Origin of the sequence: Anianabacter salinae (genome assembly GCF_019061145.1) — a bacterium.
GTDB classification, from domain to species: Bacteria; Pseudomonadota; Alphaproteobacteria; order Rhodobacterales; family Rhodobacteraceae; genus Anianibacter; species Anianibacter salinarum.
Genome location: NZ_JAHQZS010000007.1, coordinates 1 through 55,907 on the forward strand (window position 1 = coordinate 1; position 55,907 = coordinate 55,907).

General features: G+C 67.1%; 54 protein-coding genes, 1 tRNA gene and 1 riboswitch. Of the genes, 10 read left to right on the forward strand and 45 right to left on the reverse strand.

Annotation, left to right across the window (positions count from 1 at the left end):
* Positions 1–82: 82 nt before the first annotated feature.
* The 9 genes from KTJ87_RS16440 to KTJ87_RS16480 form a co-directional block, all read right to left on the reverse strand.
* Complete coding sequence (locus KTJ87_RS16440; RefSeq protein WP_267140244.1) at positions 83–577, reverse strand: hypothetical protein; 495 nt, start codon at positions 575–577, stop codon at positions 83–85.
* An 87-nt stretch (positions 578–664) separates the two neighbouring features.
* A complete protein-coding gene (gene glmM, locus KTJ87_RS16445; protein WP_267140245.1) occupies positions 665–2,023 on the reverse strand; it encodes a phosphoglucosamine mutase in 1,359 nt (452 codons plus the stop codon).
* A complete protein-coding gene (gene folP / locus KTJ87_RS16450; RefSeq protein WP_267140246.1) occupies positions 2,020–3,039 on the reverse strand; it encodes a dihydropteroate synthase in 1,020 nt (339 codons plus the stop codon). The genes glmM and folP overlap by 4 nt, the downstream gene beginning before the upstream one ends.
* The gene (locus tag KTJ87_RS16455; protein WP_267140247.1) at positions 3,036–4,004 is read right to left on the reverse strand and encodes a dihydroneopterin aldolase; all 969 of its coding nucleotides are present in this window, start codon (positions 4,002–4,004) and stop codon (positions 3,036–3,038) included. Before KTJ87_RS16455 ends, folP begins: the two co-directional genes overlap by 4 nt.
* Positions 4,005–4,101: 97 nt before the next feature.
* Positions 4,102–4,770, reverse strand: a complete 669-nt coding sequence (locus KTJ87_RS16460; RefSeq protein ID WP_267140248.1) for a cell wall hydrolase — start codon at positions 4,768–4,770, stop codon at positions 4,102–4,104.
* A gap of 182 nt (positions 4,771–4,952) precedes the next feature.
* Positions 4,953–7,466 (reverse strand): putative PEP-binding protein, encoded by a 2,514-nt coding sequence (locus tag KTJ87_RS16465; RefSeq protein ID WP_267140313.1) that lies wholly within the window; start codon positions 7,464–7,466, stop codon positions 4,953–4,955.
* A gap of 124 nt (positions 7,467–7,590) precedes the next feature.
* Positions 7,591–9,684 (reverse strand): glycine--tRNA ligase subunit beta, encoded by a 2,094-nt coding sequence (glyS, locus tag KTJ87_RS16470; protein ID WP_407650505.1) that lies wholly within the window; start codon positions 9,682–9,684, stop codon positions 7,591–7,593.
* Complete coding sequence (locus KTJ87_RS16475; protein WP_267140250.1) at positions 9,681–10,205, reverse strand: DUF6446 family protein; 525 nt, start codon at positions 10,203–10,205, stop codon at positions 9,681–9,683. The genes glyS and KTJ87_RS16475 overlap by 4 nt, the downstream gene beginning before the upstream one ends.
* An 8-nt stretch (positions 10,206–10,213) precedes the next feature.
* Complete coding sequence (locus KTJ87_RS16480; protein ID WP_267140251.1) at positions 10,214–11,152, reverse strand: glycine--tRNA ligase subunit alpha; 939 nt, start codon at positions 11,150–11,152, stop codon at positions 10,214–10,216.
* Between the two features lie 163 nt (positions 11,153–11,315).
* Here KTJ87_RS16480 and KTJ87_RS16485 point away from each other — a divergent pair, with 163 nt between their 5' ends.
* On the forward strand, positions 11,316–13,175 hold the full coding sequence (locus tag KTJ87_RS16485; protein ID WP_267140252.1) for a trypsin-like peptidase domain-containing protein: 1,860 nt from the start codon (positions 11,316–11,318) through the stop codon (positions 13,173–13,175).
* Positions 13,176–13,239: 64 nt separating this feature from the next.
* On the opposite strand, the gene KTJ87_RS16490 is transcribed toward KTJ87_RS16485, so the two are convergent.
* From KTJ87_RS16490 to metZ, 3 genes are all read right to left on the reverse strand, one after another.
* On the reverse strand, positions 13,240–14,688 hold the full coding sequence (locus KTJ87_RS16490) for a TrkH family potassium uptake protein (protein WP_267140253.1): 1,449 nt from the start codon (positions 14,686–14,688) through the stop codon (positions 13,240–13,242).
* A 65-nt stretch (positions 14,689–14,753) separates the two neighbouring features.
* Complete coding sequence (folE2, locus tag KTJ87_RS16495) at positions 14,754–15,857, reverse strand: GTP cyclohydrolase FolE2 (protein WP_267140254.1); 1,104 nt, start codon at positions 15,855–15,857, stop codon at positions 14,754–14,756.
* A gap of 93 nt (positions 15,858–15,950) precedes the next feature.
* Entirely contained in the window at positions 15,951–17,132 is a 1,182-nt protein-coding gene (gene metZ / locus KTJ87_RS16500) for an O-succinylhomoserine sulfhydrylase (protein ID WP_267140255.1), read from the reverse strand.
* Between the two features lie 58 nt (positions 17,133–17,190).
* Positions 17,191–17,269: riboswitch (SAM riboswitch) on the reverse strand.
* A 114-nt stretch (positions 17,270–17,383) separates the two neighbouring features.
* On the opposite strand from metZ, the gene KTJ87_RS16505 reads away from it, so the two are divergent.
* Positions 17,384–18,331 carry a lipase family protein gene (locus KTJ87_RS16505; RefSeq protein WP_267140256.1) on the forward strand — a complete coding sequence of 316 codons (948 nt, stop codon included), beginning with the start codon at positions 17,384–17,386 and terminating at the stop codon, positions 18,329–18,331.
* Here KTJ87_RS16505 and KTJ87_RS16510 read toward each other — a convergent pair.
* A complete protein-coding gene (locus KTJ87_RS16510) occupies positions 18,328–18,927 on the reverse strand; it encodes an inner membrane-spanning protein YciB (protein WP_267140257.1) in 600 nt (199 codons plus the stop codon). The genes KTJ87_RS16505 and KTJ87_RS16510 overlap by 4 nt on opposite strands.
* A 14-nt stretch (positions 18,928–18,941) precedes the next feature.
* A complete protein-coding gene (locus KTJ87_RS16515) occupies positions 18,942–19,844 on the reverse strand; it encodes an EamA family transporter (protein WP_267140258.1) in 903 nt (300 codons plus the stop codon).
* Between the two features lie 69 nt (positions 19,845–19,913).
* Here KTJ87_RS16515 and KTJ87_RS16520 point away from each other — a divergent pair, with 69 nt between their 5' ends.
* A complete protein-coding gene (locus KTJ87_RS16520) occupies positions 19,914–20,387 on the forward strand; it encodes an MgtC/SapB family protein (RefSeq protein ID WP_267140259.1) in 474 nt (157 codons plus the stop codon).
* A 4-nt stretch (positions 20,388–20,391) separates the two neighbouring features.
* On the opposite strand, the gene ftsY is transcribed toward KTJ87_RS16520, so the two are convergent.
* Positions 20,392–21,426, reverse strand: a complete 1,035-nt coding sequence (gene ftsY, locus KTJ87_RS16525; RefSeq protein ID WP_267140260.1) for a signal recognition particle-docking protein FtsY — start codon at positions 21,424–21,426, stop codon at positions 20,392–20,394.
* A gap of 234 nt (positions 21,427–21,660) precedes the next feature.
* Here ftsY and KTJ87_RS16530 point away from each other — a divergent pair, with 234 nt between their 5' ends.
* A complete protein-coding gene (locus KTJ87_RS16530; RefSeq protein WP_267140261.1) occupies positions 21,661–22,725 on the forward strand; it encodes an alkane 1-monooxygenase in 1,065 nt (354 codons plus the stop codon).
* 70 nt (positions 22,726–22,795) lie between these two features.
* Positions 22,796–23,188: a hypothetical protein gene (locus tag KTJ87_RS16535; RefSeq protein WP_267140262.1), complete on the forward strand. Its 393-nt coding sequence runs from the start codon at positions 22,796–22,798 to the stop codon at positions 23,186–23,188.
* 4 nt (positions 23,189–23,192) lie between these two features.
* Here the strand turns inward: KTJ87_RS16535 and xseA are convergent, their stop codons facing one another.
* The gene (gene xseA / locus KTJ87_RS16540; protein ID WP_267140263.1) at positions 23,193–24,770 is read right to left on the reverse strand and encodes an exodeoxyribonuclease VII large subunit; all 1,578 of its coding nucleotides are present in this window, start codon (positions 24,768–24,770) and stop codon (positions 23,193–23,195) included.
* 116 nt (positions 24,771–24,886) lie between these two features.
* Between xseA and purD the strand changes: the two genes are divergently transcribed.
* Positions 24,887–26,152, forward strand: coding sequence for a phosphoribosylamine--glycine ligase (gene purD, locus KTJ87_RS16545; RefSeq protein ID WP_267140264.1), 1,266 nt, complete (start codon positions 24,887–24,889; stop codon positions 26,150–26,152).
* Between the two features lie 114 nt (positions 26,153–26,266).
* Here purD and KTJ87_RS16550 read toward each other — a convergent pair whose 3' ends face one another.
* Both KTJ87_RS16550 and KTJ87_RS16555 read right to left on the reverse strand, forming a co-directional pair.
* Positions 26,267–26,950 (reverse strand): FG-GAP repeat domain-containing protein, encoded by a 684-nt coding sequence (locus KTJ87_RS16550; protein WP_267140265.1) that lies wholly within the window; start codon positions 26,948–26,950, stop codon positions 26,267–26,269.
* 62 nt (positions 26,951–27,012) lie between these two features.
* Positions 27,013–27,336, reverse strand: coding sequence for a 2Fe-2S iron-sulfur cluster-binding protein (locus KTJ87_RS16555; RefSeq protein WP_267140266.1), 324 nt, complete (start codon positions 27,334–27,336; stop codon positions 27,013–27,015).
* A 246-nt stretch (positions 27,337–27,582) separates the two neighbouring features.
* Here KTJ87_RS16555 and KTJ87_RS16560 point away from each other — a divergent pair, with 246 nt between their 5' ends.
* On the forward strand, positions 27,583–27,912 hold the full coding sequence (locus KTJ87_RS16560; protein WP_267140314.1) for an OB-fold nucleic acid binding domain-containing protein: 330 nt from the start codon (positions 27,583–27,585) through the stop codon (positions 27,910–27,912).
* A gap of 204 nt (positions 27,913–28,116) precedes the next feature.
* On the opposite strand, the gene KTJ87_RS16565 is transcribed toward KTJ87_RS16560, so the two are convergent.
* From KTJ87_RS16565 to KTJ87_RS16575, 3 genes are all read right to left on the reverse strand, one after another.
* Positions 28,117–28,203 (reverse strand) — tRNA-Leu (locus tag KTJ87_RS16565).
* A 109-nt stretch (positions 28,204–28,312) separates the two neighbouring features.
* The gene (locus KTJ87_RS16570) at positions 28,313–29,914 is read right to left on the reverse strand and encodes a peptidoglycan-binding domain-containing protein (RefSeq protein WP_267140267.1); all 1,602 of its coding nucleotides are present in this window, start codon (positions 29,912–29,914) and stop codon (positions 28,313–28,315) included.
* A gap of 137 nt (positions 29,915–30,051) precedes the next feature.
* Positions 30,052–30,591, reverse strand: coding sequence for a DUF2306 domain-containing protein (locus KTJ87_RS16575; RefSeq protein ID WP_267140268.1), 540 nt, complete (start codon positions 30,589–30,591; stop codon positions 30,052–30,054).
* Between the two features lie 100 nt (positions 30,592–30,691).
* Here KTJ87_RS16575 and KTJ87_RS16580 point away from each other — a divergent pair, with 100 nt between their 5' ends.
* Together KTJ87_RS16580 and lipB are read left to right on the forward strand one after the other, a co-directional pair.
* Positions 30,692–31,474: a LytTR family DNA-binding domain-containing protein gene (locus KTJ87_RS16580; RefSeq protein WP_267140269.1), complete on the forward strand. Its 783-nt coding sequence runs from the start codon at positions 30,692–30,694 to the stop codon at positions 31,472–31,474.
* A 5-nt stretch (positions 31,475–31,479) separates the two neighbouring features.
* The gene (gene lipB, locus KTJ87_RS16585) at positions 31,480–32,124 is read left to right on the forward strand and encodes a lipoyl(octanoyl) transferase LipB (protein WP_267140270.1); all 645 of its coding nucleotides are present in this window, start codon (positions 31,480–31,482) and stop codon (positions 32,122–32,124) included.
* 3 nt (positions 32,125–32,127) lie between these two features.
* Here lipB and KTJ87_RS16590 read toward each other — a convergent pair whose 3' ends face one another.
* From KTJ87_RS16590 to KTJ87_RS16685, 20 genes are all read right to left on the reverse strand, one after another.
* The gene (locus tag KTJ87_RS16590; protein WP_267140271.1) at positions 32,128–32,580 is read right to left on the reverse strand and encodes a GNAT family N-acetyltransferase; all 453 of its coding nucleotides are present in this window, start codon (positions 32,578–32,580) and stop codon (positions 32,128–32,130) included.
* Between the two features lie 51 nt (positions 32,581–32,631).
* Positions 32,632–32,838: a formate dehydrogenase subunit delta gene (locus KTJ87_RS16595; protein ID WP_267140272.1), complete on the reverse strand. Its 207-nt coding sequence runs from the start codon at positions 32,836–32,838 to the stop codon at positions 32,632–32,634.
* A complete protein-coding gene (gene fdhD / locus KTJ87_RS16600) occupies positions 32,828–33,649 on the reverse strand; it encodes a formate dehydrogenase accessory sulfurtransferase FdhD (RefSeq protein WP_267140273.1) in 822 nt (273 codons plus the stop codon). The genes KTJ87_RS16595 and fdhD overlap by 11 nt, the downstream gene beginning before the upstream one ends.
* Positions 33,650–33,653: 4 nt before the next feature.
* Entirely contained in the window at positions 33,654–36,551 is a 2,898-nt protein-coding gene (fdhF, locus tag KTJ87_RS16605) for a formate dehydrogenase subunit alpha (RefSeq protein WP_267140274.1), read from the reverse strand.
* A 103-nt stretch (positions 36,552–36,654) separates the two neighbouring features.
* On the reverse strand, positions 36,655–38,172 hold the full coding sequence (locus KTJ87_RS16610) for an NADH-ubiquinone oxidoreductase-F iron-sulfur binding region domain-containing protein (RefSeq protein WP_267140275.1): 1,518 nt from the start codon (positions 38,170–38,172) through the stop codon (positions 36,655–36,657).
* Positions 38,169–38,639 (reverse strand): formate dehydrogenase subunit gamma, encoded by a 471-nt coding sequence (locus tag KTJ87_RS16615; RefSeq protein WP_267140276.1) that lies wholly within the window; start codon positions 38,637–38,639, stop codon positions 38,169–38,171. The genes KTJ87_RS16610 and KTJ87_RS16615 overlap by 4 nt, the downstream gene beginning before the upstream one ends.
* A gap of 94 nt (positions 38,640–38,733) precedes the next feature.
* Entirely contained in the window at positions 38,734–39,630 is an 897-nt protein-coding gene (locus KTJ87_RS16620) for a LysR family transcriptional regulator (RefSeq protein WP_267140277.1), read from the reverse strand.
* A gap of 90 nt (positions 39,631–39,720) precedes the next feature.
* On the reverse strand, positions 39,721–40,416 hold the full coding sequence (locus KTJ87_RS16625; RefSeq protein WP_267140278.1) for an RraA family protein: 696 nt from the start codon (positions 40,414–40,416) through the stop codon (positions 39,721–39,723).
* On the reverse strand, positions 40,416–41,105 hold the full coding sequence (locus tag KTJ87_RS16630; RefSeq protein ID WP_267140279.1) for an alpha/beta fold hydrolase: 690 nt from the start codon (positions 41,103–41,105) through the stop codon (positions 40,416–40,418). The genes KTJ87_RS16625 and KTJ87_RS16630 overlap by 1 nt, the downstream gene beginning before the upstream one ends.
* Positions 41,102–42,223 (reverse strand): cobalamin-independent methionine synthase II family protein, encoded by a 1,122-nt coding sequence (locus KTJ87_RS16635; RefSeq protein ID WP_267140280.1) that lies wholly within the window; start codon positions 42,221–42,223, stop codon positions 41,102–41,104. Before KTJ87_RS16635 ends, KTJ87_RS16630 begins: the two co-directional genes overlap by 4 nt.
* 31 nt (positions 42,224–42,254) lie before the next feature.
* Complete coding sequence (locus KTJ87_RS16640; protein WP_267140281.1) at positions 42,255–43,220, reverse strand: cupin domain-containing protein; 966 nt, start codon at positions 43,218–43,220, stop codon at positions 42,255–42,257.
* Positions 43,221–43,222: 2 nt separating this feature from the next.
* On the reverse strand, positions 43,223–44,191 hold the full coding sequence (locus tag KTJ87_RS16645) for a nuclear transport factor 2 family protein (RefSeq protein WP_267140282.1): 969 nt from the start codon (positions 44,189–44,191) through the stop codon (positions 43,223–43,225).
* Positions 44,188–45,207 carry a LacI family DNA-binding transcriptional regulator gene (locus KTJ87_RS16650; protein WP_267140283.1) on the reverse strand — a complete coding sequence of 340 codons (1,020 nt, stop codon included), beginning with the start codon at positions 45,205–45,207 and terminating at the stop codon, positions 44,188–44,190. The genes KTJ87_RS16645 and KTJ87_RS16650 overlap by 4 nt, the downstream gene beginning before the upstream one ends.
* Positions 45,207–45,971, reverse strand: coding sequence for an SDR family NAD(P)-dependent oxidoreductase (locus KTJ87_RS16655; protein ID WP_267140284.1), 765 nt, complete (start codon positions 45,969–45,971; stop codon positions 45,207–45,209). Before KTJ87_RS16655 ends, KTJ87_RS16650 begins: the two co-directional genes overlap by 1 nt.
* 4 nt (positions 45,972–45,975) lie before the next feature.
* Positions 45,976–47,304: a histidinol dehydrogenase gene (gene hisD / locus KTJ87_RS16660; RefSeq protein ID WP_267140285.1), complete on the reverse strand. Its 1,329-nt coding sequence runs from the start codon at positions 47,302–47,304 to the stop codon at positions 45,976–45,978.
* A gap of 10 nt (positions 47,305–47,314) precedes the next feature.
* On the reverse strand, positions 47,315–47,809 hold the full coding sequence (locus KTJ87_RS16665; protein WP_267140286.1) for an ester cyclase: 495 nt from the start codon (positions 47,807–47,809) through the stop codon (positions 47,315–47,317).
* Positions 47,806–48,864 carry an ABC transporter ATP-binding protein gene (locus KTJ87_RS16670; protein ID WP_267140287.1) on the reverse strand — a complete coding sequence of 353 codons (1,059 nt, stop codon included), beginning with the start codon at positions 48,862–48,864 and terminating at the stop codon, positions 47,806–47,808. Before KTJ87_RS16670 ends, KTJ87_RS16665 begins: the two co-directional genes overlap by 4 nt.
* 4 nt (positions 48,865–48,868) lie before the next feature.
* Positions 48,869–49,750, reverse strand: a complete 882-nt coding sequence (locus tag KTJ87_RS16675) for a carbohydrate ABC transporter permease (RefSeq protein ID WP_267140288.1) — start codon at positions 49,748–49,750, stop codon at positions 48,869–48,871.
* A gap of 3 nt (positions 49,751–49,753) precedes the next feature.
* Positions 49,754–50,776 (reverse strand): carbohydrate ABC transporter permease, encoded by a 1,023-nt coding sequence (locus tag KTJ87_RS16680; protein ID WP_267140289.1) that lies wholly within the window; start codon positions 50,774–50,776, stop codon positions 49,754–49,756.
* 160 nt (positions 50,777–50,936) lie between these two features.
* The gene (locus KTJ87_RS16685; protein WP_267140290.1) at positions 50,937–52,178 is read right to left on the reverse strand and encodes an ABC transporter substrate-binding protein; all 1,242 of its coding nucleotides are present in this window, start codon (positions 52,176–52,178) and stop codon (positions 50,937–50,939) included.
* 155 nt (positions 52,179–52,333) lie between these two features.
* On the opposite strand from KTJ87_RS16685, the gene KTJ87_RS16690 reads away from it, so the two are divergent.
* The gene (locus KTJ87_RS16690; RefSeq protein WP_267140291.1) at positions 52,334–53,395 is read left to right on the forward strand and encodes an ester cyclase; all 1,062 of its coding nucleotides are present in this window, start codon (positions 52,334–52,336) and stop codon (positions 53,393–53,395) included.
* Positions 53,396–53,407: 12 nt separating this feature from the next.
* On the opposite strand, the gene KTJ87_RS16695 is transcribed toward KTJ87_RS16690, so the two are convergent.
* The 4 genes from KTJ87_RS16695 to KTJ87_RS16710 form a co-directional block, all read right to left on the reverse strand.
* Entirely contained in the window at positions 53,408–53,908 is a 501-nt protein-coding gene (locus KTJ87_RS16695; protein WP_267140292.1) for a DoxX family protein, read from the reverse strand.
* A gap of 3 nt (positions 53,909–53,911) precedes the next feature.
* On the reverse strand, positions 53,912–54,664 hold the full coding sequence (locus KTJ87_RS16700) for an HvfC/BufC N-terminal domain-containing protein (protein WP_267140293.1): 753 nt from the start codon (positions 54,662–54,664) through the stop codon (positions 53,912–53,914).
* Positions 54,648–55,499, reverse strand: coding sequence for an MNIO family bufferin maturase (gene bufB, locus KTJ87_RS16705; RefSeq protein WP_267140294.1), 852 nt, complete (start codon positions 55,497–55,499; stop codon positions 54,648–54,650). The genes KTJ87_RS16700 and bufB overlap by 17 nt, the downstream gene beginning before the upstream one ends.
* A gap of 73 nt (positions 55,500–55,572) precedes the next feature.
* A complete protein-coding gene (locus KTJ87_RS16710; RefSeq protein WP_267140315.1) occupies positions 55,573–55,818 on the reverse strand; it encodes a BufA1 family periplasmic bufferin-type metallophore in 246 nt (81 codons plus the stop codon).
* Positions 55,819–55,907 lie beyond the last annotated feature (89 nt).

Consider the following 55,907-nt stretch of genomic DNA (forward strand, 5'->3'; position numbering starts at 1 on the left):
CCGCAGGCGGCGCAATACCTCAGGCCGGACGCCGCAGGCGGCGCAATACCTCAGGCCGGACGCCGCAGGCGGCGCAACCCGCTCAGTAGCGGCCGATGCTTACGTTGGCGAGCGTCTCGATCACCTTGCCCTGCGCGTTGATCGCCTTGACGTCGACGGTGTACTGGTTGTTCCGCCCGCCCGAGCAGGGTGGCAGATAGCCCGACGTGGCAAGGCTTCCGGTGCTGCGCGCGGCCTTCACGATGCGCGCACCGCGCGGCATCTGGTCGGTCATGCCGGGCAGCGCCGGGATGTCGGCCACGCCGGGGCGCACGCCGACGCCGACGATGCCGTGCCCGCCGTTGCGCGACAGCGGCTGATAGCTCTTGTCGTTGTATTCGAAGACCAGCATCACCGCGGCGTCCGGAATGCCCGAAACACGCATCGGCGGCGTCGATCCATTGCCGCCATGGGCCGAACACTGCTGGCCCGAAGGCACGCGGTTGCCGTCCCAGGGGGATTTCAGTTGCACTTGCATCTCGGCCAGGACGGGCGAGGCAAGCAGGGTCAATGCGGCGGACAGGGCAATGAATTTCATGGGGGCATCCATAGGGTTACGCGGCGCCGGATGTGGCACGGCGCAAGGTTTACGCAGCTTCCCCGCGACCTCAACCCCTGAAGTGGCCTATTCCGCCGCCGTCAGCGTTACTGCCTCGACCTCGGACACGATGTCCTGCACCACATCCGACAAAAGCCCCTCGTCCTCGCACTCCGCCATCACGCGGATCAGCGGCTCGGTGCCGGACTTGCGGATCAAAAGGCGGCCCGATCCGTTCAACCGGATCTCGGCGGCGCTGATCGCCGATTGCACGGTGTCGCGCGCCAGCGGGTCTTGCCCCGCACGGTAGCGTACGTTCTTCAACAGCTGCGGCACCCTCTCGAAGCTTGCGCTGAGTTCGGACGCAGGCCGCCCCGTCTCGGCCATCGCCGCCAGGAATTGCAGGCCCGCGATCAGCCCGTCGCCGGTGGTCGCATAGTCGGTCATCACGATGTGGCCCGACTGCTCGCCGCCAAGGTTCCAGCCGCCCGAGCGCATCCGCTCTACGACATAGCGGTCGCCCACGGGTGTGCGTTCCAGCCCGATGCCGCGCCCCGACAGCCAGCGCTCCAGCCCAAGGTTCGACATCACCGTGGCGACCAGCGTGTTGCCGCGCAGCTTTTCCTGTTCGGCCCAGCGGGACGCGAACAGCGCCATGATCTGATCGCCGTCCGCAACACGGCCCGTCTGGTCAAGGATCATCACCCGGTCGGCGTCGCCATCAAGGCAGATGCCAACGTCGGCGCCGGTCTCGACCACGGTGCGTGCGGCCAGCGCGGTGTTGGTCGACCCGCAGCCTTCGTTGATGTTGGTGCCGTCAGGATCGACGCCGATGGCGATCACCTCGGCGCCGAGTTCCCACAGCACCTCGGGCGCGGCCTTGTAGGCGGCGCCGTTGGCGCAATCGACGACGACCTTCAGGCCCGACAGCATCCGGCGGCCCGGAAAGGTGGTCTTTGCGAATTCGGTGTAGCGCCCGCGCGCATCCTCGATCCGGCGCGCGCGGCCGATGGAGTCGGGCTTGCACGGCACGATCTCGCCCATGACCATGCGCTCGATCTCGGCCTCGGCCTCGTCCGACAGCTTGAAGCCGTCCGGGCCGAAGAACTTGATGCCGTTGTCATGGTGCGGATTGTGGCTGGCCGAGATCATGATCCCGAAATCGGCGCGCATCGAATGGGTCAAAAGGCCCACCGCAGGCGTCGGCACCGGCCCAAGCAGAAGCACGTTCATTCCCGTCGAGGTCAGCCCCGCCGTCAGCGCATTTTCCAGCATGTAGCCCGACAGGCGGGTATCCTTACCGATCACGACGCGGTGGCCGTTCGACCCATCGCGGCGGAAATACCGCCCCGCTGCCGCGCCAAGGCGCAGCGCGATGTCCGCCGTCATGGGATAGGTATTGGCCGTGCCGCGCACCCCGTCGGTGCCGAATAGCTTTCGCGTCATTGCGTCGATGCCCCCGCGTTTCGTATGGCCCGTTCTAGGTGCAGGGCCTGACGAGTTTGCTTCATATCATGCACGCGCACGATCTGAACACCCTGTGCGATCCCCGCAAGGGCCACGGCGATGCTTCCGGGGCCCCGCTGGGCGGGTTCCGGCTCATGCCCGAGGGTTCCGATGAACCGTTTGCGTGATGCGCCCAGCAGGATCGGGCAGCCAAGGGCATGGAACAGCGACAGCCGCTGCAAGAGGGTCAGGTTATGCTCCAGCGTCTTGCCAAAGCCGATGCCGGGGTCGATCACGATGGCATCCCTTGCGAGGCCCGCCGCCTCTGCCGCCGCCACGCGGGCGGCGAGGAAATCGTAGACGTCGAGCAGCACGTCGTCATAGTCCGGCGCCTGCTGCATGGTCTTGGGATCGCCCTTCGCGTGCATCAGGCAGACGGGCACGCCAGTCTCGGCCACGACACCCGCAAGGTGCGGATCATGGGTAAAGGCGGCCACGTCATTGACCATGTCCGCCCCTGCCGCCAGCGCCGCGCGCGCGACCGGCGCCTTGCGGGTATCGATCGAGATCGGCAGCGAAAGCTGGCTGCGGATGGCCAAGATCAAAGGCGCTGTCCGCTCTGTTTCTTCATCTATTTCAACGACATCCGCGCCCGGCCGGGTGGATTCTCCGCCGACATCCAGGATATCGGCGCCCTCCTCTGCCAGCACGCGCGCGCGGTTCAACGCGGCGTCCTTCGCATTGAACACACCGCCATCCGAAAAGCTGTCGGGCGTCACGTTCAGGATCGCCATGATCCGGGGGGCGTCCATGCTCAACCCCACGAGCGGCGCGCGCGGGGCGGTCAGGTGCATGGCCACCTCGGGCGGCAGATCCGAGGCAGGGATCAGCACCGGCGCGCGGCCGCGTTCCAGCACCTCGGCGCGGTCGAACCAGCACCATCCGCCCGCGAGCGTCAGCGCGCCTTCGGGGCGCGCCGGGTCGGTCGAGGGGATCGGGCGATAGTAGGGGCTCATCCCGTCTTCCCGGCCCGGTCAGGACTGTCGTCGCCCACCGAAATCCGCGCGGCATCCGCCGCGATGACGCGCATCGGCACGCCCGGCAGCGTCGGCAGGTTCATGCCGATATCGAGCACTTCGCCCGCCTGCATCAGTCCAGCAAACCAGCCGATCAGCGCCGCGACGTCGCGCGGCTCGGCCGACGGGCCATCGATGGCATCCAGCACGATCTTGGACGGCGCCCAGACGCAATGCTGTCCGTGCTTCATCGCCCAGTCGAGTTCGGTGCGGCTGCCGACCACCACGCAGCGCTGGTCGCGCCCAGCCAGAACCCAGGCGTTCTGCTCGATCGCCAGAAGATCGATGCGGCGCTGCGCTGCGGGCTGCCCTGCCTGCGGCGCCGCAACCCCCGCCGGGCCGACGCAAAAGATCAGCGCCCGGTCCATCGCCGAAAGCTGGTCGATCCACGCGGCAAGGTGCGGCGAGGCGATAGCCGCGTTCGACAGCGCGACGATGGTGGGATGCGGAGACAGGCCGCTTTCGTCGGGCGCGCGCGGCAGGGCATCGGCACGGCTGCGGGCGATCTCGACCCCCAAGGCCCCCGGCCCCCGGTCCAGCTTTTCGATCCGCACGAAAACCCGGCGCGCCTGCGGTGCGTCAAGGATGCGCAGCGCCAGCCGTTCGGCCAGCGTTTCCAGCAGGTTCAGCCGTTCGGCAGACAGTTCCGCGTCGATGGCCTCGGTGATGGTGTCGTAGCTGAGGATGCGGTCGACATCGTCGTCCAGCGGCGTCTCGGGTGGTTGCACCTCGACCACCACGTTGAAGTTGAGCCGCTGGCTGCGCCCGCGTTCCGCCTGGAAGGCGCCGATGTCGGCCTCGCGCACATGATCGCGCAGCGAAATGCGGTCGTGCAGGTCGCGCGGGCGCGTCGCCTCGGCGCGCGCTTCGGGATGCTCGAAGGCCAGTGTCGTGTCGCTTGTCATTGCCGCCCCTGCTAGCCGTTTGGCAAGCACAAGGCCAGACGCACGGGCAAACGGGCCGCCCGAAGGCGGCGCTTGCGGCGGCATCCGCGACCCCGCCCTAGCGGCTGGAGATGCGGGTGTCCTTGTAGAAGTAATGCACCCCGATCGACGCGGTGCGGGTGAACACCCGCGCCCAGGACGGATTGACGGCGGTGGTGTGGTAGTAGGTCGCGCCCTTGGTCAACTCGCGCGGCGCGCCGTCCAGCATGGCGCGGGCGACCTTGCCGACACGCTCCCAGGCGCGCGGCTCGGTGACGTCCTCGGCATGGCCGTCGCAGGTGTAGGTGAACTGGCACTGATACCGCGCGCCGGTGCCCTGATTCACGACCCCGCACACGGATGTCGGATAATAAGAATCGTCGACCCGGTTCAGGATCACTTCGGCCACGGCGAACAGGCCCTTTGCCGTCTCGCCCCGCGCCTCGAAATACAGCGCTTCGGTCAGGCATTGCCATTCCGCGCCGCCCGACGCTGCGGGCTGCGCCGCAAGCCAGGCATCCGAATGCACCGGCACGGCGCCGGTCTCGCGGACTTCCTCGGTTGCGAGTGACGACAGGCGGTCCGCATCGAGGCGGCCAAGCGCGTCGCGTTCCGAGCCGAAAAGATCGGTCAGGTGCAGGGTCAGGTCCGCCTGCGGATCATTCGCTTGCGACAGCGTCTCGTCCGCCAAGGCGGCACCGGACAGCAGCGTTGTGGTGGCAGCCACACACGCCAGAAATCTCTTCATGACATCCCCCGTTTGGCAGCGTTTGAGGCTTCGGCCCCCGGGTAAAGCCGTTGTGTAATATCAATTCCGCACAAGAGTCCAGCAATCCGCGCGAGCGGTGCATTTTCGCAAGGCGACGCCGCAATTGCAGCACCGCGGGACCGCTCGCGCGATACCGTTAACAAAGGTTTGATTTCGGCAGTCTAGAGATTGGCGACAGGCGCGCCGCGGCGCGGCTGTGTCAACGCAAGCTGCGCTGCGGCAAGGCGCGCGACAGGCACCCGGAACGGCGAACACGAGACATAATCGAACCCTGCGTCACGGCAGAAGGCGATTGATTCGGCGTTGCCGCCATGCTCGCCGCACATCGACAGGACAATCTCGGGCCGGGTCTGGCGCGCCCGTGTCGCGCCGATGGTCAACAACTCTCCGACCCCGTCGAAATCGAGGACGTGGAACGGGTCTTCGGCAAAGACGCCCTGCCGCACGTATTCCGACATGAACCGCCCCGCGTCGTCGCGCGACAGGCCATATGTCATCTGCGTCAAATCGTTCGTGCCGAAGGACAGGAACGCCGCGTGCTGTGCGATCTCGTCCGCCCGCAGCGCCGCGCGCGGTGTCTCGACCATCACGCCCAGCTTGTAGTCGAAGGACACGCCGCGCTCGGCCCGAACTGCGGCCGCCACAGCCTCGACGTTGGCGCGCACCATCTCGACCTCGCGCTTGGCCGACACCAGCGGGATCATGATCTCTGGCACCACCGGGTCGCCGTCGCGGCTGGCCTCGATGGTCGCCTCAAAGATCGCGCGGGCCTGCATGTCGTAGATCTCGGGAAAGGTGACGCCCAGCCGCACGCCGCGCATCCCCAACATCGGGTTCACCTCGGACAACAGCTCGACCCGGCGCGCGACATCGGCGAGCGGCAGGTCCATCGCCTCAGCCATCTCGCGCATGCCCTCGCGGTCGCCGGGCAGGAATTCGTGCAGCGGCGGGTCGAACAGCCGGATGCAAACAGGCAATCCCTGCATGGTGCGGAACAGCGCGGTGAAATCCGCCCGCTGCAACGGCAGCAGCCGCTCCAGCGCCGCCGCGCGGGCGGGCACACCGTTGGCAAAGATCACCTCGCGCATCAGCGTCAGGCGGTCTTCCTCAAAGAACATATGCTCGGTCCGGCACAGGCCGATGCCCTGCGCCATGAAGGTCCGCGCCATCAGCGCGTCGGCGGGCGTATCGGCGTTCGCCCGGATGCCGATGTCGCGCAACTGGTCGGCCCAACCCATGAAGGTCTGGAAAGCGTCGCCAAGCGCAGGTTCCAGAAGGTCGGCAGCGCCCGCCAACACCTCGCCGGTTGCGCCGTCGACCGTCACGACATCGCCTTCCGAGAACCGCCGACCGTCCGCTACGATCAACTCCTTGCGGCGGGAAGACAGCGTAAGTCCCTGCACGCCGACCACGCAAGGCAGGCCAAGCCCACGCGCGATTACGGCGGCATGGCTGGTCATCCCGCCGCGTTCGGTCACCACGCCGACCGACGCATGCATCCCGCGAATGTCCTCGGGCGAGGTTTCATGGCGCACGAGGATACAGTTCTCGTCGCGCGCCGCCGCCGCCTGCGCCGCGTTCGAGGTGAAGACGATGCGCCCGGTGGCCGCGCCGGGACTGGCAGCGATGCCGCGCAGGATGGCATCGCGCGGGCCGCGCGGGTCGACCTGCCGGTGCAGCAGTTCCGTGAGCGCGCGCGGCGCGATGCGCAGGATCGCCTCTTCCTTCGGGATCATCCCGTCCTCGGCCAGCGCCACGGCGATACGCAGCGCGGCCCGGCTGGAGCGTTGCACGCGCACCGCATCGAGGATGTGCAAGGTGCCGGATTCTATGGTGAATTCGATCTGCATTTCCTCGCGCAGACGCTTGCGGCACAGCACGCCGTAGTCCAGCAGCGTCTCGAAGCACGCGGGCGCAAGATCTTCCAACGACGGGCCACGCGCGTCGCGCGTCAGATAGATCGCGCCCGCGCCCTGCCCCAGCGCATCGCGCCCCTGGCTCTGGCTCAGGTATCGCCCTGTTATCTGCGGCTCGCCGGTGGTCGAATCCACGAACTGGATCACGCCGGCCCCCGATTCCGCCGCGCCCAGCCCCAGCGCCATGTCCTGCACCACAAGGCCAAGGCCCGCATCGGCAGGCGCGCCCTTTGCCTGACGCAAGAGCCGCGCAGTCGTGCCTTCCCAGGCGCGCGCCATGCTTTTCAGCACCTCGGCCAATTGCTTGGCGGGGGTTTGCGGGAAATCGGTGTCGGTTTCCTCGAGGTAGATTTCAAGCGCGCGGTCGATGGCGGCGCGGTCATAGCTTTCGGGCAGGTCGAACGCCTCGGGGTCGATCCGTTCGACATGTATGGCGTAAGCAAGGATGAAGCGCAGGTAGAGAGCATCCGCCGCCTCTTGCCCGATCCGCTCGGCCAGAAGCCCGTGCAGCGCGTCGTTCATGCCGACGTTGAGGATCGCACCCGGCCCGCCCCAGTCAGGGTCCTCACTTGAGGGTCGCACCGTAAGCAACGGATATTCGCCGAATTCCGCAAGGATCGCATCGACGTCCGGCAGGTTGCCCTGCGCGATCTGGTGCACCGTCGTGAACGGCAGCGCGACGGTCAGGGGCACGGGCATATCGAGCCGGACAAGGCGTTGCAGACACTTCGCCCGGCCCCCGTGGGTGCCCGTCGACATGCGCGCGCTGGGGGTAATCAGGGTGAACTGGTCAAGATCGACATGTTTCTGCAATGCAGCATCCTCCGTGGCCGGAGGATACGCTCTTGCCGATTCGATGCAAGGTGTCCTTGACAGTTCTGTGTCAGCCCTCGATCCGTGTCAGATCGGCCACAGACAGGCAGATGGTGCGGATACGGCTCAGCAAATTCAAGCGGTTACGCCGCAATATCTCGTTCTCGGCGTTGATCTGGACCGCGTCGAAGAAGGCGTCGATGGGTTGGCGCAAGGCCGCCATCGCCTGCATCGCGGCCGCGAAATCCTCGGACGCCATGGCGGGCGCGATCTTTGCATCCGCAGCATCGAGCGCGGCGAACAGCGCCTTTTCCTCCTCGGCCTCGGCGAATTTCGCATCCGCGCCAAAGGAGTATTCGACGCCGTCCTTCTCTTCGGCCTGGGACAGGATGTTGTTGGCGCGCTTGAAGCCCTGCAGCAGGTTCGCTCCGTCCTCGGTCTTGAGCGTTTCCGCCAGCGCCTTGGCCCGGTTGACCAGAAGTGTCAGGTCGTCCGCACCGGGCATCGCAAGGCAGGCGTCGATGACATCGTGCCGGATGCCCTCGTCGCGCAGGTGGACCTTGAGGCGGTCGTGGAAGAAGGAGAGTAGGTCAGCAATAGCGTCGGTCATTGCGCCCCTGTCAGACCACGCATGGACCTTGGCATGTTGACGCAGGAGCGCAGTAGTTCCGACCCTTACCCCATTGCCCAACACCAACCGGATCACCCCCAGCGCCGCGCGGCGCAGCGCGTAGGGGTCTTTCGACCCCGTGGGTTTCTCGTCGATGGCCCAGAACCCTGTCAGCGTGTCGATCTTGTCGGCCAGCGCCACGGCGACCGATGCCGGGTCGGTCGGAACCTCGTCAGATGGCCCGAGCGGCTTGTAATGCATCTCGCAAGCGGCGGCGATGTTGTCGCCAAGGCTTGCACTTTTCGCGTAATACCGGCCCATGATCCCCTGCAATTCCGGGAATTCGTAGACCATTTCCGACGAAAGGTCGGATTTGCACACCCGTGCCGACAATGCGGCGTCATCGGCGTCCGCCCCGACCAGCGGCGCGATCTCGCGGGCCAGCGCCTCGATGCGGGCGATCCGGTCGGCCTGCGACCCCAGCTTACGGTGGAAGGTCACGTCTTTCAGCGCCGCGCCCATGCCGTCCAGACCAACATCACGAATGGTGCGCAAGTCATTCTCCCAAAAGAACTTTGCGTCCGACAGCCGGGCCGCGAGAACCTTCTGGTTCCCCGCCAGGATCGCCGCGCCGCCGTCCTTGGGCTCGTTGTTGGCGACGGTCACGAACTTCTCGATCCGGCCCGTCTTGGCGTTTCGCACCGAAAAGAACTTCTGATGCTCCTTCATCGAGGTCTGCAGCACCTCGGGCGGAAGGCCCATAAAGTCCGCGCCGATCTCGCCCATCAGCACCACGGGCCATTCAACCAGCCCCGCGACCTCGGCCAGAAGGCCGCGATCCTCGACCACCTCCAGCCCTTGCGCGAACGCCATCTGCGTCGCCTCGTTCCAGATGTGGTCTGCCCGCTCGGCGGGGTCCAGCACCACGAACGCGCGCTTCAATTTCGCCGCGTAATCCTCGAAAGAGGTTACCGAAATCTCGCCCCTAGACAGGAACCTGTGGCCCTGCGTCCGGTCGCCCGCAACGATCCCGTCAATGTCCAGCGGCACCACCGACGCCCCGGCTTCGTCGTGCAGGATGCACAGGATCGACTGCAAGGGGCGCACCCAGCGCAAGGTGCCAGCACCCCAGCGCATCGACTTTGGCCAGGGGAAATTGCGCACGGCGTTTTCCAGAACCTCGGCCACGATCTCGGCAGCCGGACGTCCCGGGCGTTCGATCACGGCGTAATACACCTGCCCCTTCTTGTCGTCGCGTGCCTGCAACTGGTCCTGCGTGACGCCCGCAGAACGCAAGAACCCCTCGATCGCCTTGTCGGGCGCGTCGGTGCGGGGGCCCTTGCGTTCCTCGCGCACGGCGGGGCTGTGCTTGAGCAGGCCCTCGACCACCAGCGTCAGGCGGCGCGGCGTCGCAAAGCCGCCCGCATGGGCATAGCTCAGCCCCGCCTCGGCCAGCCCGTCCGTCACAAGGCGGCGCAGATCGTCCGTCGCCTTGGCCTGCATCCGCGCCGGAATTTCCTCGGAGAACAGCTCGATCAGAAGGTCGGGCATCATTCGGTCCTTTCGGGGGGCATCGGGCAATCGAAGGGCAGCGGGTTTCCGTCGTAAAAGGCCGTGCCGCAGTCGTTGATCTGCTGCCACGCGAAGGCGCGGCCGTCGTCATAGGCGGCGATCACGCGGTCGATGCCGTATTCGACGTTCGGGATCGACAGGAACGCCACAGCCTCGCCCGCGTCCAGCGCATCGCCGATGGCTTCGGCGTCGAAGCAGTCGAACCAGCCGGGCGCGACCAGCGGCGTCGCGTCCTCGTAGACCGTGTAGGTCTCGGTCATGGTCGCAAGCGAATAGCCGGTCTCGAAACAGGCGCGGAACCGGATCGGCGAGGATGTCGCGTCGATCGCCTCGACCGCGCTGACGGGCAAGGGTTCTGCCGCGCCATCGGCCACGCGCACCGCTGGCAGCGCCACATCCGCAGGATCGACGGTGTCGTAGTAGGCATAGACCTGCAGGTAATACATCGCCGCGCCGCCGATAAGGCCGCAGCCGACCAGAAGGATCGCCATGAGTTTTCCCATATCCGCCCCTACGCCGCGCTGGCGTTGTGACCGCCCGCCTCGGTCTGCACGAACGCGTCCGCGCAGAGTTTCGCCAGCGTGCGCACCCGGCCGATATAGGCCTGCCGCTCGGTGACCGAGATCACGCCGCGCGCGTCCAGAAGGTTGAACAGGTGGCTGGCCTTGATGCACTGGTCATAGGCGGGATGCGCCATGACGATGCGCTTGCCGGTCTTGGGGTCATCGTGAGGGGCACCCAGGATGCGCTGGCACGCCGCTTCTGCGTCCTCGAAATGGCGCAGAAGCGTCTCGGTGTCGGCGACGTCGAAGTTCCAGCGCGAGTATTCCTGTTCGGTCTGGCGAAAGATGTCGCCGTAGGTCAGCGCAATCGGCGTCTGCGGGTCGTTGAACGGCATGTCCATGACATGGTCGATGCCAAGGACATACATCGCCAGACGTTCCAGCCCATAGGTCAATTCGCCCGACACCGGGCGGCAGTCGTGGCCGCCGACCTGCTGGAAATAGGTGAACTGCGACACTTCCATGCCGTCGCACCACACCTCCCAGCCAAGGCCCCAGGCGCCCAGGGTGGGGCTTTCCCAGTCATCCTCGACAAAGCGGATGTCGTGCACCGAGGCGTCGATGCCGATGGCCTGAAGCGAGCCGAGATAGAGATCCTGCATGTCGGGCGGCGACGGTTTGATGAGGACCTGGAACTGGTAATAGTGCTGCAGCCGGTTCGGGTTCTCGCCGTAGCGTCCATCCGTCGGGCGGCGCGAGGGCTGGACATAGGCGGCCGCCCACGGCTTCGAGCCGAGCGCGCGCAGCGTCGTCGCCGGATGGAAGGTGCCCGCGCCGACCTCCATGTCGTAGGGTTGCAGGATCGCGCAGCCCTTGGACGCCCAGTAGGTCTGAAGCCGCAGGATGATCTCCTGAAAACTCCTTGGTCGCGCCTGATTATCCGACATGCGGACGCCCCCGTTTCAAAGCCGTGTGAAAGCCGCGTTCTCTCTAGGCAACAGCCTCGGTAGGGTCAATCGACCTAGCGCGTAATTGACGTGCATCACCCGCCCCGGCTGATAGGATCACCTGCGATGTGACAGTTTGACTCGGGTGGAACGAGGAGTGGGAATGCGACGGATTTTCTTGACTATCGTGGCGATGGTGCTGGCGACGATCGGTGCGCGCGCCGAGGCGCAACAAAGCTGGGTGCAGATCGAGGCGTTCCCCAGCCTCGCCGAAGCCGAGCAATCAGCGCGCGGCTATGCAGAGATCCTGCGCGACGTGAACGGATTGCGGCTTGGCTCTGGCTGGTATGCGGTGGCCATCGGGCCGCTCGATCCCGAGGCCGCGTCGCAACGCCTGCGGACCCTGCGGACAGACGGCGCGATCCCGCGCGACAGCTTTATCGTGACAAGTGACGTCTATTCCGAACAGTTCTACCCCGTGGGATCGACCGCGCTTGCGGAGACCGCAGGCGATGGCGCGATCTCGACCGAGGATCTGAGCGACGCGCTGGCCGAAGGCGACACGGACGGCACGATCCAGACCAGCGAACTGGATGCACCCGCGCAGCCAGACGCCGACCAGACCGCAGAGGCGCCCGCCCCCGAGCAGACCCAGCCCGAGCAGATCGTGATCGCCGAGCCGGAACCCGAGGAAACCCGGCAGGAGGCCCTGCAAAGCGAAGCGCAGCTTGGGCGCGACGAACGCGCCGAGTTGCAGGTCGCGCTGCGGTGGTTCGGCTTTTACAACGGCGCCATCGACGCCGCCTTTGGCCCCGGAACCCGCGGGTCGATGGCCGAGTATCAACGCAGCGAAGGGCTGGAGGCGACGGGCGTTCTGACCTCCCGCCAGCGCGCGCAACTGCTGTCCGACTACGACGCCGTCTTTTCCGAACTGGGCCTGCGCGTCGTTCGCGACACGCGTGCCGGTATCGAGATGCAATTGCCGATGGGGCTTGTGGATTTCGACCGCTACGATCCGCCCTTCGCGCATTACCCCAGCGAGGACGACAACGGCGTCCGGGTGCTGCTGATAAGCCAGACCGGCAGCGAAAGCACGCTGCTGGGCCTCTATGACATCATGCAGACGCTGGAAATCGTGCCTGTCGAGGGCGAGCGCAACCGCACCCGCGACAGCTTTACCCTGACCGGGCAGAACGCGCGCATCTCGTCCCACACCTATGCGCAACTGGGCAATGGCCATGTGAAGGGCTTCACGCTGATCTGGCCGAACGGGTTCCGCGACGAACGTATCCGCGAATACGTGCTGAACGAGATGCAGGCGAGCTTTACCGCCCTGCCCGATGCCGTCCTGCCCGACGTCGTCGGCGACGGCCAGATGGAGCAGCGCATCGACCTTCTGTCCGGCCTGCGCATCCGCCGCCCCGAGCGCACGCGCTCTGGCTTCTACGTCGATGCGCGCGGGTCTGTGCTGACCACGACCGAGGCGGTCGATGGCTGCGAGCGCGTGACCATCGAAGAGGCGTATGACGCAACCGTTGCAGCGCGGGACGATGCGCTGGGTCTGGCGCTTCTGCGGCCGAACACGCAGCTTTCGCCGATCGACTATGCCCGCTTTCAGGCCGCCGTGCCGCGGCTTCAGTCCGAGATCGCGGTGGCAGGCTATCCCTATGACGGGGTGCTGTCGGCGCCGACGCTGACCTTCGGCACGCTCGAGGACGTGCGCGGGCTGCAGGGGCAGGACAACGTCAAGCGTCTTGCGCTGATGGCGCGGCCCGGGAACGCGGGCGGCCCGGTGTTCGACACCACGGGCGCCGTCCTTGGGATGCTGTTGCCCGAACAGGACGGCACCGGACAGGTGCTGCCCGAGGACGTGACCTTTGCCGCCGACGCCACCGCCATCGGCGGGTTCCTGTCGCAGGCGGGGTTCAGCCCCTCGGCATCGGACAAGAGCGCATCACTCGCGCCCGAGGACCTGACGCGCATCGCGGGCGACATGACCGTTCTGGTCAGCTGCTGGAACTGAGCGAAGACCGCCAGTCGACTGATCAAAGGCCCCGCTTCACGGCGGGGCCTTTGTCTTGTGCCGACTACTCGCGCCAGAACATCGGCGTGAGGATCACGAAGACCGACATGATCTCGAGCCGCCCCAAGAGCATGCAGAACGTCAGCAGCCATTTGGCAGTGTCGTTGATCGTTGCGAAGTTGCCTGCGGGTCCGATGGTATCGCCAAGGCCCGGTCCGATATTGGCCATGGCCGTTGCAGCGCCGGACAAGGCGGTGACGGTATCAAGCCCCGTCGCCGCCAGAAGCACCGCCATTACGCCCATCGTCACGAAGAACAGGACGAAAAAGGCCATGACCGAAGACAGCACGTCCTCGCCCACGGTCCGTCCGTCATAGCGCGGCGAAAACATCCCGTGCGGCGAGTGGATCTTGCGGATCTGCGCCGAGATCGAGGCAAAGAGAATCTGGTAGCGAAAGATCTTGACCGAACAACAGGTCGATCCCGCGCAGCCGCCGATCAGACCCACGAAAAAGAACAGTACCACCGGGAAGGTGCCCCAAAGCTGGTAATCCACGCTGGCATAGCCGGTGCCGGTGATGATCGAGGTGATGTTGAACGTCGCCTCGCGCAGCGCATGCTCGAAATGGTCCCCGTTCGCGAGGATGCGGTAAACGGTCATCAGGGCGACAAGCCCCAAGATCAGCACGATGAAAACTCGCACCTGGCTGTCGCGCCGCAATGGCATAACCGACCCGGCCAAGAGTTGCACGTAGCGCACGAAGGGCAGGCTCGCCAAGATCATGAACACCGAGGCGACATACTCGGCAGGCCCCTGGAACTGGCCGAAACTGGCGTCGTATGTGGAAAAGCCGCCCGTCGACAACGTGGTCAGCGCATGGTTCGCCGCGTCGAAAGTGCCCATCCCTGTGGCAAGGTAGGACAGGAAGCAGCCGAAGGTCAGCGCCACGTAGGCGGCGCCGATCCGCGATGCGATCTGCGCGGCACGCGGCAGCACCTTGCCGTCGGTGTCGAACGCCTCGGAGCGGAAGATCTGCATGCCGCCGACCTTGAGTTCCGGCAGGAACACCATCGCCACGATGATGATCCCGATCCCGCCGAACCATTGCAGCATCGAGCGCCACAAGAGCAGCCCCTGTGGCAGCCGTTCCAGCCCGGTGAACACTGTCGAGCCGGTGGTGGTCAGGCCGGACATCGCCTCGAAAAAGGCGTCGACGACCCGCGCCTCGGTCGCGCCCAGAACAAAGGGCACCGCGCCGAACACCGGCAGCATGACCCAGACGGCGGTGGTCACCAGGAACGTCTGGCGGATCGTCAGGCGCCCGCCGGCAGAGTTGGCCGAAGCCAGCGCGACAAGCGCGCCCGCCGAGGTCACCACCACCGACGCTTCCAGCATCGCCAGCCAGTGATCGTTTCCGAAGTAGAGGTCGACGAACATCGGAAGGGTCATCGACAGTCCAAGAACCGCGACGAGAATGCCGATCAGGTAGGCGACGGGGCGCAGGTCGAACATGACCGCCACGCTTGGCCGGGCGGTGCGAGGCTGTCAAGCACAGGCATCACCGCCGCGCCAAGGTCTTATCCCGGGTGATGCAGCGTGGCGAACAGGTGCGGATCGAGGCTTTGCGCCGCGAAGGTGTCGCCGTGGGTCAACACGGACACGGCATCGTGGCTGTGCAGGCTTTCCTGGTGGCTGGCCACGACGCGGAAATCGCCGATCCGGTCATCCTTCAGGAATTCGGCGCAGAACAGGCGCGCGGCATCCTCGACGAAGATCGGGTTGGCGGCGTTCAGTTCCGCGAACGCCTGCTCGTCCTCGCGCTTGACCATCACTTGTGTCTCGGTCGGCACCGCGTCGCGGCACATCTCGATAAGGTCCTCGAACCACAGGCAATCTGCCTCGGGATTGATCGCAACCGAAACCCGCGCCACGGAGCGCTGCGAATGCGGCGTGGCGAGTTGCCCGCGCACCTGCCGGGCATGTTCCGACAGTTCGAGCGAGCAGGGGCAGGTCGAGGAATAGACATAGTCCAGATGCACGATCTTGCGGCGCACCCCGCCGGTCTCGATCAGTTCGAGCGCGATGTCGTAATACTGGTAGCCTTGCAGCCCCGAGCGCAGCGACGGCACCTTGAGCGGAAACCGCAGGCGCATCTGAATGCGCGCGTCGAAGCTTTCCAGATCGCGCATGTAGTCATCGAGCGCCGCCTCTATCACTTCGAACGAGAATGTCCGCTCGGCATGGCCGTAGAAGGTGCGCATGATGCGCGACATGTTGATGCCCTTCTTCTCGGCCTCGAGGCTGACCGTGCCGGTCACCGAGGTCTCAAGCGTCAGATCGCCATTGTCGCGGGTGTGATATTTGATCGGCAGGCGGAAATTCGAGATGCCGACATGCTGGATGTCCGCCTTCTCGCCCCGGATCAGGCTGGACGGGCCGTTCTGCAGGTCGGGCAGCGACGCCTTGTAGGCGGCATCGACGCCGAAATCTTCGGGGTATTCGCGGGCGAGCGCGGGATAGTTCGACATCTCCTGCCCCGGGATCAGCCGCGCGATGGCCGGATCGAGCGTCGCGATCTCGGCATCGTCGGCTGTCCGTGCCCAGGCGCGCAGAAGCGCAAGCGCCCGGCGCGCCTCTTCACGGTCGGGAGCCTTGTCGATATCTGGGGTATGGAAGTTCATGGCATCCTCATCCGCACCCTGCGGGGTCCATATGTAAGATGAACCGCCGCGGATTTCCAAACATTTGACACCTGATACGGACGCCAGCCCCGGTCAGATGTGTTTGAGCGCGTCCAGAATGTCGCGGATCAGGTCACCCGTATCCTCAAGACCGACCGAAAGCCGCACAAGACCGTCGGAAATGCCCAGCCGCGCCTTCTGCGCATCGCTCAGCCGCTGGTGCGTCGTGGTCGCGGGATGGGTCACGATCGACTTGGAATCCCCAAGATTGTTGGAAATCAGGATGATTTCGAGGGCGTTGAGGAAACGGAACGCCGCAGCTTGCCCGCCCCTGATCTCGAGCGCGAGGATGGTGCCCGGCCCGTCCATCTGGTCCGTCACGATGGCGTGATGCGGATGATCCGGCAGGCCAGGGAACACCACGCGGCTGAGACCTTCGTGCCCCGCCAGCGCCTCGGCGATGGCTTGGGCGCTGGAGGCCTGTGCGCGCACGCGCAGATCGAGAGTGTCCATCCCCTTGAGCATCACCCAGGCCGTGAACGGGCTCATCGCGCCCCCGGTATGCTTGAGGTACGGCTCCAGCGTCTTGCGGATATAGTCCTTCGTTCCCAGCACGATGCCGCCCAGACAGCGCCCCTGACCGTCGACGTGCTTGGTGGTGGAATAGACCACGACGTCGGCGCCATTTTCCAGCGCGCGGCTGAAGATCGGGGTCGCAAAGACGTTGTCCACGATCACCGTCGCGCCAACCGCGTGCGCCAGGTCCGATACGCCGCGCAGGTCGATCACGTCGAGCGTGGGGTTCGACATGGTTTCCATGAACACCGCCTTGGTGCCGGGGCGGATCGCCGCCCGCCAGGCGTCAAGATCGGTGCCGTCGACGAACGTCACCTCGACGCCGTAGCGCATCAGGATGTCCTCGAGGATATACAGGCACGAGCCAAACAGCGCCTCTGACGACACCACATGATCGCCCGCCCGCAGCATCGACATCAGTGCGGCGTTGACCGCTGCCATGCCCGATGCGGTGGCAAAGCCGTCCTCGGCGCCTTCAAGCGCGGCAAGACGTTCCTCGAACATCCGCACCGTCGGGTTGCCATAGCGGGCGTAGATGAATTCGTCGTCGCCGATCTTCTGGAACCGCTGCGCGGCCTGTTCGGCGGTGTCGTAGACGAACCCTTGGGTAAGAAAGATCGCCTCGGACACTTCGCCGTACTGGCTGCGGCGGATGCCGTCGTGGACGAGTTTCGTGCGGGTTTTCCAATCCGATGCCATGTGCCTGCGCCTCCTATTGCGCAACAAAAAGCCCCCAGAGCAGAAGCGCCGGGGGCCACCGTGGGCATCCCAGACCTCTTTAGCGGAATATTTAACGTGGCCCGCAAGCCGGAGCACAAATCGCCACGTCCTTCGCAGCTACCGCCAAATGCGTTGCACGTCAATCGCGTCACGGTCCTGTAACGCGGCTTTCACGGCTCTGTCGCATGTCTGGTCTACGCCGCGACACAAGATGTTGTGGAGGCACGCCCTTGCCCCTTCTACGCGTCAATGCCCAGTCGGATCGTCCCGCCCTGCACGGGGACGGCAATCTTGACGGCACCCTGGCGGCGGCGCTGGCCGCCTTGCCGCCCGGAGCGCCCGTCGTGGTGATGATCCACGGGTTCAAGTTCTCGCCCTTCCGGCACGAGACCTCGCCGCATCGCCACATCTTGTCGATGGCCCCTCGCCGGGCCTGCTGGAAGGCGCTGTCCTGGCCGCGCCACCTCGGCTTCGGGCGCGGCGACGGGCACGAGGGGCTGGCGATCGCACTGGGGTGGGACGGGTCAGGCGACATCTGGCAGGCCTGGCACCGCGCAGGCATCGCGGGTGCGGCGCTGGCGCGGCTGCTGCGGATGATCGCATGCCACCGCGCGGGCCCGGTGGACATCATGGCGCATTCGCTGGGCGCGCGTGTCGCGCTGACGGCGTTGTCGGCCAGCGGCGCGGGGGCGGTCGGGCGGGTCGTGCTGCTGTCGGCGGCCGCCTTTACGCACGAGGCGCAGGCGGCGCTCGACACCCCCGCCGGGCGCAGCGCCGAGGTCGTGAACGTCACCAGCCGCGAGAACGATGTGTTCGACGCGCTGTTCGAGGGGTTCGTGGGTGGCTTCCGGCTGGGGCGCACGATCGGCTCGGGCCTGCGCAACGCGCCGCGTAACTGGGTCGACCTGCAGATCGACAAGGACCGCACCCGCGAGGGGCTGGCCGCGCTGGGTTTCCGCATCCCGGCGCCGAAGACCCGCGTCTGCCACTGGTCATCCTACCTGCGCCCCGGGTTGTTCCCGCTCTACCGCGCACTGATCCGCGACCGGGCGGCCCTGCCCCTTGGCCTGCTGCGCCAGATCGCCCCCGCGCAAGACCCGCGCTGGTCGCGGCTGATCCCCGTGAGGCTGCCGCGCCTGCGCGGCCCCTGGGGCGGCGCTGGACTGGCGCGGTCCTAGCTGTCCTTCTCCGTCCCGTGCCGGGCAAACAACCCCGACTGCGCGATGAAGAAGACGAAGATGCCGATGGTCAGGCCGAAGGTCTTGAAGTTCACCCAGGCGTCCGTCGACATGGTGCGCCAGATCACCTCGTTCAGGATCGCGAGGCCCGCGAAGAAGACGGCGACGCGGCGGGTGAGGATCATCCAGCCGGCATCGTCCAGCGGCACCACTTCGGACATCACGAAACGCAGATAGGACTGCCCGCGCAGCAGCCCGACGCCAAGGATCACCGCGAACAGCGCGTAGATCAGAGTGGGCTTCATCTTGAAGAACCGCTCGTCGTTGAGCCACACCGTCAGCCCGCCGAACAGCCCCACGAGCACCAGCGTCACAAGCTGCATCTTGGACAGGGTGCCGGTCAGCCGCCACAAGAGGAACGTGGTGAAGGCCAGCACCGGGATGAACGCGGCGGTGATCAGGACGAAACCGGAATAGTCCCGCCCGCCGATGGTATAGGTCGCATCCTTCAGCAGCATGTAGCCGATGAAGAACGCGGCCACCGGCCCCAGGTCCAGCGCCATCTTGAGGCCCTTGCCGATCTCTTTCTCTGCCATGCTCCGGCTCCTTCTCATCCGCCCGTTTCAACTATCACGGCGCCCGCCGCAATCAACGCCATCAGCGCGATGCGGCGCGGGCCGACGGTTTCGCCCAGCACCAGCCAGCCGATCAGCGCGGCGAACACCGTCGAGGTCTCGCGCAGGACCGCCGCCTCGCCCACCTTGTCGAGCCGTGTTGCCATCATCACCGAGCCGAAGCTGCCAAAGGCGATGACCCCGCCGATCAGCCCGCGCAAGCACAGCGGACCGGGCGCGGGGCGATCCGCCATGCGCGCGTAACGGACCGCCGCGATGGGCAGGACAGACAGCGAATCCAGCACGAAGAACCATGCAAGGAAAGTGAATGGGTTCAGCGGCGCGCGGATGCCGTAGGCGTCCCAGGTCGTGTAGATCGCGACGAAACAGCCGGTCATCACCGCCAGCGTCAGTGCGGCGGGCAGCGTGTCGCGGGCAATCTGCAGGAACACAAGGTTGTAGGCCGCCAGCCCGAAGATCCCCGCCAGCAGCACCGCGACGCCCATCCATTGCACCGGCGTGAACACCTCGCCAAAGACGATCCAGGCGCCGAACACGGCGAACAGCGGCCCGGTGCCGCGCACCACCGGGTAGACCACCGTATAGGCGCCCTTGGTGTAGGCGAAGGCCTGCAGATACTTGTAGATCGCGTGGATCACGAAGGCGCCCGCCAGCAGCCACCAGACCTGCGGCGTGGGGCGCGGCACGAGGAACAGCGCGACCGGCAGCGCCATCAGACCGTAACTCGCGTCGATCGCCCCGCGCGACAGCCAGGGATCATGCCGCCCCTTTTGCAGCGCCCCGAACACCGCGTGCAGGACCGCCGCCGTCAGCGCAAGGATCAGCGCCATGCGGTGGCCTGTCTCGGTGCCTTCGATGGACAAGAGCCATTCGGTCACGGCAAGCCTCTCGGGAACCGGACCGGGGCGCAGCGGCGTTTGCCTGCAAGAGCTGCGCGAAGGACCACCATGGCTGATCTGCTTGCCGATTTCTCGGCCCCGTTTCCGGGCCTCGCCTGGCAGACCGCGCTGGCGCGGCTGATCTGCGCGATCGTGCTCGGCGGTCTCGTCGGATGGGAGCGCGAGGTGCACGACAAGCCCGCCGGTATGCGCACCCACATGCTGATCGCACTGGCCTCCTGCCTGTTCACGCTGCTGGCGTTCGATCTGATCGCGATCGAGACCTCGCGCGACGACGCGCTGCGCGTTGATCCGCTGCGCCTGATCGAGGCGGTGACGGCAGGGGTCGCGTTCCTGGCCGCGGGGTCGATCCTGACGCGGCAGGGGTCGGTGCAGGGGCTGACCACCGGCGCGGGCATGTGGATGGCGGGCGCGCTGGGGCTGGCCTGCGGGCTGGGGCGGATCGTGCTGGCGCTGATCGCGGTCGGTCTGGCGCTGGTCGTCCTGTGGCTCTTGCGGCGCGTGTATCCGCACCAGGACTGAGCGGTCAATCGCCCGTTCCGGTCAACGCCCGCGCGAATTCCTCGGGATCGAAGGCGGACAGATCGTCGATCTGCTCGCCCACGCCGATGGCATGGATCGGCAGGCCGAAACGGTCGGCCAGCGCCACCAGCACGCCGCCCTTGGCGGTGCCGTCCAGCTTGGTCATCACCAGCCCCGACACATCGGCCAGCTTCTGGAATATCTCGACCTGGCTGAGCGCGTTCTGGCCCGTCGTGGCATCCAGCACCAGAAGCGTGTTGTGCGGCGCCTCGGGGTCCTTCTTGCGGATCACCCGGACGATCTTGGCCAGTTCCTCCATCAGGTCCTGGCGGTTCTGCAGCCGCCCCGCCGTGTCGATCAGCAGAAGATCGGCGCCGTCGGCCTCGGCCTTGGTCATGGCATCATAGGCAAGGCTGGCAGGGTCGGACCCTTGCGGCGCGGTCAGCACCGGCACGCCCGCGCGCGTTCCCCAGACCTGAAGCTGCTCGACGGCAGCGGCGCGAAAGGTATCGCCCGCCGCGATCACCACCGACTTGCCCGCGGCGCGGAACTGGCTGGCCAGCTTGCCGATGGTGGTGGTCTTGCCCGACCCGTTCACGCCGACAACCAGCACCACCTGCGGCCGTTTCTGGTAGATCGGCATCGGCTTGGCGACAGGTTCCATGATCCGGGTGATTTCCTGCGCCAGCGCGGCGCGGATCTCGCGCGAGGACAGGCGCTTGCCGAAGCGTCCCTCGGCGAGGTTGGCAGAGACGCGCAGCGCGGTATCGACGCCCATGTCGGACTGGATCAGCAATTCTTCCAGCTGCTCCAGCATCGCGTCGTCCAGCACCCGGCGTGGCCCGTCGTCGGCGCGCCCGAGCATCCGGCCGACGATGCCGCCGGACGGCTCGGCGGCGGGCAACGGCGTCGATGTATCAACAGACGCTTCGGGAGGCGCCGTGTCGTCACCGCCCTCTTCCACGATGGCGTCCAGCCCGTCCTCGAGCTTGGACGAGGACTTGAACAGGCGATCCTTGAGCTTTCCGAAAAACGACATGGGGTCTCCCGCGGGCGCGTTATCCTTGACCTAATCCGTCGAACCCGGGGATGGAAGGGCGAAGGCTGCGCGCCCGTCCGGCAATCACCGGGCTTGACGGGCCGGCGCCAAATGGCCGGCCCGCTTCCCCGGCCCTGTCAATTTGCGGCGAAATGCCCATTCTTTCCTGTCTTCGCCCCGTTTCCGCCGCATCCGTTCCGCAACCCTGCCCGCCCCGCGCGATAGCCTGTTCCAATGTTGAAACCCGCCGCCCTGTTCACGATCGCCAGCCTTGCCCCCGCCCCGCTGATCGCGGCGGGCGCGCTGTGGGGCGGGTTCTGGGCCGTGGCCGCGATCGGCCTGATGGGCGTTCTGGTCTTCGTGATCGACGAGTTGATCGCCGAAGCCGCGCCAGAGGCGCTCCCGGGGGTCGAGTTCCCCGCCTCTGACCGCCTTGCCGCCACGCTCGCGCTGACCCACCTCGCGCTGCTGGCGGTCGTGGTCTTCGCGCTGTCTGGCGCCACCGCGCTGTCTTGGCCCGCCAGTGTCATGGTGTTCATGGCGGCTGGCCTCTACCTCGGTCAGATCGCCAATTCGAACGCGCACGAGTTGATCCATTCCACCCGCCGGGGGCTGCATGGCCTTGGCGTCGCCGTCTATGCCGCGCTGGGTTTCGGGCACCATGCCTCGGCGCATGTGCTGGTGCATCACCGCAACGTCGGCACCGACAGCGACCCCAACTCCGCCCCGCTGGGCATGTCGTTCTATCGCTACGCGCCCCGCGCCTGGATCGGCTCGTTCCGGCGGGGCCTTCGGATCGAGGCAGAGCGGCGGCGCGGTCGCGGCGGTCTGCACCCTTACCTGCGCTACGGCGCCATCACGGCGCTTGCCGCCGCGCTGGCCTATGGTCTTGGCGGGATCACCGGCGTCGCGGTCTGGGCCGGGCTGTCGGCCTATGCACAGACCCAGCTTCTGCTGTCGGACTACGTGCAGCACTACGGCCTGCGCCGCGCGCACCTGGCCGACGGCCGCTTGGCGCCGGTGTCGGACCGGATCAGCTGGAACGCGCCGCTGCCTGCCTCCAGCTACATGATGCTGAACGCGCCGCGCCACTCGCACCACCACGCGCACCCCGGCGATCGGTTCCCGGCGCTGACCGTGCCCGCCCCGGCCGAGGCGCCGACCCTGCCGCATTCCCTGCCCCTGATGGGCGCGATCGCGCTCATTCCGCCGCTTTGGCACCGCATGATGGACCACCGCGCCGCCAACTGGGCCGTCGACGCATGGGATGACGCGCACCCCGCGATGGCTGCCGAGTAACCGCCGAGACAAGGGCCGCTGGCCGCTTTGTGACTGGCCCGGTGCCGCAGCATCTGGCAGGCTCAGGCCCATGAGACATCTTGTTGCCGCCCTGCTGATCGCCCCGACCGCGCTGATGGCCGAAACCCCGATGACCGCGTCGGAATTCGAAGCCTATGTCACCGGAAAAACCCTGACCTACGCCGAAGGCGGGATCGTCTACGGCATCGAGGAATACCTGCCGAACCGCCGCGTCCGCTGGGCCTTTACCGAAGACGAATGCAGGGAAGGCGAATGGTTCGAGGCGGGCGAGGCGATCTGTTTCGTCTACGAGGATAACCTGGAACCGCAGTGCTGGACCTTCTACGACCGCCCCGGCGGGCTGGCCGCGAAGTTCGAGAACGTGGACGACGGGCGCGAGCTGTACGAGATCGGCCAAAGCCCCGAGCCACTGTTCTGCCCGGGCCCCGAGGTCGGCGTCTAGGCGCCTACAGCAAGCTGCCCTGCTCGGGCGGCGGGGCCTTGGGCTTCTTCGGTTTGCCGCCCGCAGCGCCGCCGCCGCCCGGAATGACCCCAAGGCGGCCGTCCGCGAACTCAATCTCGAGCGCTCCCTGCACCTCGGCATCGGCCTTGCGCGTCACCACGCCGTCGCCCGCACGCACCACGGCATAGCCGCGCTTCAGCGTCTCGGTATAGCCAAGCGTCTGGCGCAGACGCTCCAGCGCCTCCAGCCGGTCGCGCCATCCCCCCGTTTGTGCTCGGCCCGCCGTGGCCAGCCGTGCCGCCAGCCGGTCGAGATCGCCCCGCTTGCGCGCCGTGTCGCGCTCGATCACCGACAGGCGCAGCCCCCGCGCCCTGTCGTCCAGCCGCCGCTTGCCGTCGGCCAGCGTCCGAACCAGCGCCGGGGCCAGCCGCGCCGACAGCCCGCCCACCGCCTGCCGGCGGTCCACCAGACCGCGCCGCAACGTCGCCGGGCGCAGCGCCGCCGCCGCGTCCGCCAAGGCCACACGCTTGTCCCGTGTCACCGCGATCAGGGCGCGCGGCAACCGCTCTCCCCATAGATCCAGCCGCTGCGCCGCCGTCGCGACCAGCGTCTCGGGACGTGGCAGCGCGCGCGCAAGATCCATCATCCGCTGCCGCCGCTGGCCGGTGGCTTGCGTCATCGCCCGCGTCAGCCGCGCGTCCTGCTGATCCACCCAGGCCAGAAGGTCCAGCCGCACCGGCACCGCACGCTCTGCCGCCGCCGTGGGCGTCGGCGCGCGGTAGTCCGAGACGTAGTCGATCAGCGTCGTGTCCGTCTCGTGCCCTACCGCCGAGATCAGCGGAATGCCTGACGCTGCCGCCGCGCGCGCAACGCTTTCCTCGTTGAAGCCCCACAGATCCTCGATCGACCCGCCGCCGCGCGCCACGATGATCAGGTCGGGGCGCGGCAGGGGACCGCCCGGCGTCAGCGCGTTGAAGCCCTCGATCGCGCGCACCACCTCGGGGGCGCATTTCGCCCCCTGCACCGCCACCGGCCAGACCAGCACCTTGCGCGGGAACCGGTCGCGCAGCCGGTGAAGGATGTCGCGGATCACCGCGCCCGAAGGCGAGGTGACGACGCCGATGATCTCTGGCAGGAACGGGATCGGCCGCTTGCGCGCGGGATCGAACAATCCTTCGGCGGCAAGCTTCTTCTTGCGCTCTTCCAGCATCGCCATCAGCGCGCCCGCGCCCGCCGGGCGGATGTCCTCGATCACCATCTGGTACTTCGACTGGCCCGGGAACGTCGTCAGCCGCCCGGTCGCGATCACCTCCAGCCCCTCCTCGGGCTGGGTCGGCAAGCGCCCCGCGACACCTTTCCAGATCACCCCCGAAAGGACCGAGCGATCATCCTTAAGGTCGAGATACACATGCCCGGACCGCGGCCGCGACACGCGTCCGACCTCGCCGCGCACCCGGACATGGGCGAACTCGCCCTCGACCACGCGCTTCACCGCGCCCGAAATCTCCGAGACGGTGAATTCGTGGGTGTTGTCGCCGGGTCCGCTCTCGCCGTCCGGGCCGTCATCGTCGATCAGATCCATGCCCCGACGCTATCCCCGCCCGCGCCGAAGGAAAAGCCCGCATGACCCGCCGCGTCTTGTGAAGCCTCCCGGAACCCCCTAGACGAACTCACGCCTCAGAACGGGACCCATCTGCCATGAACATCCTGATCCTCGGCGGCGGAGGCCGCGAACATGCCCTCGCCTGGGCAGTGATGCAGAACCCCAAGTGCGACCGGCTGATCGTCGCCCCCGGCAACGCCGGGATCGCCGCCATCGCCGACTGTGCCGCGCTCGACATCCTCGACGGCGCCGCGGTCGCGGTGTTCGCCGCCGACAACGCCATCGACCTCGTCATCGTCGGGCCAGAGGCGCCGCTGGCCGCCGGTGTCGCGGACAGGGTGCTTGCGGCCGGGATCGCCTGCTTCGGCCCCTCTGCCGCCGCCGCCCGGCTCGAGGCGTCCAAGGCCTTCACCAAGGAAATCTGCGACGCGGCGAACATCCCCACCGCCGCCTGGGCCCGCTTCACCGACGCCGCCGCCGCGCGCGCCCATGTGACCGCGCAAGGCGCCCCCATCGTCGTCAAGGCCGACGGGCTTGCGGCGGGCAAGGGCGTCGTCGTCGCCATGACCATCGCCGAGGCCCATGCCGCCATCGACGACATGCTGGACGGCGCCTTCGGCAGCGCGGGCGCCGAAGTGGTGATCGAGGAATTCATGTCAGGCGAGGAAGCCTCGTTCTTCGTGCTGTCGGACGGCACCGACGTGCTGGCCATCGGCACCGCGCAGGACCACAAGCGCATCGGCGAGGGCGACACCGGCCCGAACACCGGCGGCATGGGCGCCTATTCGCCCGCGCCGGTGCTTTCGCCCGAAATCGAGGCCCGCGCCATGGCCGAGATCATCCGCCCCACCATCGCCGAAATGGCCCGCCGCGGCACGCCCTACCAGGGGGTGCTCTATGCCGGACTGATGATCGAGAACGGCGCCCCGCGCCTTGTCGAATACAACGTCCGCTTCGGCGATCCCGAGGCGCAGGTGCTGATGATGCGCCTCGGCGCACAGGTGCTCGACCTGATCCAGGCCTGCGCCGAGGGCCGCCTGGCCGAAGCCCGCGTCTCCTGGGCTGACGATCACGCGCTGACCGTGGTGCTGGCCGCGCAAGGCTACCCCGGCGCCCATGCGAAAGGCGAGCCGATCGGCGGCCTCGCCGCCCTGCCCGAGACATCGCAGCAAATGGTGTTCCACGCAGGAACCGCCGAGACCGAAGGCCGGATCGTCTCGAACGGCGGCCGCGTCCTCGGCGTCACCGCGCGCGGCGCCACGCTGCGCGAGGCGCAAACCCGCGCCTATGCCATGGTGGACGGGATCGACTGGCCCGGGGGCGTGCACCGCCGCGACATCGGCTGGCGCGCCCTCGACTGACCCGCAGGCGCCCCTGTCCCATCTTTGGTCCCGAAATACTCGGGAGAGCGCGAGAGGGAACATCTCGCACGCCCCAAGCGGGCTAAATGCCCGCGCCGGGGCGTTCCACCGGGATTACCGCTTGCAGTCCAGAACGTCCTGCAGCGCCGCGGCCTCTGCCACCTCCGCCGTCTCGATCGTCCCGCCAGCCAGGCGCGAGGCCATCACCCGGGCCCAGCCCGCATCCAGCGTGATCATCTCGGGCCCCGCGCCGCAATCGCGCAAGCCCCCCGCGATGGCGGGATCACCGATGCGGTGGTTGGTCAGGCCGTCGGCGGCCGCGATCTCGCGCAGCGCGCCGTCCTCGAACCGCCAGACCCGCAGCACCCGCGCCAGATGCGGGCGGTCGACATAGGCGATCTCGACCCGCCCGTCGCCGTCGAGGTCCGCAGCGCCCACCGGCGCCAGCCAGCGATGGGTCTGGCCGATATGCGGTGTCGCGGCGACAAGTCCGGTCTCGTCATAGACCGACAGGCGCGCGCCGCGCGCGATGTCGGTCTCGACCGCGATCACCTCGGGCGCACCGTCAAGGTCCAGATCGGCAAGGCGCGGCGCGACATCCTCGAACACCCGGCTCTCGGGCAGCACCAGCCGCCGCCGCGTGCCGTTCGACAGGGTCAGCACCAGCGTGCCCCATTCGACCGCATCGCCAAGGATGCCGTGGTCGTAGCGCGTCGTGGGGTCGGCATAGTCGGCGGCGGTGATGGTCTGGGCGTCCCCGGCCGAGGCCAGACCGCCCACCACAAGCGCCGCCAGCACCGCAGCGCCGCGGGCGCGCGGCCGCCAGAGGAGGCAACGCAGACGCGGCGCCCCCGCAGGCATCAGATCTGCTTTTCGGGCATTTGCACCACAAGACCGTCCAGCGCGTCCGACACCTTCAACTGGCAGGTCAGGCGCGAGCGGCCGGGATCGGGTTCATAGGCGAAATCGAGCATGTCCTCTTCCATCGCCTCCTTGCCCGGCAGCTTGCCGACCCAGTCGGGATGGACATAGACATGGCAGGTGGAACAGGCGCAGGCGCCGCCGCAATCGGCCTCGATACCCGGAATGCCGTTGTCGCGGGCGCCTTCCATGACGGTCATGCCGTTCGCGACATCCACCACATGCTCGGTGCCGTCATGCTCGATATAGGTGATCTTGGCCATCTGCCTTCCCCTCGGATCGTTCTGCCTCGTAACAGTCAGGATCGAGGGATAGGCGATTTCACGCAGCGTTTCCAGAGCCGATGACGGCTTGCGCGCGGTCGTGAATGTTCTACATTCGTTCTTATGGAGTCCTTGCCGAACACCCCCCCACACGAGCCCCAACACGGGCATCACGATGGGCATCACCGCGACCCTGACGACCGGCCCCGCCCCGGACCTCGCCGGTGGCCGCGCCCGCCGCGCGCGCTGCCGCACGGCCAGCTGGCCGATCCGCCGGCCGGCGCACGGGTGACGGTGGCCGGGCTGGTGCTGGTGCGCCAGCGCCCCGGCACCGCCAAGGGCGTCATCTTCATCACGCTCGAAGACGAGACGGGCGTATCCAACGTCATCGTCTGGCGCCACGTCTACGAACGCTTTCGCCGCGCGGTGATCGCGGGGCGTCTCCTGCGCGTCACCGGCAAGCTGCAGCGCGAGGCAGGCGTCACCCACATCGTCGCCGAGCAGATCGAGGACCTGTCCGCCCTCCTTGACGACCTGCTGCGCCCCGACATCGCCCGCGCGGGGGATCAACCGTAAGGCAGCGCGGGCAAGGCAAACGGAGGAACCGACGGCACTTCAGGCATTATCCCCCCAAGATCGGGGGGATTACCGTGCACAGATCGGCCCATATGCGCCACACCGGGCGTCGCCACCGCAGGATCCATGCGGTCAGCACGACATCAGGCTTCGGACATGGCCAAGAGCCATATCCCGCATTCATTCGACAAGGCAGGGGAGTTTTGGTGCGGTCGAGAAGACTCGAACTTCCACGGGAGTTACCCCACAGCGACCTCAACGCTGCGCGTCTACCAATTCCGCCACGACCGCACGCCGTGAAGTGAGGGGTGTCTAGCGACTAGCCGCAGCGATGCCAAGGGGGATTTGCAGGAATTTCGCGGCAGATTGCCGGAGCCTGAATGCAGGCTCCGGCCTGACGCTATTGGCTGACCTTGAACGTCGGCAAGGCCGCAACCGGAGCCTTGCTTTCGGCAGGCGCCTGGACAATTGTTCCAGACCCGCCGGTCAGCGCCGCGCGGATCAGGTCGGGGCGTTCGGTGACCGTCGGGGCGAAGACGCGGGTGGCGCCGTTCTCGACCGCGTCGAGGCTGGCAAAGTACCAGTCCTGCGCAAGGTCCTGCCGTTTCGCAAGGCCGATGCCCTGGTGCAGGTGGTGCCCGACCAACTCGCCGTAGGCCCCTTCTCCCAGCACCACGAGCAGAAGCGCCGAGCCCAGCGCGATCCCTGTGTCATCGCTCTGGTAGCCATAGCCCAGGCAGATGCGCGAGGTCAGGGTCAGCTCGGACGGGTCCTTGCCGCTGGACAGGATGAAGCTGCCGACCTGCTGGATCACCTCGGGGCGCGGCTTGAGCGACGTCGCCGCCACGCTGTCCTTCATCGCCGCGCCGTAGGCGCTGCAAAGTTGCGCCACCTGATCGCGGGTGACCTGCAGGCCGGCCGCCGTCTGGTTGCCTTCCTCGATGGAATAGGTCCGCGCAAGGCAGAACTGTTCGTTCAACACGAGGTTGGTGTCGTTGATGCGGTCGATGGTGGTGAAGCCGCCGTTGGCATTGGTGACCAGGCTGACGCGGCCGCAATGGCTGGACAGCGCGGTTTGCGCGGCGGCCGCCCCGAAGGTCGGCAGCCCTCCTGCCCCCGGCAGCGACGGCAAGCCGCCCGCCACGGAGAGCGTCGTGTCGCCGCTGTCCTGCTCGGGTGCGGGCGCCGGTGCCGCGACCATTACGGTGCAGCTGCCGCCCATGCAGTCGAAATCATCGGGTCCGGGGTCCGCCATCAGAAGATCGTTGCGGCGATAGCCATCGGGCGTCGAGGCAAAGACCAGCGACTTGCACTGGACCGCGCTGCACCAGAAGCTCGACCCGGCGAAGGACGTGTCGAGGATGTAGTCGTTGTTGCCGTCGCCGTTCAGGTCGGCAAGCTGGATGAACCCCGCGCGCTGAAGAAGCTGTTCCGCCGAGGGGTCCGAGCTGTCCGCGATCTCGTCGATGGCGTCCGAGACCTCGATCGGCAGACCGGCATAACCCACACCGCCGCGCGACGAACCGCCCCCGGCCATCACCTTGTACTGATCCTTGAGCAGCGCCTTGGCGCCCTGCGGATCGCGCGAGATCAGGCGCATCGCATCGGGCGCGCCTGACTGGCCGCGGGTGTAGGCGGTGACAAGCACGTTGCGTTCGAACTCGGTCAGTTGCCCGGTCGCGGGCAGCTCCATGAAGGCCTGGTATTGCGAGATCGCCGCGCGGCTGGTCGGGCCAAGCGCGCCGTCCGGGGTGCCCGCAGGGAAGCCGAAGTAGTTGAGCGAAGTCTGCACCTGGCGGTTCTGCTCTCGCGTCGCGCTGGCAACGCCGGTCGAGCGGTAGACGGTGCGCGTGCGCGGATTGTTGGCGTTCATCATGGCGCCGCCGATAATTCCGCCGATGATGCCTCCCACGATTTCACCCTGGGCGAAGACGGGGGCGGCGGGCGCGGCGGAAAGCGCCGCAGCAAAAGAGGCGGACAACAGGTATTTGCGAGCGAACATGGGAAATCTCCAGAAAGACGGGCCGAGCACTGGCGCGAAGCGTAGCACAATTCAGGGGTGTGTCTTCCGCGACGGCATCCTCAGGAAGCATTTTCCGCGGATTCCATCCTGTCGGCGCCGCAATGGCGTGCGCCCGATCAGCGATCCGTGCTGCCCTCGGCGGCAATCGGCGCTGATCCGGACAATCGGCGCAAAGGGCGGAACAAACCGATTCGGCGCAGCTCGGGCGCGAAGATCAGCGCCAGCCCGGCCCCGATCACCGCCCACCCGGCTTCTGGCGTGTCGGGCAGCAGCGCCCGGCTCAGCGTGCGGCCGGGCAGGAAGTTGAACAGCCCGGCGATTAGCAGCCCCTTCCAGTAGAGGTTCTGCATGATGACCCGGTGCAGCCGCACGTTCCCGGCAAGGATCGCGCGCATCGCACGCCACAGCGACCATAGCACCAGAACCGCAAGCAGGTGGATCGGCGACACCGGGCCGATGACGCCGAAATTGCCGATGGCGAAGGAACTGAGTGCCGTGAAGGCCATCGCCGCGACCCATACATAGCCGAGCGACTTGTGCAGCCTGTCCCTGCGCGGGCGCAGGATCGCCATCGGACCCAGCACGAGGGCAAGCGTCGCGGCGGCGGTGTGAAGCTGGATGTGCAGCGGAGCGTCGAGAAGCGGATCGAAGGTCATGGGCGCGGTCCTTTCTTGGCAATGGCCGTGTCGATGCCTATCCATGGGGCGCGCGCCTCGATCCTTGCCAGCGCGCCTGCGTGAAAGGAGACGCCAAGTCGTGAGCCGCCGCCCCCCGCATCACGCGCTTCGCGAGATACGGTCCCATTTCGCCCATCCGGCGACCTGGGCCGTGATGCTGGCCATCGCGGCGCTTCTGGCGATTCTGGGCCCCTTCGGCACAGGAGACAGCCTGCGGGCGGTCCCGCGCCTTGCCTTCTGGTCGGCGCATGTCGCGGTCAACTATGTCATCGGCTACGCGGTGAACCGGCTGCTGCAGGGCGGTCCCTTGCAGGGCGTGCCACACTGGATGGCCCTTGCCGTGGCGAACCTGTGCACGGGCCTTGCGATCTGTGCCGGGGTCTTCGTCATCAACTGGGCCGCGCTTGGCTATGTCCCGGGCCGCGCCGAGGCCGCCGGGTTCTTCGGCACCGTCCTTGTGATCGCGCTGATCGTGTCGGGGGTGATGGAGATGCTGGCGCGCACCCTGGTCGCGGCGGACCCGAGCGGGGAAGACCGGGACAGCACGCCGCCGATCCTCGACCGTCTTGCGTTCGACAAGCGCGGCGCGCTGGTGGCACTTTCGGCCGAGGATCATTACGTCCGGGTGACGACGACAGCGGGGGAAGATCTGGTGCTGATGCGCTTCGGAGACGCGGTGAAGGAAGTGGGCGCGACGAACGGGCTGCAGGTCCACCGCGCGCACTGGGTGGCGGTGGCCGAAATCCGCGCCGCCCGCCGCGAGGGAGAGCGTGCCGTCCTGACCCTGTCCACCGGCGCCGAGGTGCCGGTCAGCCGCGCCAATGTGCCCCGGATACGGGAGGCGGGGCTTCTGCCCCGCTGACGGCCATGACCGAATGGATCACGTCGCAGGCCCTAGTGCCCTACGAGGATGCCTTGCACCGGATGGAGGCGCGCGCCGCCGACATCGCCGAGGGCCGCGCGGATGAAGCGATCTGGCTGCTGGAACACCCGCCGCTCTATACCGCCGGAACCTCTGCCCGGCCCGAAGACCTGACCGACCCGGACCGCTTTCCGGTGCATCAGGCGCGGCGCGGCGGGCAATACACCTATCACGGTCCCGGCCAGCGCGTGGCCTATGTCATGCTCGATGTCGGCAAGCGCGGCCGCGACGTGCGCCGCTTCGTGCAGGATCTCGAGGCCTGGGTGATCGCCGCACTGGCCGAGTTCAACGTCGACGGCCATATCCGCGAGGGCCGCGTCGGGGTCTGGGTGGAACGCCCGGACAAGCCGCCAATGCCGGACGGCAGCCTGCGCGAGGACAAGATCGCCGCCATCGGCATCCGCCTGCGCAAATGGGTGTCGTTCCACGGCCTGTCGATCAACGTCGAGCCGGACCTGTCGCATTTCGACGGCATCGTGCCCTGCGGCATCCGCGAGCATGGCGTGACATCGCTGGTCGATCTTGGCCTTCCGGTCACGATGGAAGACCTCGACGTAGCCCTCAAGCGCAGCTTCGGGCAGGTGTTCTGAGGGTCAGCCAAGGTCCTTGCGCATCGTCGCCATGCCGCCCCGGCGCGACAGTTCTTCATACCCGGCGCTGAGATAGGCACGGTGCGCGGGCGCGTTGTCCGTCTCGACCTTGAGCGTCACCGAAAGCGCGTCCAGCCCCCGCGCCGCGTCTTCCACAAGCGCGGTCATCTCGGCCCCTGCCCCGCCGCGCGCCTCTGGCGCGATGTAGACATAGGTCAGGTGCCGCACCTCGGGGCCGATCCCGACGCGCAGGGCGAAAAAGCCGACAGGATCGGTCCCGTCGAGGACATAAAACGACGCATCTCCCGGCTCGTTCAGCCACTTCTCCTGCCATTCGAGCGGGTCGAACGGGTGCTTTGCGTTGGGGTTCACGAGGGCAAGCTCGGCCGCGTCCGTCAGCATCTCGGACAGGGTGACCAACTCGAACGGGGCGTTCTGGCGCAGCGTCAGGGGCATGGCGGGGAGGTGCCACAGCGCGGCCGCCCGGTGCAACCCCCGCAGGCGCGGTCAGGCGATCAGCTTCACCGCCCGGATCACCACACTGTCCAGCCCGTCGCCGCCTTGCGCGACATGCTCTGCAAGCTGCTGGCGCATCCGCGGTTCCCAGAAATCCCGGATGTGGTCGCCCACCTTCTCGGGCGCGTCCACGTTCGGCTGCGTCTTGAAGAACGTGGCGATCTGGTTGGCCATGCGGACCATCTTGTCAGGCGACATCAAGGGCCTCGTCGGTGATGCGGTGGGGATGGGAATAGACATCGAAGCCGCCTTGGCGCGCGAAAGCCGCCAGCGTGATCCTTGATGTCTCGGCGACACGCACCGCCTGCGCCGTGGGCGCCGAAACGGCGATCAACGCGGGCACGCCCGCCACCGCGCATTTCTGCACCAGTTCCACCGACAGCCGAGAGGTCATCACCGCCGCGCCGTTGGCAGGGTCGATCCCCTGCGCGGCCAGCGCACCGATCAGCTTGTCGAGCGCGTTGTGGCGGCCGACATCCTCGCGCACCAGAACCATGCCCCGGCCCGGCATCAGGAATCCCGCCGCGTGGGTCGCATGGGTCACATCGTGCAGCGCCTGGTGCGGGCGCAAGGCATCCGTCGCCCCTGCCACCTCTCGCCGCGTCAGGCGCAAACCGTCGCCTGCGATGCGCGGCACCGGGCGCAAGGCCTGCTCGAGGCTGTCGATCCCGCACAGCCCGCAGCCCACCGGCCCGGCCATGCTGCGCCGCCGGTCCGCCAGCGCATCGGCGCGGTCCTCGGTCAGCCAGAACCGCGCCTCGATCCCCTGCGGATGGGTCACGATCTCGAACCCCTCGATCTGCGCGGGGTCGGTGATCGCCCCTTCGGTCAGCGCAAAGCCATGGGCGAAATCCGCGATGTCCGCCGGGGTCGCCATCATCACCGCCTGCGCGGTGCCGTTGAAGACGATCGCCACCGGCGTTTCCTCAAGCAGCGTGCGATGCACGGCAAGCGTGCCGTCCTTGCGGTGCGACCATCCGGGCGCGCTGAAGGTGGGCGCGGCGGACATGACGCTACTCCGCCGCAGGCAGGATGCGGCGGGCCATCTCTGCCTGCGCGGCATAGTCCTCCTGCCAGCCGGTCGGCCCGTTCGAAGGCGCGACCTGCACCGCCGTCACCTTGTATTCCGGGCAGTTCGTCGCCCAGTCCGAATAATCGGTGGTGATGACGTTCGCCTGCGTGTCGGGGTGGTGAAAGGTCGTATAGACCACGCCGGGGCTGACCTTGTCGGTCACTGTCGCCCGCAGCGTCGTCTCGCCCGAGCGCGAAGCCAGCCGCACCCAGTCACCATCGTTCACACCCCGGTTCTCGGCGTCATGGGGATGGATCTCCAGCAGATCCTCCTGGTGCCAGACGACGTTGTCGGTGCGACGTGTCTGCGCGCCGACGTTGTATTGCGACAGGATGCGCCCAGTGGTCAGCAGCAGCGGAAAGCGCGGGCCGGTGCGTTCGTCCGTGGCGACGTATTCCGTCACGATGAACCGCCCCTTGCCGCGCACGAAGCCGTCGACGTGCATCAGCGGCGTGCCCTCGGGGTGCGCCTCGTTGCAGGGCCACTGAACGCTGCCCTTTTCTTCGAGCATGGCGTAGTTGACCCCGGCGAAGGATGGCGTGGTCGCGGCGATCTCGTCCATGATCTGGCTGGGGTGGGTATAGCTCCAGCCGCCGCCCATAGCGTTCGCCAGCGCTTGCGTCACTTCCCAGTCTTCATACCCGTTGCGCGGCGCCATCACCTTGCGCACGCGGTTGATGCGACGCTCGGCATTGGTGAAAGTCCCGTCCTTCTCGAGGAAGGTGGAACCCGGCAGGAACACATGCGCGTAGTTCGCGGTCTCGTTCAGGAACAGGTCATGGACGATAACGCATTCCATCGCCGCAAGCCCGGCGGCGACATGCTTGGTGTCGGGGTCCGACTGCAGGATATCCTCGCCCTGACAATACAGGCCCTTGAAGGTGCCATCGACAGCGGCATCGAGCATGTTGGGAATGCGCAGGCCCGGCTCTGGGTCGATCTCGACGCCCCAGGCCTGCTTGAAGATGTCGCGCACCTCGGCGCCCTTCACATGGCGGTAGCCCGGCAATTCATGCGGGAACGATCCCATGTCGCAGGAGCCCTGCACGTTGTTCTGGCCGCGCAGCGGGTTCACGCCGACGCCCTTGCGCCCGATGTTGCCGGTCAGCATGGCGAGGTTGGCGATGGCCATCACGGTGGTCGAACCCTGGCTGTGCTCGGTGACGCCAAGGCCGTAGTAGATCGCGCCATTGCCTCCCGTGGCGAACAGCCGCGCGGCGGCGCGCATCTCGGCCGCCGGCACGCCCGTCAGCATCTCGGTCGCCTCGGGGCTGTGGCGCGCGTCGCTGACGAACTCGGCATAGACCTGGAACTCGTCCCAGTCGCAGCGCTCGCGGATGAACGCCTCGTCCATCAGCCCCTCGGTCACGATGACATGCGCCAGCGCGGTCACGACGGCGACATTGGTGCCCGGGCGGAGCGGCAGGTGATGGGAAGCGGCGACATGCGCCGATTTCACCAGATCAATGCGGCGCGGGTCGATCACGATCAGCCTGGCCCCGGCGCGCAGGCGCTTCTTCAGGCGCGAGGCAAAGACCGGGTGCCCGTCCGTCGGGTTCGCGCCGATCACGATCACGACGTCGGTGTGTTCCACGCTGTCGAAATCCTGCGTGCCCGCAGAGGTGCCAAAGGTCTGGCCCAGCCCGTACCCGGTGGGCGAATGGCAGACCCGCGCACAGGTGTCGGTGTTGTTGTTGCCGAAGACCGCCCGCGTCAGCTTCTGGACAAGATAGGTTTCCTCGTTCGTGCAGCGGCTTGAGGTTATGACGCCGATGGACTTCTTGCCGTATTTGTCCTGAAGCCCGCGCAGTCGGTCGGCGGCAAAGCCAAGCGCCTCGTCCCAGGACACTTCGCGCCACGGCTCGTCAACGCGGTCACGGATCATCGGCGACAGGATGCGATCCTTGTGGCTGGCATAGCCATAGGCAAAGCGGCCCTTCACGCAGGAATGCCCGCGATTGGCCTTGCCGTGCTTGTAGGGCACCATCCGCACCAGTTGGTCGCCCTGCAACTCTGCCTTGAAGGAACAGCCCACGCCGCAATAGGCGCAGGTCGTCACGACCGAGCGGTCGGGCGTGCCCATCTCGATCACCGATTTTTCCTGCAAGGTCGCGGTCGGGCAGGCCTGAACGCAAGCGCCGCAGGACACGCAATCGGAGCCGAGGAAGTTGTCCCCCGCCTCGCCCGCCGACACCCGGCTGTCGAAACCGCGCCCCGAGATCGTCAGCGCGAAGGTGCCTTGCACCTCTTCGCAGGCCCGCACGCAGCGGTTGCAGACGATGCACTTGGACGGATCATAGGTGAAATACGGGTTGCTGTCGTCCTTGGGCAGCCATTCGGGATTGGCCTGCCCCGAGGTGTCGCGCGGCGCGAAATGGTTCGACAGCGCGCCGCCCTCGGGGGCTGCATAGCGAACGTCGCGCAGGCCAACGGCCCCCGCCATGTCCTGCAATTCGCAATCGCCGTTGGCCGAGCAGGTCAGGCAATCCAGCGGATGGTCGGAGATATACAGCTCCATCACCCCGCGCCGGATCTTCTTGACCTTGGACGACTGGGTCCGGACCACCATCCCCTCGGCCACCGGCGTCGTGCAGGAGGCAGGCGTGCCGCGCCGCCCCTCGATCTCGACCACGCACAGACGGCACGACCCGAACGCCTCAAGATTGTCCGAGGCGCACAGTTTCGGAACCCCGATCCCGGCCTCGGCGGCGGCGCGCATCACGCTGGTGCCTTCGGGCACCGTCACCGCGAACCCGTCGATGGTCAGCGTCACCGGCGCGCCTTCGCGCGCAGGCGTGCCCATATCGCGGTCGTCCCAAGGTATGATGAAGTCCTTCATGCGTCCATCTTCCAATTCTTCTTTGCCCAAATACGCGCGGGGGTCCGGGGGGCGCAGCCCCCCGGCCGGTCGCCGCCGCAGGCGGCGAGACCTTGCACCCGCCTCATTCCGCAGCCTCCCGCACCCGCGCGAAATCGCCGGGGAAATGCGTCAGCGCCGACATCACCGGCAGCGGCGTGAAGCCCCCCAGCGCGCAGAGCGAGCCCTCCTTCATTGTCTCGCACAGGTCGGCCAGCAGCGGCGCCGCGTCGAGATCGCCTGCCGCGATCCGGTCGATCGTCTCGACCCCGCGCACCGCGCCGATGCGGCAAGGGGTGCACTTGCCGCAGGATTCAATCGCGCAGAATTCCATGGCGAATCGCGCCATGCCCAGCATGTCGGCGCTGTCGTCGAACACCACCAGCCCGGCATGCCCCAGAAGCCCGCCCTCGGCGTCCAGTTCCTCGTAGCCGAGGCGCGCGTCGAACTTCGACACCGGCAGATAGGCCCCCAGCGGCCCGCCGACCTGCACCGCCTTGACCGGGTGGCCCGAGGCGCTGCCGCCGCCCAGATCGTTCACCACCTCGTCCAGCGTGATGCCGAAGGCTGTCTCGAACAGCCCGCCGCGCGCGACATTGCCCGCGATCTGCAAGGTCACCGTGCCGCGCGATCGGCCCAGCCCGAAATCGGCATAGGCCTGCGCGCCCTTCTCGAAGATCACCGGCACCGTCGCCAGCGAGATGACATTGTTCACCACCGTCGGACGGCCAAGAAAGCCTTCAAGCGCGGGCAGCGGCGGTTTCGCCCGCACCACGCCGCGCTGGCCCTCCAGCGAGTTCAGAAGCGAGGTTTCCTCGCCGCAGACATAGGCGCCCGCACCAACGCGGATCTCCATGTCGAACGCCCTGCCCGATCCCAGCACATCGCGCCCCAGAACTCCCGAGGCGCGGGCAATCTCGACCGCCCGGCGCATCACCTTGATCGCATCGGGGTATTCCGAGCGCAGATAGACATAGCCCTGCTCCGCCCCCACACCGAGACCCGCGATCACCATGCCCTCGATCAGGGTAAAGGGGTCGCCTTCCATCACCATGCGGTCGGCGAAGGTGCCGCTGTCGCCCTCGTCGGCGTTGCACACGACATATTTCCGCGCGCCGGGGTCACAGGGTGCGTCATGCACGGTCTGCCACTTGATGCCGGTCGGAAACCCCGCCCCGCCGCGCCCGCGCAGGCCAGAGGCCTTGACCTCGTCCACGATCTCTTGCCCGGTCATGCCCAGCGCGCGGCGCAGCCCGGCAAGCCCGCCATGTGCCTCGTAATCCTGAAGCGACAGCGGGTCGATGACGCCGACGCGGGCAAAGGTCAGCCGCGTCTGCCGCTTCATCCAGTCCAGGTCCTCGACCGGGCCAAGCGCCTTGGCGCTGGTGCCGTCCAGGATCGCCGCCGCGTCCTCAGGCGTCGCGGGGCCATAGCCGTGGCGCACGCCGCTGATCTCGACCTCGACCAATGGCTCCAGCCAGACCATCCCGCGCGATCCGGTGCGCACGATCTCGGCGTCGGGCGCGGCGGCGCGCAGAGCGGCGACAACCTCGTCCGCGCCAACGGCCTTGGCGGCGCTGTCCATGGGAACAAAGATCTTCATGCGCCCGCCTCTGCCAGCAGGCTGTCCATCCGCGCCGCGTCGACGCGCCCGACGACGCGGTCGCCCAGCATCACCGCGGGCGCGCAGGCACACAGGCCAAGGCAATACACCGGCTCGACCGTCACCGCGCCGTTTGTGGTGGTGCCGTGCCAGTCCAGCCCCAACCGCGCCAGCGTCGCCTCGGCCAGCGCGGTGCCGCCAACCGATTGGCACGCCTCGGCACGGCAGATCTTCAGGACATGCCGTCCGGCGGGCGCTGCGCGGAAATCGTGGTAGAAGCTCAGCACACCGTGCAGCTCCGCCCGGGTGATGTTGAGCGCCTCGGCAACGGGAACATGGGCCGCGGCGGGCACGCAGCCGAAAGCATCCTGCAGGGCGTGCAGGATCGGCAACAGCGGACCTTCGAGATGCAGGTGGGCTTGGATGATCTCGTCGATCTCGGCCGTGTCGATGGCGGGGTCGGGCATGGCCAGGGCGGTCTCCTCACATTTGGCATACCTTCGCACACGGTCCGGGCGCCCGATCAATAACGGCGTTCAGTCGGTCGATTTGGTATTTCGATCAATCCTGACCGGACTGCCCGGCCAGCGCGCGCGCCTCGGCCAGAAGCGCGGCCAGAACCGGCGTGCGCGGGTCCCTGTGCGGCAGCACCAGGCCCACCTTGTGCTCTTGCCCGCCGCCGTCGAGAGGCACCAACGCAAGGTCCTTGCCGCCGGACAGGAACGCGGCGACATCGCGGGGAAGCACGGCCATGCAATTGCCCGACGCGACGCTGGCGACCAGCGCGATGATCGAGTTGGATTCGATCCAGACGCGCGGCACGGCACCGTTCCGCGCAAGGCACTGGTTGATGATCCGGCGGTTCTGCATGTCGGGCGTCAGCATCGCCAGCGGCGCATCGTCCAGCGCCGCCCAGGCCACCCGCTCGGCCCCCGCAAAGGACGAAGTGCGCGCGCAGACGAGGATATAGCTTTCCTCATACAACTCGGCGGTATCGACCCGGCCCAGCGGTTCGTTGTCGAGATAGGAAATCCCGGCATCCGCCTCGAAATCCTCGAGCATCTGGAGGATGTCGCGCGACGGGCGCGACAGGATCGTGAAGCGCACGTTGGGATGGCGCTGGCTGAACGCCGTGCACAGCCGCGCCGCCCAGGTCTGCGCGGTGGGGATGACGGCAAGGCGCACCTCGCCCGAAAGGCCGTGTCGGCTGGTCCGCATCTCGTCGCGAAGCTGCCGGGCATCGCCGAGGATGCGCTTGGACCACACAAGCGCGGTCTGGCCCTCGGGGGTCAGCCCGCCGAACCGCGATCCGCGGTGCACAAGCTGCACGCCAAGCTGTTCTTCAAGCTGCTTGATCCCGGCCGATAGCGTGGGCTGCGCGACGTTGAGGCTTTCGGCGGCGCGACCGAAATGCCGCTCACGGGCGAGCGCGACGAACATCTCCAGCTTGTCCAGCATGATCCGGCTTTCCTATCGCGGCCCCCTCAATCAATCGGCGATGCGGATCAAGTTGTCCAGACAGAGGGCGGGCGGCACCGCTGCGGGCGGTCAGGTTCTCGCGCGCTCGAACGCTTCCCAGCATCGCTCGAAGGCCTCGAAGGTCATCGGACCTTTCTTCGCTTCGCCAAGAACGATCTCTTCGCTGGCGATCAGCTTGTGGATCGCGCCCGCCAGCTCTGGCAGCACATCCGGGGGAATGACGACCGCGCCATGCCGGTCGGCGTGGACAAGATCGCCCTCAGCCACGGTCAGCCCGAACACCGTGACTGGCCCGCCGATCTCGGTCACATGCACGAAGGCATGGCTTGGACCGATGGATCCCGCCACCACCGGGAACCCCGGCGCGCAGTCGCCAAGGTCGCGCATCACGCCGTTGGTCAGCACGCCCGAGACGCCAAGCGACTTGTGGACCCATGTGTTGATCTCGCCCCAGAAGGCACCGACGCAATGGGGAGAATCGGTATCCTCGACCACCGCGATCGAGGGCGTCCGCGCCTCGGACATGTGGCGGTAGTAGGCCATCCGGCGCGCGCGGGTGTCGGCGACAGGTTCGGTCGGGGGTGCCAGCGCCGCGATCCGGGCGGTCACGGCATAGCCCACGACCGCAGGTGCGGCGGGATCGTTGCGCAGCACGGTGCCGCGCGTATAGGCGTCGAACCCGCGCTTGCCCTGCGCGACCTCGATGGCGTTGCAGACAGTGGGCGTGTCGCAGCGGCGCAGCAGGTTGAAAAGCTCGTCGTCCATCAGTCCTCCAGCCAGCGGAGCAGCGCCGCCGTCGTCGTTTCGGGTTGTTCCAGGGTCGGCAAGTGTCCCGAGCGGGGCACGATCACCAGCCGGGAGTGCGGCATCAGCGCATGCATCAGGTCGTGCCGGTCGCGCGGGCAAAGCCGGTCGCCCTCGCCCATCAGCACCAGCGCGGGGCCAGTGTAGGCGCGCAAGGTGTCCTGCTGGTCGGGCCGCGAGGCAAGCGCGCGCGATTGCCGCTCGAAGACCTCTGGGCCAAGGGTCAGAGCCATGTCCATGCACAGATCGAGGATCGCCTGTTTGCCCGGCCCGTCGGCAAGGTAGTTAGGCTTCATCTCGTCGCGCAGCACCTCGCGCAGTTGTCCGGCGTTCGCCTTCTGGATCTGGGCGTCACGCGCTGCCTGCACCTCCGGCGCCTCTGCGCGCGGGTTGGTGTCGAGCAGCGCCAGGCGCTCCACGCGCCCGGGAGCCTGCCGCACCATCTCCATCGCCACGATGCCGCCCATCGACAGCCCCGCGAGCGCAAAGCGCGCGGGCGCGTGGTCAAGGACGGCGGCGGCCAGATCCTCGACCCGGTCCGCCTCGGTGATCGCGGCATGGATCACGCAGCGCCGACCGAAGGCACCCATCTGCGGCCCCCAGAGTCGGGCGTCGCACATCATGCCGGGGATCAGGACAAGCGGCGTCATCCCGCCGCCCGCGCGCCCTCGGACAGGGCGGCCAGCTTGGCCCATGCGATTTCGGGATCGACGGCGCCGAAGCCCGCGAAGGTGCCGAAGCCGCAGTCGGACCCGGCGATCACGCGGTCGGCCCCGACGATATCGACGAAACGGCCAAGGCGCTGGCGCACAAGTTCGGGGTGCTCGACAAAGTTGGTCGTGGTGTCGACCACGCCGGGCACCAGCACCTTGTCGTCCGGGATGTTGGCGGCCCGGTCGCGGAACACCGCCCATTCATGGCCGTGGCGGGGATTGGACGTCTCGAACAGGACATAGCGCGCCTTGACCGACATCAGCGTGTCGAACATCTGCGCCATCGGAATGTCGCAGACATGCGGGCCTTCGTAGTTGCCCCAGCAGATATGCACGCGGATCTTCTCGGCCGGGACATCCGACAGCGCGTGGTTCAGCGCCTCGACATGGGACGCAGCGACCTTGACGAACTCGGCATCCGACAACTCGGTGAACAGCATGTGCCGCGACAGCGCCAGATCGGGACAGTCGAGCTGCAGGTCCAGCCCTGCGGCAACGATGGTCTCGTATTCCGCCTTCATCGCATCGGCCAGCGCGGCGAGATACGCCTCGCGGCTGGGGTAATGCGCGTTCTGCAGGAACAGTGAGATCACCCCCGGCGAGGCCGCGTTCATGAAGCCGCGCGTGACACCCTGCGCCGCCATCGCGGCCTTGAGGTTGGCGATGTCCTTGTGCAACTCGTCCTGCCCGGCAGACCGCACGTCCCCAACGCACATGGGCCGCGCATAGCTGGGCGTGCCGCCGGAGTTCGCCAGCCGATCAAGGAAGCTGGGGAACAGCTTGAGGTCCGCAGGCGCGTTGCGCGGGCTGTCGCCGTCAAAGCCGGTGTACCGGTCCTTGACGTAGGTGGCATAGCTGATCTTCGAGGTCTCCCCGTCCGACACGATGTCGATCCCCGCCTCTTTCTGGCGGCGGACGACATCGTGGACCGCCTCGGTCATAACGCGGTCGAATTCGGCGGGGTCATGCGCCGCGCCGCGCTCGCGGGCGAACAGCTGGTCGACGACCGCCTGGCTGCGGGGAAGGCTGCCGACATGGGTGGCGAGAACGGGCATCCTGGTCTCCTTTCCGGGGGGGCGAGCGGGGTCAGGCGGCCTTTGGCGACCAGGTGGCGCCGGGCACATCCTCGGTGGCGACGACATGATACAGCGCCGCCTCGCCGCTCATCGACGGTACTGCGCCATGCGGCAGGCCCGCCGGAACCAGCGCGGTGTCGCCGGGCGCGAGGATCTCCTCGCCACCGTCCCAGAACAGCCGCCAGTGGCCGCGCACCGGCATCAGCACCGACGCGCGGTCGTGGCTGTGGGGTGCCTCGGTCGCGGTGGCTCGGGTCAGGAAATCGACCTCGAACCCCGGCTTGTCGCGGATGATCCCGGCCTCGCCGATGACCTTCACCGGGCTGCCCGCCCCGGCCAGCGCGACCATGTCCCAGTAGCGGCGCACGTAACCGCCGACGACCTGCATCGGCGAGGGTTCGGGGAACGTGCCAAGCGCGGCCTCGTCCAGAACCGGCATCGGCTTGACGCCTTCGGGCAGCGTCTCTCCCTTCTTGGTGTCGTACAGCTTGCCCTTATCGGACAGCACCAGACCATGATCGCGCGCATCCTCGATCACCTGCGGCGCCCAGATCACGCCGCCGCCTGCGTCGTCGCCGCCAAGGATAGCCATGATCATCCCGTAGTCGGTGCCGATGTTCTCGAAGCCCCGAAAGATGCCGGTCGGGATGTTGAAGATGTCGCCTTCCTCCAGCACAACCTCGCCCGCGTTGCCCCAACGGCCCCAGAAAAAGCGCCAGCGGCCCTTGAGGACAAAGAACACCTCGGCGGTGCGGTGCGAATGCAGCGAGTTGCGGCATTTCGGGGGCTGCCCGGCGGCGCCGATGTTGAAGCCGATGCTGTCGGTGATGTGAACGTGCTGGTCCGGGCTTTCCGACACGCCGCCACCGATGATCGTGAAGTTCTCCTTCTGGTTCGACCCCGGCGTATGGGCGTCGATGAAGGCGGTCTTGCAGGGCTTGAGTTCGCCGTAGCGAACGATCTTCGGGGTCGTCATGTCTACCTCTGGTGAAGAAGGATCTGCTTCCAGATCGCGATTTCGTCGTACAGCGTGAATTCCCGGCGCAGGCCCCAGGGGCCGAACTCGGCGTGGCTCATCCCCATGATGTGGACGGGCGCGCCGGTGGGACGGCCAAAGGCGCCCCAGCCGTCATGGGTGCCGTCCAGCGACCAGCGGATCGCCGCGCGCGGGCTGAGCATGTCGGCGTCCATCCCGATCCGGTGGTGGATGGTGAAGCGGGCAGAGGGAAAGGCAGACCGCAGAGCGATCCAGAAATCGGCCATCGCCTCGCGCCCGATGGCGGTCACGGCGCCGGGATATTCGCCGATGGCGGCGCGGTCATGGCCGGTCAGGACATGGGCAAAGTCCCCGCCCATGATGCGGGTCAGCGTCTCGGCATACTGCTCTCCCCAGGCGTTGTCGTTGCCCATGCCGTGATATTCGCCGTCGATGTCCGATGCAGGGCTAAAGGGGCGCGATGCCGCGTCCGGTCCGCCTTCCGAAGCGATCAGGCTGGCCGCATAGACGCGCGGGTCCATGCCCATTTGCCGGACGATGCCGCCATAGTCGCGCACCAGCCATTCATCATAGATCACGTCACCCCGCACCGCGCAGTCGGCAATCACGCGCGCGGTCCAGCGCCGTCCGGTGGCCGGGCCGAACGCACCGTCACGCGCCTGCGTCGCGGTCGAGATGATGCGGTGTGACGACAGGTAGCCGTGTTCGGGATCGTTCGACCAGATCACATCTTCGCCCAGAAGCTGGCGATCGGGAAACTCGGCCAGCGTCGCCATGGTCGAGGCGATCACCGCCTCGTTGCCCCGGCTGACGCCCATCGGCGTGCGCACCGGAATATCGGGCGCGTAGTAGTCATGCAGCGTGGCGATCCCGCGATCTTCCCAAATCTCCTTCGTGATCGACAGGATGTAGTCGGGGAAATCCTTCCAGCGGTTCTGGTAGCCGGTCACGGCGTGTCTCCTTGGGGATTCCGGGTCGATCCGCGCAGGATCAGAGGCCCAGGAATGCGGATCTTGCGCGGCGTCGCGACGTCTTCGATGCGGGACAACAGCGCCTCGACCGTGGCCTCGACCATGCGGTTCACCGGCTGGCGCACGGTGGTCAGATCATAGGCCGGCCAGGCGGCGATGGGCACGTCGTCATAGCCGACGACTGCAACGTCGTCCGGGATCGACAGCCCCAGCCCGGTGCGCAGGGCATCCATCACCGCGAACGCCATGTGGTCGTTGCCGACGAAGACGGCATCGGGGCGGCCGGGCGCCGAAAACATCTCTCGGGCCAGCGCGGCAGCGGTGTCGCGGTTGTACATCCCGTCCACCACGGCGACCGGGTCGCGCCCATGCGCGGCAAGCCCCTCGATGAAGCCGAGCGCCCGGTCGCGCCCGGTCGAGGATCCCTGCCATCCCGAGATATGGGCGATCCGCTCATGCCCCGCCCGCACCAGATGATCGGCAACGGCGCGCGCTCCTGCCACGTTGTCCGACGTGACCTCGGCGAGCCTTGGGTCGTCCTGGCCGCGGTTGAACATCACGACCGGGATGCCCGCCGCCTCGCAGCGGTTGGTCAGGTCGTTCGTCATCGCCACCGAGGCGGTCACGATGCCCTCGACCTGGTAGTCGATCAGTTCCTGCATCACGGGGGCCACGCCCTCGGTCGAGTTCTCGGCCATGAAGACGAGGATGTGATAGCCCCGCGCCTGCAGCGCCCGCGACAGGCGTTCCAGCGCGATCGGGTAGAACTGGTTGTCGAGATAGGCGACGACAAGCCCGATGATCCGGGTGCGCCCGGTGATCAGGCTGCGCGCCAGCACGTTCGGGCGGTAGCCAAGGCGCGTGGCGGCGTCGCGCACCTTTTCCATGGTCTTTTCCGACACGCTGGCACCGGGCGTGAACACCCGGCTGACCGCCGACTGGCTGACCCCCGCAAGGCGGGCCACGTCCTGCGATGTGACCTTTTCGCCCGCCATCAGTCCGCCGTCCAACCGCCGTCGACCAGAAGTGCGGTGCCGGTGACAAGCGCCGACGCGTCCGACGCGAGGAACAGCACCGGCCCCATGATGTCCTCGACTGTGCCGGTGCGGCCCAGCTTGATCTTCCCCTCGATCCAGGCAAGCCGCTCGGGGTTGGCGAAGGTGGGTTCGGTTAGCGGCGTGCGGATGAAGGTCGGGCACAGCGTGTTCACGCGGATGCCGTGCGGCCCCCATTCGATGGCCATCGACTTCGTCATGCCTTCGGTGGCGTGTTTGGTGGCGGCATAGACCGCACGGTCGATCCCGCCGACATGACCCATCTGGCTGGAAATCGTGATGATGCTGCCGGGGCGTCCCGCCGCGATCAGGCCCTTCGCCACCGCCTGCGCGAGGAAATAGGCGCCGCGGGTGTTGACGGCATAGACCGCGTCGTAATCGGCGGCGGTGGTCTCGGTCGCGGGGCTGTGGCGGGCAAGCCCCGCCGCGTTCACCAGCACGTCGAAGGGACCGGCTGAGGCGACGAAGCCCGCCGCCGCCTCGATGTCGGCCACGTCGAGCGGGGCGGCGATGACCGCGCAGCCCTCGGCGGCGAGCGCATCGCGCAACTCCGTGAGCGGCGCGGCACGGCGGGCGGCAAGGGTCACTTCGGCCCCGGCCCGCGCCAGAGCGACGGCCGCTCCAAGCCCGATGCCAGAGGAGGCTCCGGCGACAAGCGCACGCTTGCCGTCAAGGCGGAACGAGGGGGTTTGGGGAAGATCCATCGGTCTACTCGGCGGCCTCGCGGTAGGGCGCAGCCGCGCCGTAGGGGACATTGATGCCGCCATAGCGGCGCACGCGGATGTTGCACTGTTCGGCATGGCCGACGAAGCCCTCGAGCAGGCACAGCCGCGAGCCGTATTCGCCGACCAGCGTAGCCGCCGCATCGGTGGTGACGCGCTGGTAGGAGTGCGTCTTGAGGAACTTGCCGACCCACAAACCGCCCGTGTAGCGCCCGGCCTTCTTGGTTGGCAGGGTATGGTTGGTGCCGATTACCTTGTCGCCGTTCGCCACGTTGGTGCGCGGCCCGAGGAACAGCGCTCCGTAGCTGTGCATGTGATCGAGATACCAGTCGTCGCGGTCGGTCATCACCTGCACATGCTCGTAGGCCATGTCGTTGGCGACCTGCAGCATCTCGTCATGGGTGTCGCAGACGATCACGTCGCCGTAGTCGCGCCAACTGACGCTGGCGGTCTCGGCGGTGGGCAGGATTTCAAGGATACGGTCCACTTCGGCCAGCGTCGCCTCGGCCAGCTTGCGCGAGGTGGTCAGAAGGCAGGCGGGCGAGTTGTAGCCGTGTTCGGCCTGCCCCAGAAGGTCGGTCGCGCAAAGTTCGGCATCCACGGTGTCGTCGGCGATCACCATCGTTTCGGTCGGTCCGGCGAACAGATCGATCCCGACGCGGCCATACAGCTGGCGTTTGGCCTCGGCGACAAAGGCGTTGCCCGGGCCGACGAGCATGTGCACAGGCTCGATCGTCTGGGTGCCGATGGCCATGGCGCCGACCGCCTGGATGCCGCCGAGGCACAGGATTTCATGCGCGCCGCCCAGATGCATCGCGGCGACGATGGCAGGATGCGGCGCGCCCTTGACCGGAGGCGCCGAGGCGACGATGCGCGGCACGCCCGCGACGGCGGCGGTCAGCACGGACATATGCGCCGAGGCGACCATCGGGAACTTGCCGCCCGGAACGTAGCAGCCAACCGACTGCACCGGGATGTTCCTGTGACCCAGGAACACCCCCGGCAACGTCTCGACCTCGATGTCCGTCATGCTGGCGCGCTGCGCCTCGGCAAAGCTGCGGATCTGGTCCTGGGCAAAGCGGATGTCGGCCATGTCGCGGTCCGACACCTTCTGCATCGCCGCATCGATCTCGGACGCGGTCAGGCGAAAGCTGTCGGGCGCATAGCCGTCGAACGACTGGCTCAGATCGCGCACCGCCGCGTCGCCCCGCGCCTCGATGTCGGCCAGCGCGGTCTCGACCGTTGCGCGCACCTTGGCGTCGTCGTCGGCGCGCTCTGCCTCGGGCTTGCCGCGCTTGAGATGGGTGACGGTCATGTCTTGCTCCTCATTCCGGGTGCGGGGGCGTCTTGGCCCCGCTGTCATAGGCTTCCCAACCTTCGCCTCCGAACACGTCCCGGCCAAGCTGGGCAAGGACCGCCGCGAAATCGACGAAGACCGGATTGTCGGCGATCCGTCCGTCTTCGACGCGCCAGAAGTCCATGTAAGGTATGCGCACGCGGGCCCCCGTTGGCGCAAGTCCCATGAAAGGGCCGGAATGCGTGGCCTCGATATGGCCAAAGCAGGCGGCCCAGTCGCCGTCGGCCAGGAATTTCTCGGTCAGGTAGGTGCGGTCGGTGAAGGCGGCGCGCAGCGGCAGCTGCCAGTTGGCGCGGAACTCTGCCAGCCCGCGCTTGATCCCGCAGCCCGCATTGCCGCGCCAGAGGAAATCCTCATGGAAATGCGCGGCCATGTCGTTCGATCCTGCGCCCAGCGCCGCCTCCATCCGGTGGATGACATCCAGCGTCTCGCGACTTTGCGCGCTGTGGTCCTTGGCGGTCATGCGGCACCTTTTGCGATGCGCAGGCCCGTCGCCGGGTCGAACAGGTGGCAGATCGCGGCCGGGACCGATGCCGCGACCGGCGCGCCGATCTCGGCCGAGAAATCCTTGGCGGCCTTGATCGCGACCAGCGTGCCGCCGGCCTGCACCGTCGCCATCGAGCTGTCGCCCAGCAGCTCCATCGAATAGACCGGCGCGGCAATTTCACCCGTCTCGGCCAGTGCCGCGTCTTCGGCCCGGAAGCCGACGATCACCGCGCCGTCGCGCACTCCGTCAAAGCCTGGGATACGCACGTTCCGGCCCTCGAAGACGCCGCCGGTCATGGTGCCTTCCATCAGGTTCATCGCGGGCGAGCCGATGAACCCGGCGACGAAGGTGTTGGCGGGGTTGTCGTAGATGTCGATCGGGGTGCCGACCTGCTGCACCTCGCCCTTGTTCATCACCACCACCCGGTCGGCGAGCGTCATCGCCTCGATCTGGTCATGGGTGACGTAGATCGTCGTCGTGCGCAGCTCGTGGTGCAGGTTCTTGATCTGCGCGCGTGTCGAGACCCGAAGCTTGGCGTCGAGGTTCGACAGCGGCTCGTCCATCAGGAACACCGTGGGCTTACGCACGATGGCCCGCGCGAGCGCGACGCGCTGCCGCTGCCCGCCCGACAAGGCGGCCGGTTTGCGGTGCAGGAAATCGGTCAGCTCCACCATCTCGGCGGCGCGCATCACCATCTCGTCGTGCTGCACTTGCGGCACCTTCCGCACCTTGAGCGGAAAGCGGATGTTCTCGTACACCGTCATCGTCGGGTAAAGACCGTAGCTCTGGAACACCATCGCCACGTCGCGGTCCTTGGGCGTCAGGTCATTCACCACCTTGTCGCCGATGCGGATCTCGCCTTCGGTCAGGTCCTCCAGCCCGGCGATCATGCGCATCGTCGTGGTCTTGCCGCAGCCAGACGGCCCGAGCAGTACGAGGAACTCGGCATCGGCGATTTCAAGGTCGAACGACTTGACCCCGACAAAGCTGCCCCACCGCTTGGACACGTTGCGAAGATGGATCTCTGCCATGGAATTACCCTTTCACGGCGCCGGCGGTCAGGCCGCTGACGATCTGGCGCTGGAAGAACAGGACGAGGACGAACAAGGGGGCCGTGACCGACACGACCGAGGCGACCGCGAACATCACGTTGCCCTTGGTCTGCGTCGTCCCGAGAAAACTGGCGATCTTGGGCACCATCGTCTGGTTCTCTTTCGACAGCAGCATCGCGGTGACGGCAAAGTCGTTGTAGGCCAGAAGGAACGAGAACAGCCCCGTGGTAATCACCCCCGGCCACATCACCGGGATGATGACATGGCGGAACGCCTGGAACTGGCTGCACCCGTCCACCATCGCGCTTTCGTCCAGATCCTTGGGGATGTTGCGGAAGAATGCCGTCAGCATCCACAGGGTGAACGGCTGGTTGATTGCCACCAGCACGATGATCGTCGTCGGCAGGTGCCCCCAGAGGTTCCACTGGAAGAACGGCAAGAGATACCCCGACACAAGCGTTATCGGCGGCATCGCCCTGAACATCAGCGCGATGATGAGCAGCCAGAAGGCATAGCGATACGGCGAGCGCGACAGCGCATAGCCGCCCAGCGTGCCGAAGGTCAGCGAGATGACAACTACCGACACCACGACGATCAGCGTGTTGAGGGCCGCGCGCCAGAACTCTTCCTGCACCCATGCGCCGTAGTATCCGTCAAGGGTGAACGGCGCGCCGGTCTCGACCTCGGTCAGGGTGCCGAAAATCGCGTTGCTCCAGTCCGCCTTGGAGAAGAAATCCCCCTCGACCTTGAACGATCCCCAGAGCGTCCAGAGGAACGGGAAGGCCGCGACCATCAGCCAGAGGATTAGGAAAGCGCCCAGAAACGTCTGAAGCAGGGGCGAGCGGCGATTGGCTGCGATGGACATGGATCAGGCCTTTCCAAAGCTTTTCCAGGTGCGCACCAGCACCGGAGACAACAGGATCGCGACACCGAGGATCGTCAGCACCGACGTGGCAGCAGCCGAGGACAACAGTCGCGTCTCGCCGCCAAGGTCGGAATAGATGAAGTAACTGAGAGACTGGGCATGCGCGGCGGCGTTGAAACTGACGATCGGCTCGAAGACCCGGAAATTGTCCATGATCTTGATAAGCGCCATGAAGGTCGTCAGCGGCAGCAAATGCGGGAGCACGACGTAGCGGATACGCTCCCACCGGCTGGCGCCGTCGATCATCGCGCTTTCCAGCGTGTCCTGCGGCACGGTCTGAAGCCCGGCGTAGTAGACGACAAAGGCGAAGGGCGCGGAACTCCAGATGCCGTAAACCATCAGCATGATCCAGGTCAGCGGGGTGGACGCCTTGACCGACAGCGTGGGATCGCCCGCAATCGCCTGCAACGCGGTCCCAAGGATGCCGCGTGCGTCGATCATCCAGAACAGGATCAGCGCCCCGATCAGCGGCGTGACGATCATCGGCAAGAGCGAGAAGAAGATCGTCGGCCCCCGGAACACGCGGGGAATGGCATTGACCGACAGCGCGATCAGGAACCCAAGGATGATGGCGCCCGGCGTCACGACAAAGGTGTAGGTCAGCGTGAAGGCCAGCGCCCCGTAGAACGGCAGGTTCAGCAGCTGCGACCAGAACATGCCAAGGCTTTCGGCCCCGGCCCACAGGGTTGCGATCTCGGCAAAGGCAAGGTGGTTGCGATTGGTGTAGATGTCGTCGCCCACGAAGCGGCCGAGCGGCTCGGCCTCGCGCAGGGCGGCGGTGGCGGCCTGATCGATGCTGGTCGCCTTGGTGCAGCCAAAGGGGCCGCAATTCTCGACCTCGATCACGACTTGTTCGTGAGGGGCATAAACCGACTGGATCAGCACGGACACGATGGGCAGCGCGATGAAGAGGAACATCGCGACGCCCGAGGGCAGGACGAACCAGAGGAATGTCTTGTGCTTCATGGTCGGCCCCTGTGCCTGGTCGCTCGGGACGCGCGCCCCCGTCCGCGGCGGTCAGGCCGCCGACAGCTGGGGATGCGCCGGTATGCGGTGGAGGGTGGTGTCGGCGCGGGGGCAGCTCGGCCCCGCGCCGATGTGGTTTGCGGGCGCCAGCCTGCCAGGGTCAGTTCAAAAAGCCCTGTTCCTTGGCCGCCGCGGTATAGGCCGCCTCGACATCGGCAAGGCTTTGCTCTGCGGATTCGTTGCCTTGCAGGTAGTCGGCGATGTTGTTGCCCAGCGCCGTATGCAGAAGTCCCTGATAGGGCAGCATCGGATAGGGCTTTGCGCCGGACTGGATCGTGGCGAAGACACCGGCCGCAACCGGGGCAGGCTCGTAGCCGTCGATCATCCACACGGCCTGGCCCATGGTCTCGGCATTCAGGATGTCGGGGCTGATGCCGTTCACGAGCGCGCGGAAGGTCGCCGCCGCATCCTCGTCCGAGGCGTTCTTGGCGACGGTGAAGCCGTCCCACCAGAGCGTCGTTGCAGGCACGCCGCTGTCGCCGACCATCAGCGGGCCAGAGACCTTGGTGTTCTCGAAGACTTCGGGCGTCGAGCCCTCTGCATCCTGAAGAACCGCCGTGCGCGAGCCCCAGAAGTTCATGAGCGCGACGTTGCCCGCTTCCCATTCCGCTGCTGCGGCGTTCGAGTCGTGGGTCAGGTAGTCGGGGTTCATGTACTCGGACAGCGCCTTCATCGTCTCGAGCGCGGCAACGCCAGCTGCGTTGTTCACCGTGACCTCGGCCGATCCCGGCGCGAAGAACTCGCCGCCCTGACCGAGATACATGTTCACGAATTCCTGCGCGAGGTTCCAGCCCGCCATGTAGGCGCCGCTGAGAGGATGCTCCATGATGCCCTCGGCCCGGATCTTCTCGGCCGCCGCAAGCACATCCTCATAGCTTTTCGGGACATCCATCCCGATCTGTTCCAGCACGTCCTCGCGGTAGATGAGGTGCTGCGCGTTGGCCATGAACGCCACCGCCATCACCTTGCCGTCGATCGTGATGAGCTGGGTCGGGCTGAGATCCTGGCCGTATTCGGCCACGAGATCGTCAAGCGGGCGGATCACGTCCTCGTTCATCAAGGCGACGATGGACGAGTTTGCGATGATCGCCGACGTGTATTCCGGCGGGGACGCGGACATGCCCGCCACGTTGATCTTCTGATGATCGGCGGTGAGGTTCGCCTTCACCTCGACCGCGTCCGTGGCGCATGCGGCGGCCCCGGAGGCGACTGTCTGGATCGCCGGAAACTCGTTGCCGACGATGCTGACCCGGCCCGCCTCGATCCCGCAATCGGCCGATGCGGCAGTCGCGCCGGCCAGCAGAATCGCGGTCGAAAGTAGGGCTCTCGTTCTGACGTTCATTCGGAAAACTCCCTGTTATCTGCAGGGCCTCATCCTGTCGCGCTTGGGCCCTTAGCGCGCAGCATGTGACTCTTTGCATACGTATGCAAGATTTTTCTTGCGCGGCCTCCGGTTCCGGTGTCGGACTGTTCCGGACACCATCGCCAAGGCCTTCCATGACGCACGCCCCTACCCTTCCAGCCTCTGTCCGCCGCGCCGTCCGGGACGGCCTGCTGCGCCTCGCCGACTGCCCGCCCGCGCAGGTGCCGGGCGTTCTAGAAGCGATCTCGACACCGGGCACCGACTGGCGGGTTTCTCACCCGATCAACGAGGTGCGTGGTCCCGAGGCAGCAGCCAGCGCCGCTTTTGTGCCGCTCAAGACAGCCTTCCCGGACCTTGAACGACGCGACACGATCCGCGTCGGCGGCGTCTACGAGGGCCGCAACTATGTCGCCGCCGTCGGAACCTATTGCGGCACGTTCCGGCACGACTGGCTGGGCATCCCCGCCACCGGGCTGACGGCCCACCTGCGTTATGGCGAGGTCTATGAGGTCGATACAGACGGCCGCATCCTTCAGGCGAACCTGCTGTGGGACGTGCTTGACCTGGTCCGCCAGGCCGGGCTGGCCCCGCTTGCGCCCAGTCTTGGAGCAGAGGGGATGTGGCCGGGTCCGATCACGGGCGACGGGCTGCGCCTTGATCCGTCGGACCCCGGCGAAGGCGCGGCCTCGATCGCGCAGACGCTTGCGATGCACGCCTCATTGGCCGAATTCGACGATGCGGGGCGCCTGAACCGCGAGAACCTGATCGCGATGCCGCAACGCGACCACTGGCACCCCAAGATGATGTGGTACGGGCCTTCGGGGATCGGCACGACGCGCGGGCTGGACGGCTTCGTCGACGGGCACCAGTTGCCGTTCCGCATCGCCTTTCGCAGGCCGCAAGGGACATTCGAGGCCGTCACCGCCGAACGCCGCAGGCACGGCGCGGGGCACTACATCCGCATCGGCGACGGACCCTATTCGGTCACCGGCGGCTGGCCGTCGGTCTACGCCATCCACGACGGCGGCGGGTTCTGCGGGATGCCGCCCACAGGCCGCCCGGTCACGATGCGCGTGATGGACTTCTACCTGCACGACGAGGGCCTGATCCGCGAGAACTGGGTCCCGCTCGACATGCTGGACCTGTTCCGCCAGATGGGCGTCGACGTCCTCGCACGGGCGTTGGCCAAGGTCTGAGCCGAACCGCAGTCATCCGCCCGGGCGCGCGGGGCCGACCTGTTCCCAGACGGCATCCGGCGTCAGGTCGGCTCGGGGGCTGCCGGTCTCGAACCCCAGCAGATGATCCAGCGACAGACGGCCCGGCCCATGGGCAAGGATCGGCAGAAGCGCGGCGATCCACAGCCCATGGGTGATCCAGGCGCCGGGGTAGACGAAGATCTGGATGACGGCGGTCATCACGATCAGCCCCAGCGCCGAGAGGCGCGAGAACAGCCCGGCGATCAGCAGGATGGGCAGCGCATGTTCAGCCACTGTCGCCAGCACCGCCGCAACCTCGTGCGAGATCACGGGCAGCGCGTATTCATGCTCGAACAGGAAGAACGTGCTGTCCTTGATCGAGAACACCCCCTCAACCTTGGTGCGCCCGGACTGAAAGAAGACCATGGCCGGAAAGACGCGCAGGGCAAGCGCCACGACGTCGGCGGGAATGCGGTCGAACAGCGCATTCGCGCGCAGCAGGATGGATTTCATCGGTCAACTCTCCGGTGGGTGAATGAACCCGCCCGCCTGCATCAGCAGGACAAGGACGGTCTGGGGCGCATGGCCGGGGTCGGCCCACTGCGCGAGTTCGGCGGCGGCGTGCAGGGTGGCGCCGGTCGCAAGATGCTCGACAAGGATCAGATCACCCTGGGAAATCTCGTGCACCTGGACGGCAAGGCTGCGGTCGCGCAGCACGAGCGCGAACTGGTCGCCGGAGGGGATGCGCTGCGCCGCGTCCGCGCCGGGCTGGTTCTGCCGCCAGATCGTCAGGGCGGCGGCCCCGAATTGCAGGACCTGCACCGACGGGTGCAGCGTCAGCACCAGCCGCGACGGATCGGCGCCCGCAACGGCAGCGGGGTCCAGCGGCGCGGCATCGGCAGCGTGATACGCCCTGCCCCGCGCCCATTCCAGCCGGGCCACATCGCGCATGTAGGGATAGCCCGCCAGCGGCGCGAACCCGGCCAGGAAGTCGGGAAAACTGTCGCCCCAGTCCAGCAGCACCGGAGTGCGGGGGCGATGGGTTTCGGAATACACCCGTCCCAGCGCGGCGAAGAATGGATCGCCCACCAGCCGCCGGATCACCGGGAACCGCTGGCCCAGCGCCTCGCTCAGGCTGTGCGAGACATTGTTGCGATAGACCGCAAAGCGCAGGTCCGCATCGCCGTCGCAAAAGACCGCGCCGGGCGGCAACGCGGCAGTGCGCAGCCCTTCGGCAAAGCTGCCTGCAAATTCAGGATGCGAGGGCATGGCGGTGTCCGGCAGCGTTCAGAACAGAGCGCGCGCGGGCGGCCTCTGCCTGCAGCACCGGCCATTCGGGCACGTCGTTGTCCCATTCCACCAGCACCGGGCAGGCGCCGATCCGGGCGATGACTTCGGCGAACAGCGTCCACACCGGCTCGGCCACAGGCGAGCCATGTGTGTCGATCAGCAAGGCGCCGCCGGGCAGGTGATCCTCGTCATGGCCGCCAAGATGGATCTCGCCCACCGCCTCGACCGGGAAATCGGCCAGATAAGCGCGCGGGTCGCGCTGCTGGTTCGCGGCAGAGACGAAGACGTTGTTCACGTCCAGAAGCAACCCGCAGCCGGTGCGGCGCACGATCTCGCGCAGAAACGCGGTTTCCTCGATGCTCGATTGCTCGAACATCAGGTAGGTCGATGGGTTCTCCAGCAGCATCCGGCGGCCCAGCGCCTCTTGCACCTCGTCGATGTGATCGCACACCAGCGCCAGGGTTTCGGGCGTGTAGGGCAAGGGCAGCAGGTCGTTGAGGTATTCGGTCCCGTGGCTGGACCAGGCAAGATGCTCTGAAAAGCTTTCGGGCTGATAGCGCAGGCACAGGGCACGCAGGCGCTCCAGATGATCGCGGTCAAGCGGTCCCGGCCCGCCGATCGACAAGCCGACGCCGTGCAGCGAGATGGCATGATCCTCGCGCAGCGCCGTCAGTTGCGCGTGCGGCACGCCGCCCGCGCCCATGTAATTCTCGGCGTGGATCTCGAAGAAATCCATTTGGCGCGCACTGGCGCGGATCGCCTCGAAATGCGCGGACTTGAACCCCACGCCGACGCCGGAAGGCAGATGTGTCATCGTCGTCTCGTCCTGCTTCGGGGGTCTGTAGTGCCGGACGGGATGAACCACCCGCCCGGCGTCGATTGTCCGCTTACGCGGGAATGTCGCGGTCCAGAGCTTCAAGCGCACCGGCGCGCATCGAGCCGTCTGCCGCCGCGGGCACTTCGATCTCGGCGCAAGTGCCTGCGGGAACGAGGGTCCAGGCGTTGCCCTGGAAATCCACCTTGGAGGTTCCGGCGCAGGTCGTGCCGGGGCCTGCGGCGCAGTCGTTTTCGCCTGCAAGCGAGACGCCAAAGCACTTTTCCATCTCCTGTGCGTGCACGGGCGCGGCGGCCATCACGCTGAGGGCACAGGCGAGGGACGCACCAAGGCCGAGGCCCGATTTCATTGCGGTCATGAGTAAGCTCCATGTCATTTTGAACGAGG

Coding starts and splice junctions, on each gene's coding strand:
- KTJ87_RS16440 (WP_267140244.1), bottom strand. CDS start 577: ATGAAATTCATTGCCCTGTCCGCCGCATTGACCCTGCTTGCCTCGCCC.
- glmM (WP_267140245.1), bottom strand. CDS start 2,023: ATGACGCGAAAGCTATTCGGCACCGACGGGGTGCGCGGCACGGCCAAT.
- folP (WP_267140246.1), bottom strand. CDS start 3,039: ATGAGCCCCTACTATCGCCCGATCCCCTCGACCGACCCGGCGCGCCCC.
- KTJ87_RS16455 (WP_267140247.1), bottom strand. CDS start 4,004: ATGACAAGCGACACGACACTGGCCTTCGAGCATCCCGAAGCGCGCGCC.
- KTJ87_RS16460 (WP_267140248.1), bottom strand. CDS start 4,770: ATGAAGAGATTTCTGGCGTGTGTGGCTGCCACCACAACGCTGCTGTCC.
- KTJ87_RS16465 (WP_267140313.1), bottom strand. CDS start 7,466: ATGTCGACGGGCACCCACGGGGGCCGGGCGAAGTGTCTGCAACGCCTT.
- glyS (WP_407650505.1), bottom strand. CDS start 9,684: ATGATGCCCGACCTTCTGATCGAGCTGTTCTCCGAGGAAATTCCGGCG.
- KTJ87_RS16475 (WP_267140250.1), bottom strand. CDS start 10,205: ATGGGAAAACTCATGGCGATCCTTCTGGTCGGCTGCGGCCTTATCGGC.
- KTJ87_RS16480 (WP_267140251.1), bottom strand. CDS start 11,152: ATGTCGGATAATCAGGCGCGACCAAGGAGTTTTCAGGAGATCATCCTG.
- KTJ87_RS16485 (WP_267140252.1), top strand. CDS start 11,316: ATGCGACGGATTTTCTTGACTATCGTGGCGATGGTGCTGGCGACGATC.
- KTJ87_RS16490 (WP_267140253.1), bottom strand. CDS start 14,688: ATGTTCGACCTGCGCCCCGTCGCCTACCTGATCGGCATTCTCGTCGCG.
- folE2 (WP_267140254.1), bottom strand. CDS start 15,857: ATGAACTTCCATACCCCAGATATCGACAAGGCTCCCGACCGTGAAGAG.
- metZ (WP_267140255.1), bottom strand. CDS start 17,132: ATGGCATCGGATTGGAAAACCCGCACGAAACTCGTCCACGACGGCATC.
- KTJ87_RS16510 (WP_267140257.1), bottom strand. CDS start 18,927: ATGGCAGAGAAAGAGATCGGCAAGGGCCTCAAGATGGCGCTGGACCTG.
- KTJ87_RS16520 (WP_267140259.1), top strand. CDS start 19,914: ATGGCTGATCTGCTTGCCGATTTCTCGGCCCCGTTTCCGGGCCTCGCC.
- ftsY (WP_267140260.1), bottom strand. CDS start 21,426: ATGTCGTTTTTCGGAAAGCTCAAGGATCGCCTGTTCAAGTCCTCGTCC.
- KTJ87_RS16530 (WP_267140261.1), top strand. CDS start 21,661: ATGTTGAAACCCGCCGCCCTGTTCACGATCGCCAGCCTTGCCCCCGCC.
- KTJ87_RS16535 (WP_267140262.1), top strand. CDS start 22,796: ATGAGACATCTTGTTGCCGCCCTGCTGATCGCCCCGACCGCGCTGATG.
- xseA (WP_267140263.1), bottom strand. CDS start 24,770: ATGGATCTGATCGACGATGACGGCCCGGACGGCGAGAGCGGACCCGGC.
- purD (WP_267140264.1), top strand. CDS start 24,887: ATGAACATCCTGATCCTCGGCGGCGGAGGCCGCGAACATGCCCTCGCC.
- KTJ87_RS16555 (WP_267140266.1), bottom strand. CDS start 27,336: ATGGCCAAGATCACCTATATCGAGCATGACGGCACCGAGCATGTGGTG.
- KTJ87_RS16570 (WP_267140267.1), bottom strand. CDS start 29,914: ATGTTCGCTCGCAAATACCTGTTGTCCGCCTCTTTTGCTGCGGCGCTT.
- KTJ87_RS16575 (WP_267140268.1), bottom strand. CDS start 30,591: ATGACCTTCGATCCGCTTCTCGACGCTCCGCTGCACATCCAGCTTCAC.
- lipB (WP_267140270.1), top strand. CDS start 31,480: ATGACCGAATGGATCACGTCGCAGGCCCTAGTGCCCTACGAGGATGCC.
- KTJ87_RS16590 (WP_267140271.1), bottom strand. CDS start 32,580: ATGCCCCTGACGCTGCGCCAGAACGCCCCGTTCGAGTTGGTCACCCTG.
- KTJ87_RS16595 (WP_267140272.1), bottom strand. CDS start 32,838: ATGTCGCCTGACAAGATGGTCCGCATGGCCAACCAGATCGCCACGTTC.
- fdhD (WP_267140273.1), bottom strand. CDS start 33,649: ATGTCCGCCGCGCCCACCTTCAGCGCGCCCGGATGGTCGCACCGCAAG.
- fdhF (WP_267140274.1), bottom strand. CDS start 36,551: ATGAAGGACTTCATCATACCTTGGGACGACCGCGATATGGGCACGCCT.
- KTJ87_RS16610 (WP_267140275.1), bottom strand. CDS start 38,172: ATGAAGATCTTTGTTCCCATGGACAGCGCCGCCAAGGCCGTTGGCGCG.
- KTJ87_RS16615 (WP_267140276.1), bottom strand. CDS start 38,639: ATGCCCGACCCCGCCATCGACACGGCCGAGATCGACGAGATCATCCAA.
- KTJ87_RS16620 (WP_267140277.1), bottom strand. CDS start 39,630: ATGCTGGACAAGCTGGAGATGTTCGTCGCGCTCGCCCGTGAGCGGCAT.
- KTJ87_RS16625 (WP_267140278.1), bottom strand. CDS start 40,416: ATGGACGACGAGCTTTTCAACCTGCTGCGCCGCTGCGACACGCCCACT.
- KTJ87_RS16630 (WP_267140279.1), bottom strand. CDS start 41,105: ATGACGCCGCTTGTCCTGATCCCCGGCATGATGTGCGACGCCCGACTC.
- KTJ87_RS16635 (WP_267140280.1), bottom strand. CDS start 42,223: ATGCCCGTTCTCGCCACCCATGTCGGCAGCCTTCCCCGCAGCCAGGCG.
- KTJ87_RS16640 (WP_267140281.1), bottom strand. CDS start 43,220: ATGACGACCCCGAAGATCGTTCGCTACGGCGAACTCAAGCCCTGCAAG.
- KTJ87_RS16650 (WP_267140283.1), bottom strand. CDS start 45,207: ATGGCGGGCGAAAAGGTCACATCGCAGGACGTGGCCCGCCTTGCGGGG.
- KTJ87_RS16655 (WP_267140284.1), bottom strand. CDS start 45,971: ATGGATCTTCCCCAAACCCCCTCGTTCCGCCTTGACGGCAAGCGTGCG.
- hisD (WP_267140285.1), bottom strand. CDS start 47,304: ATGACCGTCACCCATCTCAAGCGCGGCAAGCCCGAGGCAGAGCGCGCC.
- KTJ87_RS16665 (WP_267140286.1), bottom strand. CDS start 47,809: ATGACCGCCAAGGACCACAGCGCGCAAAGTCGCGAGACGCTGGATGTC.
- KTJ87_RS16670 (WP_267140287.1), bottom strand. CDS start 48,864: ATGGCAGAGATCCATCTTCGCAACGTGTCCAAGCGGTGGGGCAGCTTT.
- KTJ87_RS16675 (WP_267140288.1), bottom strand. CDS start 49,750: ATGTCCATCGCAGCCAATCGCCGCTCGCCCCTGCTTCAGACGTTTCTG.
- KTJ87_RS16680 (WP_267140289.1), bottom strand. CDS start 50,776: ATGAAGCACAAGACATTCCTCTGGTTCGTCCTGCCCTCGGGCGTCGCG.
- KTJ87_RS16685 (WP_267140290.1), bottom strand. CDS start 52,178: ATGAACGTCAGAACGAGAGCCCTACTTTCGACCGCGATTCTGCTGGCC.
- KTJ87_RS16690 (WP_267140291.1), top strand. CDS start 52,334: ATGACGCACGCCCCTACCCTTCCAGCCTCTGTCCGCCGCGCCGTCCGG.
- KTJ87_RS16695 (WP_267140292.1), bottom strand. CDS start 53,908: ATGAAATCCATCCTGCTGCGCGCGAATGCGCTGTTCGACCGCATTCCC.
- KTJ87_RS16700 (WP_267140293.1), bottom strand. CDS start 54,664: ATGCCCTCGCATCCTGAATTTGCAGGCAGCTTTGCCGAAGGGCTGCGC.
- bufB (WP_267140294.1), bottom strand. CDS start 55,499: ATGACACATCTGCCTTCCGGCGTCGGCGTGGGGTTCAAGTCCGCGCAT.
- KTJ87_RS16710 (WP_267140315.1), bottom strand. CDS start 55,818: ATGGCCGCCGCGCCCGTGCACGCACAGGAGATGGAAAAGTGCTTTGGC.